The sequence below is a fragment of the Allobosea sp. GW821-FHT10B12 genome (genome assembly GCF_059415545.1).
In genome coordinates, this window is record NZ_JBWKNL010000014.1 from 55,831 (window position 1) to 110,667 (window position 54,837).

The 54,837-nt window shown below is 67.2% G+C and carries 56 protein-coding genes and 1 tRNA gene (2 of these 57 cut by a window edge); 22 read left to right on the forward strand and 35 right to left on the reverse strand.

The window, feature by feature from the left end; genetic code table 11:
* The 6 genes from AC07O0_RS28500 to AC07O0_RS28525 all read left to right on the forward strand — a co-directional run.
* Positions 1-276, forward strand: the 3' end of a protein-coding gene (locus AC07O0_RS28500) for a TIGR02117 family protein (protein WP_494627950.1). It extends 435 nt beyond the left edge of the window; 276 of the gene's 711 nt are visible here — the last part of the coding sequence; its start codon lies off the left edge, out of view; its stop codon occupies positions 274-276.
* 24 nt (positions 277-300) lie between these two features.
* On the forward strand, positions 301-852 hold the full coding sequence (locus tag AC07O0_RS28505; protein WP_494627952.1) for a prolyl-tRNA synthetase associated domain-containing protein: 552 nt from the start codon (positions 301-303) through the stop codon (positions 850-852).
* 87 nt (positions 853-939) lie between these two features.
* On the forward strand, positions 940-1,839 hold the full coding sequence (gene trxA, locus AC07O0_RS28510) for a thioredoxin (protein ID WP_494627953.1): 900 nt from the start codon (positions 940-942) through the stop codon (positions 1,837-1,839).
* A 16-nt stretch (positions 1,840-1,855) separates the two neighbouring features.
* Positions 1,856-2,527: an LON peptidase substrate-binding domain-containing protein gene (locus AC07O0_RS28515; protein ID WP_454025197.1), complete on the forward strand. Its 672-nt coding sequence runs from the start codon at positions 1,856-1,858 to the stop codon at positions 2,525-2,527.
* Positions 2,524-3,921, forward strand: a complete 1,398-nt coding sequence (locus AC07O0_RS28520; protein WP_494627956.1) for an MFS transporter — start codon at positions 2,524-2,526, stop codon at positions 3,919-3,921. Before AC07O0_RS28515 ends, AC07O0_RS28520 begins: the two co-directional genes overlap by 4 nt.
* A 96-nt stretch (positions 3,922-4,017) precedes the next feature.
* Positions 4,018-4,494, forward strand: a complete 477-nt coding sequence (locus AC07O0_RS28525) for a hypothetical protein (RefSeq protein ID WP_494627958.1) — start codon at positions 4,018-4,020, stop codon at positions 4,492-4,494.
* A 106-nt stretch (positions 4,495-4,600) separates the two neighbouring features.
* Here AC07O0_RS28525 and AC07O0_RS28530 read toward each other — a convergent pair whose 3' ends face one another.
* Positions 4,601-6,994, reverse strand: a complete 2,394-nt coding sequence (locus AC07O0_RS28530; protein ID WP_494627960.1) for a thiamine pyrophosphate-binding protein — start codon at positions 6,992-6,994, stop codon at positions 4,601-4,603.
* 110 nt (positions 6,995-7,104) lie between these two features.
* Positions 7,105-7,707: a hypothetical protein gene (locus AC07O0_RS28535; RefSeq protein WP_494627962.1), complete on the reverse strand. Its 603-nt coding sequence runs from the start codon at positions 7,705-7,707 to the stop codon at positions 7,105-7,107.
* A gap of 173 nt (positions 7,708-7,880) precedes the next feature.
* On the opposite strand from AC07O0_RS28535, the gene AC07O0_RS28540 reads away from it, so the two are divergent.
* Entirely contained in the window at positions 7,881-8,363 is a 483-nt protein-coding gene (locus tag AC07O0_RS28540; RefSeq protein WP_110491760.1) for an Lrp/AsnC family transcriptional regulator, read from the forward strand.
* Between the two features lie 96 nt (positions 8,364-8,459).
* Here AC07O0_RS28540 and AC07O0_RS28545 read toward each other — a convergent pair whose 3' ends face one another.
* On the reverse strand, positions 8,460-9,509 hold the full coding sequence (locus tag AC07O0_RS28545; protein WP_494627964.1) for a GlxA family transcriptional regulator: 1,050 nt from the start codon (positions 9,507-9,509) through the stop codon (positions 8,460-8,462).
* Positions 9,510-9,571: 62 nt separating this feature from the next.
* Here AC07O0_RS28545 and AC07O0_RS28550 point away from each other — a divergent pair, with 62 nt between their 5' ends.
* On the forward strand, positions 9,572-9,883 hold the full coding sequence (locus tag AC07O0_RS28550) for a DUF1272 domain-containing protein (protein WP_494627966.1): 312 nt from the start codon (positions 9,572-9,574) through the stop codon (positions 9,881-9,883).
* A 14-nt stretch (positions 9,884-9,897) separates the two neighbouring features.
* On the opposite strand, the gene AC07O0_RS28555 is transcribed toward AC07O0_RS28550, so the two are convergent.
* Positions 9,898-11,067, reverse strand: a complete 1,170-nt coding sequence (locus AC07O0_RS28555) for a patatin-like phospholipase family protein (protein WP_494627968.1) — start codon at positions 11,065-11,067, stop codon at positions 9,898-9,900.
* Between the two features lie 208 nt (positions 11,068-11,275).
* On the opposite strand from AC07O0_RS28555, the gene AC07O0_RS28560 reads away from it, so the two are divergent.
* The 5 genes from AC07O0_RS28560 (at position 11,276) to AC07O0_RS28580 (ending at position 14,602) form a co-directional block, all read left to right on the forward strand.
* Positions 11,276-12,058 carry a 3-hydroxybutyrate dehydrogenase gene (locus tag AC07O0_RS28560; protein ID WP_494627970.1) on the forward strand — a complete coding sequence of 261 codons (783 nt, stop codon included), beginning with the start codon at positions 11,276-11,278 and terminating at the stop codon, positions 12,056-12,058.
* Positions 12,059-12,068: 10 nt separating this feature from the next.
* Positions 12,069-12,815, forward strand: a complete 747-nt coding sequence (locus AC07O0_RS28565; RefSeq protein WP_454025187.1) for an acetoacetate decarboxylase — start codon at positions 12,069-12,071, stop codon at positions 12,813-12,815.
* Positions 12,816-12,886: 71 nt separating this feature from the next.
* Positions 12,887-13,483 (forward strand): hypothetical protein, encoded by a 597-nt coding sequence (locus tag AC07O0_RS28570; RefSeq protein ID WP_494627972.1) that lies wholly within the window; start codon positions 12,887-12,889, stop codon positions 13,481-13,483.
* The gene (locus AC07O0_RS28575) at positions 13,480-14,046 is read left to right on the forward strand and encodes a hypothetical protein (protein ID WP_494627974.1); all 567 of its coding nucleotides are present in this window, start codon (positions 13,480-13,482) and stop codon (positions 14,044-14,046) included. Before AC07O0_RS28570 ends, AC07O0_RS28575 begins: the two co-directional genes overlap by 4 nt.
* Positions 14,039-14,602, forward strand: coding sequence for a hypothetical protein (locus tag AC07O0_RS28580; protein ID WP_494627976.1), 564 nt, complete (start codon positions 14,039-14,041; stop codon positions 14,600-14,602). The genes AC07O0_RS28575 and AC07O0_RS28580 overlap by 8 nt, the downstream gene beginning before the upstream one ends.
* Here the strand turns inward: AC07O0_RS28580 and AC07O0_RS28585 are convergent.
* The 8 genes from AC07O0_RS28585 to AC07O0_RS28620 all read right to left on the reverse strand — a co-directional run bounded on the left by AC07O0_RS28585 (position 14,550) and on the right by AC07O0_RS28620 (position 22,754).
* The gene (locus tag AC07O0_RS28585; RefSeq protein ID WP_494627977.1) at positions 14,550-15,851 is read right to left on the reverse strand and encodes a hypothetical protein; all 1,302 of its coding nucleotides are present in this window, start codon (positions 15,849-15,851) and stop codon (positions 14,550-14,552) included. The two genes, AC07O0_RS28580 and AC07O0_RS28585, sit on opposite strands and share 53 nt — an antisense overlap.
* 80 nt (positions 15,852-15,931) lie before the next feature.
* On the reverse strand, positions 15,932-16,978 hold the full coding sequence (locus AC07O0_RS28590; protein ID WP_494627979.1) for an amino acid ABC transporter permease: 1,047 nt from the start codon (positions 16,976-16,978) through the stop codon (positions 15,932-15,934).
* The gene (locus AC07O0_RS28595; RefSeq protein ID WP_494627981.1) at positions 16,975-18,138 is read right to left on the reverse strand and encodes an amino acid ABC transporter permease; all 1,164 of its coding nucleotides are present in this window, start codon (positions 18,136-18,138) and stop codon (positions 16,975-16,977) included. The genes AC07O0_RS28590 and AC07O0_RS28595 overlap by 4 nt, the downstream gene beginning before the upstream one ends.
* 122 nt (positions 18,139-18,260) lie before the next feature.
* Positions 18,261-19,289, reverse strand: coding sequence for an amino acid ABC transporter substrate-binding protein (locus AC07O0_RS28600; RefSeq protein WP_494627983.1), 1,029 nt, complete (start codon positions 19,287-19,289; stop codon positions 18,261-18,263).
* Positions 19,290-19,415: 126 nt separating this feature from the next.
* Positions 19,416-19,745, reverse strand: a complete 330-nt coding sequence (locus tag AC07O0_RS28605) for a hypothetical protein (RefSeq protein ID WP_494627985.1) — start codon at positions 19,743-19,745, stop codon at positions 19,416-19,418.
* A gap of 16 nt (positions 19,746-19,761) precedes the next feature.
* Positions 19,762-21,300, reverse strand: coding sequence for a serine hydrolase (locus AC07O0_RS28610; protein ID WP_494627987.1), 1,539 nt, complete (start codon positions 21,298-21,300; stop codon positions 19,762-19,764).
* A 139-nt stretch (positions 21,301-21,439) separates the two neighbouring features.
* On the reverse strand, positions 21,440-21,922 hold the full coding sequence (tsaA, locus tag AC07O0_RS28615; RefSeq protein WP_494627989.1) for a tRNA (N6-threonylcarbamoyladenosine(37)-N6)-methyltransferase TrmO: 483 nt from the start codon (positions 21,920-21,922) through the stop codon (positions 21,440-21,442).
* Positions 21,923-21,938: 16 nt separating this feature from the next.
* A complete protein-coding gene (locus AC07O0_RS28620; protein ID WP_494627991.1) occupies positions 21,939-22,754 on the reverse strand; it encodes a molybdate ABC transporter substrate-binding protein in 816 nt (271 codons plus the stop codon).
* A 219-nt stretch (positions 22,755-22,973) separates the two neighbouring features.
* Here AC07O0_RS28620 and AC07O0_RS28625 point away from each other — a divergent pair, with 219 nt between their 5' ends.
* The 3 genes from AC07O0_RS28625 to AC07O0_RS28635 all read left to right on the forward strand — a co-directional run bounded on the left by AC07O0_RS28625 (position 22,974) and on the right by AC07O0_RS28635 (position 25,155).
* Positions 22,974-23,372: a cytidine deaminase family protein gene (locus AC07O0_RS28625; RefSeq protein ID WP_494627993.1), complete on the forward strand. Its 399-nt coding sequence runs from the start codon at positions 22,974-22,976 to the stop codon at positions 23,370-23,372.
* 125 nt (positions 23,373-23,497) lie between these two features.
* Entirely contained in the window at positions 23,498-24,655 is a 1,158-nt protein-coding gene (locus AC07O0_RS28630; protein ID WP_494627995.1) for a M20 aminoacylase family protein, read from the forward strand.
* A gap of 32 nt (positions 24,656-24,687) precedes the next feature.
* Entirely contained in the window at positions 24,688-25,155 is a 468-nt protein-coding gene (locus AC07O0_RS28635) for a GNAT family N-acetyltransferase (RefSeq protein WP_494627997.1), read from the forward strand.
* On the opposite strand, the gene AC07O0_RS28640 is transcribed toward AC07O0_RS28635, so the two are convergent.
* Positions 25,144-25,938 (reverse strand): hypothetical protein, encoded by a 795-nt coding sequence (locus tag AC07O0_RS28640; protein ID WP_494627999.1) that lies wholly within the window; start codon positions 25,936-25,938, stop codon positions 25,144-25,146. The two genes, AC07O0_RS28635 and AC07O0_RS28640, sit on opposite strands and share 12 nt — an antisense overlap.
* A 2-nt stretch (positions 25,939-25,940) precedes the next feature.
* Positions 25,941-27,077 carry a DSD1 family PLP-dependent enzyme gene (locus tag AC07O0_RS28645; RefSeq protein ID WP_494628001.1) on the reverse strand — a complete coding sequence of 379 codons (1,137 nt, stop codon included), beginning with the start codon at positions 27,075-27,077 and terminating at the stop codon, positions 25,941-25,943.
* Positions 27,078-27,184: 107 nt separating this feature from the next.
* On the opposite strand from AC07O0_RS28645, the gene AC07O0_RS28650 reads away from it, so the two are divergent.
* The 3 genes from AC07O0_RS28650 to AC07O0_RS28660 all read left to right on the forward strand — a co-directional run bounded on the left by AC07O0_RS28650 (position 27,185) and on the right by AC07O0_RS28660 (position 31,180).
* On the forward strand, positions 27,185-29,005 hold the full coding sequence (locus AC07O0_RS28650; RefSeq protein ID WP_494628003.1) for an ABC transporter ATP-binding protein: 1,821 nt from the start codon (positions 27,185-27,187) through the stop codon (positions 29,003-29,005).
* Between the two features lie 9 nt (positions 29,006-29,014).
* Positions 29,015-29,524, forward strand: coding sequence for a GNAT family N-acetyltransferase (locus tag AC07O0_RS28655; RefSeq protein WP_494628055.1), 510 nt, complete (start codon positions 29,015-29,017; stop codon positions 29,522-29,524).
* A 108-nt stretch (positions 29,525-29,632) separates the two neighbouring features.
* Positions 29,633-31,180 (forward strand): MFS transporter, encoded by a 1,548-nt coding sequence (locus AC07O0_RS28660; RefSeq protein ID WP_494628057.1) that lies wholly within the window; start codon positions 29,633-29,635, stop codon positions 31,178-31,180.
* 6 nt (positions 31,181-31,186) lie between these two features.
* Here AC07O0_RS28660 and AC07O0_RS28665 read toward each other — a convergent pair whose 3' ends face one another.
* The 5 genes from AC07O0_RS28665 to rplU form a co-directional block, all read right to left on the reverse strand.
* Complete coding sequence (locus AC07O0_RS28665; RefSeq protein ID WP_494628005.1) at positions 31,187-31,771, reverse strand: invasion associated locus B family protein; 585 nt, start codon at positions 31,769-31,771, stop codon at positions 31,187-31,189.
* A gap of 81 nt (positions 31,772-31,852) precedes the next feature.
* Positions 31,853-32,896: a GTPase ObgE gene (gene obgE, locus AC07O0_RS28670; protein ID WP_494628006.1), complete on the reverse strand. Its 1,044-nt coding sequence runs from the start codon at positions 32,894-32,896 to the stop codon at positions 31,853-31,855.
* 84 nt (positions 32,897-32,980) lie between these two features.
* Positions 32,981-33,637 carry a GNAT family N-acetyltransferase gene (locus AC07O0_RS28675; RefSeq protein ID WP_494628008.1) on the reverse strand — a complete coding sequence of 219 codons (657 nt, stop codon included), beginning with the start codon at positions 33,635-33,637 and terminating at the stop codon, positions 32,981-32,983.
* A gap of 154 nt (positions 33,638-33,791) precedes the next feature.
* Entirely contained in the window at positions 33,792-34,058 is a 267-nt protein-coding gene (gene rpmA / locus AC07O0_RS28680; RefSeq protein WP_091842353.1) for a 50S ribosomal protein L27, read from the reverse strand.
* Positions 34,059-34,157: 99 nt separating this feature from the next.
* Positions 34,158-34,844: a 50S ribosomal protein L21 gene (gene rplU / locus AC07O0_RS28685; RefSeq protein ID WP_494628010.1), complete on the reverse strand. Its 687-nt coding sequence runs from the start codon at positions 34,842-34,844 to the stop codon at positions 34,158-34,160.
* Between the two features lie 342 nt (positions 34,845-35,186).
* On the opposite strand from rplU, the gene AC07O0_RS28690 reads away from it, so the two are divergent.
* Positions 35,187-35,276 (forward strand) — tRNA-Ser (locus AC07O0_RS28690).
* 179 nt (positions 35,277-35,455) lie between these two features.
* Here AC07O0_RS28690 and minE read toward each other — a convergent pair.
* The 7 genes from minE to AC07O0_RS28725 form a co-directional block, all read right to left on the reverse strand.
* Positions 35,456-35,725 carry a cell division topological specificity factor MinE gene (minE, locus tag AC07O0_RS28695; RefSeq protein WP_494628012.1) on the reverse strand — a complete coding sequence of 90 codons (270 nt, stop codon included), beginning with the start codon at positions 35,723-35,725 and terminating at the stop codon, positions 35,456-35,458.
* A complete protein-coding gene (minD, locus tag AC07O0_RS28700; RefSeq protein WP_494628013.1) occupies positions 35,722-36,537 on the reverse strand; it encodes a septum site-determining protein MinD in 816 nt (271 codons plus the stop codon). Before minD ends, minE begins: the two co-directional genes overlap by 4 nt.
* A 38-nt stretch (positions 36,538-36,575) precedes the next feature.
* Positions 36,576-37,319, reverse strand: a complete 744-nt coding sequence (gene minC, locus AC07O0_RS28705; protein WP_494628015.1) for a septum site-determining protein MinC — start codon at positions 37,317-37,319, stop codon at positions 36,576-36,578.
* 138 nt (positions 37,320-37,457) lie between these two features.
* Positions 37,458-38,120 (reverse strand): amino acid ABC transporter permease, encoded by a 663-nt coding sequence (locus tag AC07O0_RS28710; RefSeq protein ID WP_494628017.1) that lies wholly within the window; start codon positions 38,118-38,120, stop codon positions 37,458-37,460.
* A complete protein-coding gene (locus AC07O0_RS28715; RefSeq protein WP_494628019.1) occupies positions 38,110-38,778 on the reverse strand; it encodes an amino acid ABC transporter permease in 669 nt (222 codons plus the stop codon). The genes AC07O0_RS28710 and AC07O0_RS28715 overlap by 11 nt, the downstream gene beginning before the upstream one ends.
* A gap of 11 nt (positions 38,779-38,789) precedes the next feature.
* A complete protein-coding gene (gene ehuB, locus AC07O0_RS28720) occupies positions 38,790-39,674 on the reverse strand; it encodes an ectoine/hydroxyectoine ABC transporter substrate-binding protein EhuB (RefSeq protein WP_494628021.1) in 885 nt (294 codons plus the stop codon).
* A 143-nt stretch (positions 39,675-39,817) separates the two neighbouring features.
* Complete coding sequence (locus AC07O0_RS28725) at positions 39,818-40,738, reverse strand: LysR substrate-binding domain-containing protein (RefSeq protein ID WP_494628023.1); 921 nt, start codon at positions 40,736-40,738, stop codon at positions 39,818-39,820.
* A gap of 116 nt (positions 40,739-40,854) precedes the next feature.
* Here AC07O0_RS28725 and AC07O0_RS28730 point away from each other — a divergent pair, with 116 nt between their 5' ends.
* Together AC07O0_RS28730 and AC07O0_RS28735 are read left to right on the forward strand one after the other, a co-directional pair.
* Positions 40,855-41,901 (forward strand): succinylglutamate desuccinylase/aspartoacylase family protein, encoded by a 1,047-nt coding sequence (locus AC07O0_RS28730; protein ID WP_494628025.1) that lies wholly within the window; start codon positions 40,855-40,857, stop codon positions 41,899-41,901.
* Positions 41,898-43,037, forward strand: a complete 1,140-nt coding sequence (locus tag AC07O0_RS28735; protein WP_494628027.1) for a threonine synthase — start codon at positions 41,898-41,900, stop codon at positions 43,035-43,037. The genes AC07O0_RS28730 and AC07O0_RS28735 overlap by 4 nt, the downstream gene beginning before the upstream one ends.
* Before the next feature lie 22 nt (positions 43,038-43,059).
* Here AC07O0_RS28735 and AC07O0_RS28740 read toward each other — a convergent pair whose 3' ends face one another.
* From AC07O0_RS28740 to AC07O0_RS28780, 9 genes are all read right to left on the reverse strand, one after another.
* Entirely contained in the window at positions 43,060-44,640 is a 1,581-nt protein-coding gene (locus AC07O0_RS28740; protein WP_494628029.1) for a sulfite reductase subunit alpha, read from the reverse strand.
* On the reverse strand, positions 44,637-46,436 hold the full coding sequence (locus AC07O0_RS28745; protein WP_494628031.1) for a NirA family protein: 1,800 nt from the start codon (positions 46,434-46,436) through the stop codon (positions 44,637-44,639). The genes AC07O0_RS28740 and AC07O0_RS28745 overlap by 4 nt, the downstream gene beginning before the upstream one ends.
* 11 nt (positions 46,437-46,447) lie before the next feature.
* Positions 46,448-47,245, reverse strand: a complete 798-nt coding sequence (locus tag AC07O0_RS28750) for an ABC transporter ATP-binding protein (RefSeq protein ID WP_494628033.1) — start codon at positions 47,243-47,245, stop codon at positions 46,448-46,450.
* Positions 47,246-47,256: 11 nt separating this feature from the next.
* The gene (ntrB, locus tag AC07O0_RS28755; protein WP_494628035.1) at positions 47,257-48,165 is read right to left on the reverse strand and encodes a nitrate ABC transporter permease; all 909 of its coding nucleotides are present in this window, start codon (positions 48,163-48,165) and stop codon (positions 47,257-47,259) included.
* A 29-nt stretch (positions 48,166-48,194) separates the two neighbouring features.
* A complete protein-coding gene (locus tag AC07O0_RS28760; protein ID WP_494628037.1) occupies positions 48,195-50,891 on the reverse strand; it encodes a molybdopterin-dependent oxidoreductase in 2,697 nt (898 codons plus the stop codon).
* A 2-nt stretch (positions 50,892-50,893) separates the two neighbouring features.
* On the reverse strand, positions 50,894-52,105 hold the full coding sequence (locus AC07O0_RS28765; RefSeq protein ID WP_494628039.1) for an NAD(P)/FAD-dependent oxidoreductase: 1,212 nt from the start codon (positions 52,103-52,105) through the stop codon (positions 50,894-50,896).
* Between the two features lie 3 nt (positions 52,106-52,108).
* Complete coding sequence (locus AC07O0_RS28770; protein WP_494628041.1) at positions 52,109-53,428, reverse strand: CmpA/NrtA family ABC transporter substrate-binding protein; 1,320 nt, start codon at positions 53,426-53,428, stop codon at positions 52,109-52,111.
* A 302-nt stretch (positions 53,429-53,730) separates the two neighbouring features.
* Positions 53,731-54,777 carry a CmpA/NrtA family ABC transporter substrate-binding protein gene (locus AC07O0_RS28775; RefSeq protein ID WP_494628043.1) on the reverse strand — a complete coding sequence of 349 codons (1,047 nt, stop codon included), beginning with the start codon at positions 54,775-54,777 and terminating at the stop codon, positions 53,731-53,733.
* Positions 54,774-54,837, reverse strand: the final stretch of a protein-coding gene (locus tag AC07O0_RS28780; protein WP_494628045.1) for an ANTAR domain-containing response regulator. 521 nt of this gene lie beyond the right edge of the window; 64 of the gene's 585 nt are visible here — the last part of the coding sequence; its start codon lies beyond the right edge, outside the window; its stop codon occupies positions 54,774-54,776. Before AC07O0_RS28780 ends, AC07O0_RS28775 begins: the two co-directional genes overlap by 4 nt.

The following is a 54,837-nucleotide window of genomic DNA, read 5'->3' on the forward strand; positions in this document are numbered from 1 at the left end:
TTCACCGTGAGCGAAGCGGGCTATCGCGCGCTCGTCGGCCATATCGAGGCCAGTCTGCAGCTGGACGAAGCCGGCCGCCCCGTGATCCTGCCCGGGATCAGCCATGGCACCGGGGATGCCTTCCTGCGCGGTCGCGATCGCTTCTGGCTGCTGCGCAGCTGCAATGTCTGGGTCGGGGAGGGGCTGCGCAAGGCCGGTCTGCCGATCGGGCTCTGGACGCCGCTCGCGCAATCGCTCATGTGGTCGCTCGGCCCCGGCGATGCGTCTGCGCGCTGACCAGAGAAAACGAGCCGCTGCCCGATGAATTTTTCCTTGCCGATAGACGTGCCGAGACCGGCCAGTCCCGCCGACCTGATCGCCATGCTCGAGGCGCTCGACCTTCCGACGACGCGCATCGACCATGTCGCGGTCTTCACCGTCGCCGAATCGAAGGAATTGCGCGGCAAGGTTCCCGGCCATCATACCAAGAACCTCTTTCTGAAGGACAAGAAGGGCAGGCTCTTCCTGGTCTCGGCGCTGGAGAGCACGCGGATCGACCTGAAGCGGCTGCACGAGACGCTCGGCGCCAGCGGGCGCCTCTCCTTCGGCTCGGCCGAGCTGCTGATGGAGACGCTCGGAGTGACGCCGGGCTCGGTCACCGCCTTCGCGGTGATCAACGATCGGGAGGGGCGTGTCACCATGGTGCTCGATGCGGCCCTGACGAATGGCGAGCGCCTGAACTTCCATCCACTGGTCAACACAGCGACGCTCGGCATCTCCAGAGACGACATGCTCGCCTTCCTGCGCGCCACCGGCCACGAGCCGATGATCGTCACGCTGCCGACACCGCCGGATGATGGACAGAATGGCTGAAGCCACCCATCTATGGGATGGCTCGCTGCCGCGGGCATCCGGATTCCCGGTTTCAGTACCGACAGATTGCTAGGTGAAGGACGAGCCATGCTGGTCAATGGCGATGCGGCGCCCGCCAAGGGGCTGATCAAGGATACGACGACGCAGGGCTTCCGCCAGGACGTCATCGCCGAATCAATGAACCAGCCGGTGCTGGTCGATTTCTGGGCGCCCTGGTGTGGCCCCTGCAAGCAGCTGACCCCGGTGATCGAGAAGGTCGTCAACGAGGCCGGCGGCAAGGTCAAGCTGGTCAAGATGAACATCGACGAGCATCCGGCGATTCCCGGCCAGCTCGGCATCCAGTCGATTCCCGCCGTGATCGCCTTCCAGCGCGGCCAGCCGGTCGATGGCTTCATGGGCGCCCAGCCGGAGAGCCAGGTGAAGGCCTTCATCGAACGCCTGGTCGGCCCGATGGGGCCGGGGCCGGTCGAGGAGGTGCTGGCCGCGGCTGCGCAGGCGCTCGAGGCGGGCGATGCCGCCGGCGCGAGCGAGCTCTATGCCGAGGTGCTGGCGGCCGAGCCTGAGAACGTCACTGCGATCGCCGGCATGGTGCGTCTGCATCTCGATGCCGGCGACATCGAGGGCGCCAAGGGCTTCCTCGCCATGGTGCCGGAGGCGAAGGCGCAGGATCCGGCGGTAGCGGCCGTCAGGGCCGCTGTCGAACTTGCCGAGCAGGCCGCCTCGCTCGGCGATACGGCCGAACTCGAGGCCAGGCTCGCGGAAAATCCGAAAGACCACCAGGCCCGCTTCGACCTCGCCTTGGCGCTGAACGCCCGCGACAAGCGCGAGGAGGCGGTCGACGCGCTGATTGCGATCATCAAGGCCGATCGCAAATGGAACGATGACGGCGCCCGCAAGCAGCTGCTGCAGTTCTTCGAGGCCTGGGGCCCGATGGACGAGCACAGCGTCGCCGGGCGGCGCAAGCTGTCGGGCCTGCTGTTCTCGTGAGCCGGGGAGGGCGCGCATGGGCATGAACGCGGTCTATTCCGGGCCGGACGACTGCCCGGCGGTGATCCCGCTGTTTCCGCTCGCCGGCGCGCTGCTGCTGCCGCGCGGGCAGATGCCGCTCAACATCTTCGAGCCGCGCTATCTCGCCATGATCGATGACGCGCTGCGCACGCACCGCGTCATCGGCATGATCCAGCCCGAGCCGGAGAACGGGCGCCAGGCGCAGGTGCCGGGACTGCTCCAGGTCGGCTGTATCGGCCGGGTCACCCAGTTCGCCGAGACCGGCGACGACCGTTACATCATCACGCTGACCGGGGTCTCGCGCTTCCGGCTGGAGGAGGAACTCTCGGTCACCACGCCCTATCGCCAGGGCCGCGTCTCCTATGGCGACTTCCTCGTCGATTTCGAGGCGCGCGCCGGCGAGGACGAGGTTGACCGCGCCGGGCTGCTCAAGGCGCTGCGCAGCTTCGCCAAGGCGAACGAGCTCAAGATCGACTGGAAGGGCGTCAACGAGGCGCCGAACGAGGCGCTGGTCAATGCGCTCTCGATGATGTGCCCGTTCGGCCCGCGCGAGAAGCAGGCGCTGCTGGAAGCGCCCAGCCTGAAGAGCCGGGCCGAGGTGCTGGTCGCGATCACCGAGATCGAGCTGGCCCGTGGCGGCTCCGATCCGGACACGACGCTGCAGTGAGCGCGGCATCCTTGCCTGCCTCCGGCGAACAGTCCACGATCTATCCGCCCCGGCGCTCGGTCGTCGCCTGGATCTTCTTCGACTGGGCGGCGCAGCCCTTCTTCACGCTCGTCACCACCTTCGTCTTCGCGCCCTTCTTCGCGGCGGCGCTGGCGAGCGACCCGGCGCAGGGACAGGCCATGTGGGGCTATGCGACGGGCCTTGCCGGGCTCGCCATCGCGCTGCTTTCGCCGCTGCTCGGCGGTATCGCCGACCGGACGGGGCCGCGTAAGCCGTGGATCGCGGTGTTCGGCGCGATGCTGGTCGCGGGCTCGGCGATGCTCTGGTATGCGAAACCGGGATCGCCCTGGGCGGTTCCGATCGCGCTCTGCGGTTTCGTCATCGGCACGATCGGGGCGGAATTCGCGACGATCTTCAACAATGCGATGATGACGCGGCTGGTGCCGCCGGAGCGGCTCGGGCGGCTCTCGGGCACAGGCTGGGCGGTCGGCTATCTCGGTGGGCTGATCTCGCTGGCGCTGACGCTAGGCTTCCTCGCCGCCGATCCGCATACGGGCAAGACGCTGGCCGGCCTGTCGCCATTGTTCGGGCTCGATGCGGCGGCGCGCGAGGGCGACCGCTTCACCGGGCCGCTGACGGCGCTCTGGTTCGTGATCTTCGTCACCCCGATGTTCCTGCTGACGCCGGATTCGGCGCGCAGCGGCATTTCGTTGAAGGAGGCGGCGGCCGGCGGTGTCTCGCATCTCAAGGCGACGATCGCCGAATTGCCTTCGTTGCCCGGGCTCGGCCGTTTCCTGCTGGCCAACATGATCTACCAGGACGGGCTGGTCGCGCTCTTCGCCTTCGGCGGCATCTATGGCGCCGGCGTCTTCGGCTGGCAGACGATCGAGCTCGGCGTCTTCGGCATCCTGCTCACCGTCACTGGCACGTTCGGCGCCTGGGTCGGCGGCAAGCTCGATGATCGCCTCGGCGGCAAGCCGGTGATCCTCGGCGCGATCGCCTGCCTGCTCTTTTCCTGCCTCGGCATCCTCTCGCTCGGGCCGGGGCAGGTCGCCTTCGTGATCGAAGCCGCGCCAGCGACACCGGGCGACGGGCTCTTCGCCTCGCTGCCGGAGAAGGTCTATCTCGGCCTTGGCCTGCTGATCGGTCTCGTCGCCGGCCCCTTGCAGGCGTCCTCGCGCAGCCTGCTCGCCCGCATCGCGCCGCCGGCAAGGATCGGCGAGTTCTTCGGGCTGTTCGCGCTGGCGGGGAAGGTGACCTCGTTCCTGGGACCGACGCTGGTTGCGCTGGCTACGACCATCTTTGCAAGCCAGCGCGCGGGCCTTGCCGTCCTGATCGGGTTCTTTCTCACCGGGGCCTGGCTGATCGCCGGGGTGAAGGTGAAGCGGCCCTAGCCGCCGCTCGATACCACTGCCGACTCTGGCTGGCAGCAGGCGCGCTATCGTGGTCTGCAGACGAGTTCAGGGTCAGGCCGGCGCGGGAGGATTGCGGTGCGGATCGTCGAAATGGATGCCCCGGCAGGACAGGGCGCGCAGCTGAAACAGCTGACCTCGGGCAACAATCTCGTCACGCCGCAGGCCGTGCTGAAATGGTACGAGATCGCCGAAGCCGGCATCGAGGCCTCGATCGTCGCGCTGGCGCAGGAGGCGGCAGAGGGATTTGCCAGCGGCCGGCAAGGCGAGGTCGGTTTCGCCATCCTGCATCGCTGCGGCGAGCATTTCCATTTCCTGCTGCTCTGCACCTGGCGAGGCACCAATGAGCTCTGGGAGACCGTGCAGTTCATCGACGAGGGCATGACGGCGTTCGCGCCGTTCGACGCCCCTCATGCCCATCGCGGGACCTTCTGCATCTGGGAGATGACGGCGGTCTCGCACGAGACCGCGGCCTGGCGACAATTCCTGCTGTCGCCGCGCCGCGAGGCCGATCTCGATACCTACTTGCACAGCCGTTACGCCGGCGAGGCGTAACTCCGCGTCATTCTCGGGCGAAGCGAAGCGCAGACCCGAGAATCTCGTGACCAGAAAGAACTGGTTTCCAAGATGCTCGGGTCAAGCCCGAGCATGACGACCTCCATCAAGGCAGCGCCTTCAGATACCTGACCGGCCGGCCCGGCGCGGCGGCGTTGGCCGCATGGACGATCGCGTTCGCGTCGATGCCGAAATGGCGATAGAGGTCGGCGACCGTGCCGGTCTGGCCGAAATGCTCGACGCCGAGCGCCTTCTGCCGGTGGCCGTGGACGCTGCCGAGCCAGGCCAAAGTCGCCGGATGGCCATCCAGTACCGAGACGATGCCGCAATCGCGCGAGAGCTCGCCGAGCAGGCGCTCGACATGGCTGGTCGCGGCGTGATTGCCGCGCTGGCGCGCCCGCTCGGCCGCCTGCCAGCCGGCATTGAGCCGGTCGGCCGAGGTGATCGCGAGCAGGCCGACATCGCGCCGGTCCTCGCCGAGCAGGCCGACGGCCTCAATCGCCTCGGGCGCGACGGCGCCGGTATAAGCGATGACGACGGAGGCATTCGGGCCGGGCTTCCGCAGCCAGTAGGCGCCATCGATGATGTCGCGCTCCAGCTCCGGCGTCATGGCGCGCTTGGGCTGCTCGACCTGGCGGGTGGAGAGCCTGAGATAGACCGAGCCGCCGGTCTCGTCGCGCAGCCAGGTGCGTTCGTCCGGATCGCCCTCGCCATCCTTCTGCAGGTATTCGAACGACCAGCGCATCATCACGGCGAGCTCGTCGACGAAGGCCGGCTCGAAGGCGCAGAGCCCGTCCTGGCTCATGCCGATCAATGGTGTCGCGATCGACTGGTGCGCGCCGCCCTCGGGCGCCAGCGTGACGCCGGCCGGTGTCGCCACCACCATGAAGCGGGCGTCCTGGTAGCAGGCATAGTTCAGGGCATCGAGGCCGCGCGAGATGAAGGGGTCGTAGAGCGTGCCGATCGGGATCAGCCGCTCGCCGAAGATCGAATGCGAGAGGCCGAGCGCCGAGAGGTTGATGAACAGGTTCATCTCGGCAATGCCCAGCTCGATATGCTGGCCCTTGGGCGAGAACTCCCATTTCTGCATCGAGGGGATGCGCTCGTCCTTGAAGGTGTCGGCCATCGAGGCCCGCGCGAACAGGCCGCGCCGGTTGACCCACGGCCCGAGATTGGTCGAGACGGTGACATCGGGCGCCGTGGTGACGATGCGGTCGGCGAGCGGGCCGCCGAGCTTGGCGAGCTCGTCGAGCACCTTGCCGAAGCCCATCTGCGTCGACATCGTCGCCTGGATGCCGGCTTCGAGCTTGGCCGGAACCGGCAGGGCAGGGGCCGAATGACGCCGACGGCCCTTGGCGAAGAACGGCACCTTGTCGAGGAAGGCGCGGATCTCCTTCTCCGGCAGGGTCAGCCCCTCGAACAAATCCCATTCATGGCCGGGCCGGACCTTGTTGGCGGCCTTGAAGCCTTCCATCTGCTCCTTGGTCATCAGGCCGGCATGGTTGTCCTTGTGCCCGGCGAGCGGCAGGCCGAAGCCCTTGACCGTATAGGCCAGGAAGCAGACCGGACGGTCGTGATCGATGCCTTCGAAGGCTTCGAGCAGCGAAGGCAGGTCGTGGCCGCCGAGATTGCACATCAGCGCCGAGAGCTCGGCATCGGAGCGCTTCTCGATCAGCTTGGTGACCGGGCCCTGGTCGCCGAGATCATCCATCAGGCGCTTGCGCCAGGCGGCGCCGCCCTGGAAGGTCAGGGCCGAATAGAGCTGGTTCGGGCAGGAATCGATCCAGACCTTCAGCCGCTCGCCGCCCTTCTCCTTGAACGCTGCCTGCTGCAGCGATCCGTACTTCAGCGTGACGACGTCCCAGCCGAAGGCGCGGAACATCTGCTCGATCCGATCGTAGAGGCCTTCGCGGACGACGGCGTCGAGCGACTGGCGATTATAGTCGATCACCCACCAGGTGTTGCGCACGCCATGCTTCCAGCCCTCCATCAGGGCCTCGAAGATGTTGCCCTCGTCGAGCTCGGCATCGCCGATCAGCGCGACCATGCGCCCTTCCGGCGTATCCCCGCCCCAGCCATGCGCCTTCACATAGTCCTGGACCAGCGAGGAAAAGAGCGTCTGGGCGACGCCGAGGCCGACCGAGCCGGTCGAGAAATCGACGTCGTCGATGTCCTTGGTGCGCGAGGGATAGCTCTGCGCGCCCTTGTAGCCGCGGAAGTTCTCGAGCTTCTCCTGCGTCTGCAGGCCCATCAGATAGTTGATGGCGTGGAAGACCGGCGAGGCGTGCGGCTTCACCGCGACGCGGTCCTGCGGCTTCAGCGCCGCCATGTAGAGCGCCGTCATGATGGTGGTGAGGGAGGCCGAGGAAGCCTGATGGCCGCCGACCTTCATCCCGTCCTCGTTCGAGCGGATATGGTTGGCGTTGTGGATCGTCCATGAAGCCAGCCAGAGGATCTTCTTCTCGAGCTCGGCGAGGATGGGCAGACGGGGATCGGACATGATGGCCTCCAGCGCAGGCCATCATGCATGGTTCGCGTGGCGAAGGCAGCCAAAGATCGGCTGCTGCGCCAGCTGTTTTGGCGGAAACCGCTAAGATGAGGAGGCAATCCCTATTGGGGCTGCTGCTGTGGCAACAGCCAATCCCTGAACTCCATGGCGAAGTTGACCGTGAGCCGGTCGATCGGCTCGGCGAGGAAAGCAGCGTCGATCAGCGTGCCGCCGATGCCCTCGCCAGCGCGTGCGATTACCCGCAGCCCGGTCCGGACCAGGATCGGTGCGCCACTCTTCGCATCGACGATCGTCACGTCCGCCGTCATCTCGTGCGGGCCGCCGACCAGGATGCGTTGAATGATCGAGGTCAGGCGGAGATTGCGGAGCGTCACCATGATCTTCACCGGCCGCTGGCCAGCGAGAAGCGGCCGGAGCTCGTGTTCCAGCGCTTTGGAAATCTTGTCCGAGGCGGTCTTGGCGATGAAGGCGCGTGCCTCCGCCGTCTTCGAGAGCTCCTCCGCCTCTTGCTCCGGCAAGCCCTTGCTGCGCGCGTAGGCCCGGTCGCCATCGCCCCACCACAGGACGGCGGCGGGATCGACCTCGACTGCAACCGTCGTCAGGCGGAGCGCCTCGACCTGTGGCGGCGAAAGCGGATTAGGGACGCTGACGCAGCCGGACAGAGCTGCCGCGAGAAGGCAGAGCGAAAACAGGCGGTTGAGCATGTCGGATTCCGAGAGGAGGGAACCCGACTAGACCTGAGTCGCGTCCGTTAGCCAGCGCTCGCCAATGCTGAAAGCCAAGCAAAACTGCAACCGTGACGGGAATGTCACAATCATTGCCTGGCTCTTTCGCTCTTGGCGGTTTCCGCTAAGTTCGCGGCGTCAGGTGAGGGAAAATGCCGGAGTTCAAGCTCGACGAGATCGATCGCCGCATCGTCCAGGCCTTGCAGGCGGACGGGCGCATCAGTGTGCAGGAACTGGCTGGCAAGGTCGGGCTCTCGCCCAGCCCCTGCGCAAGGCGGGTGCGCCTCTTGGAGGAGGCCGGGATCATCGAGGGCTATGTCGCCATCGTGAACCAGGAGAAGCTCGGCCTGCCCGTCTCGGTCTTCGCTTCGATCAAGCTGGAGCGCCAGCGCGAGGAGGAGCTTGACCGCTTCGCCGCCGCGGTCTCGCGCTGGCCCGAGGTGGCCGACTGCTATCTGATGACCGGGCAGCGCGACTATCTCCTGCGCATCATCGTCAGCGACCTCGCCGCCTATGAGCGCTTCCTCAAGGACAAGCTGACCAGGCTCGACAATGTCGCCTCGATCGAATCGAGCTTCGCACTCGGACGGGTGAAGCGCTCCTATTCGGTGCCGGTGGAACTGGGGCGGGGCTAGCGCACCGTCTTTCCGGGGCAGGCCGAAGGCCTGAGCCCGGAACCCAGAACCGATGCCTTTTGGCGATGGGTGTACCCGTCGCCTCCGCGATTGGTCTCATCGGTTCTGGGTTCCGGGTTCGCCGCTGCGCGGCGCCCCGGAATGACGGGGTTGGTCACTTTTCCCGAACCGCGTCCGGTACTCGCCCGGCGCGACGCCATAGCGGCGCAGGAAGGCGCGGCGCAGGCGCTCATCATCGCCGAAGCCGGCGCGGACCGCGATCTGCTGGATGCCGATATCCGTTTCTTCCAGCAGGTCGCGAGCGAGATCGAGCCGGACCGCTTCGACCGCCTTGGCCGGGCTGATGCGGGTCTCCTGCGCGTAGACCCTGGCGAAATGGCGCGGGCTCATCGCCATGATGCGGGCGAGCTCGGGCACGGAGAGGTCGCCCGCGGCGTGCTCACGCATATGGGCATGCAGGGCCTCGAAGCGGCCGGCGGCATCGCGCGACTGGCGTTGCAATTCGCCGCTGAACTGCGCCTGGCCGCCGGGGCGCTTGAGGTAGAGCACGAGATCGCGCGCCAGATCGAGCGCCGCCTTGCGTCCCAAGTCCTCCTCGACCATGGCGAGCGCCATGTCGATGCCGGTGGAGACGCCGGCCGAGGTCCAGATCCGGCCATTGCTGACGAAGATCGCATCCGGTCTTACCGTGGTCGCCGGATGGGCCGCGCCGAGGCGCTCGGTGTATTCCCAATGCGTCGTCGCCTCGCAGCCATCGAGCAGGCCGGCGGCGGCGAGAATGAAGGCGCCAAGGCAGATCGAGCCGAGGCGGCGGACACTGCCGCTCTGCTCGCGCACGAAGGCGAGCAGAGCCGCCGAGCCGGCCGCCTCCAGCGCCGAGCGGCCGCCCGAGACCAGCAGCGTGTCGATCGGCCGGGCCGCGGCTTTGGTGAGCGTGATGCTCGGCAACGGCACGCCGGCGTCGGTCTCGACTGGGCCGCCAAGCTCGGAGGTGAGGGCGATCTCGTAGACCGGACTGCCATCGGCGCGCTTGGCGTCATTGAAAACCTGCAAGGGGCCGGTGACGTCGAGCAGCTTGGTGCGCGGGAACAGCACGATGACGACGCGGATGGGCGCCGGGGCAGTCATGGCAGGAAACGAGGTCATCTTGTCATTTATGACATCGTCGGCTCATGGCATCCAGTCTCCACAACGAAAGGAAAGACGCCATGCTGGAGCTGCGGCCGAACTGCGAACTCTGCGACTGCGACCTGCCGCCGGCCTCGCTGGAGGCGCGGATCTGCAGCTATGAATGCACCTACTGTGCGGAGTGCGCTGAGAAGACACTTGAGAACGTCTGCCCGAGCTGCGGTGGCGGCTTCGTGCAGCGCCCGGTCCGCCCGGTCGGCGATTGGGGCGGGCTAGGCCTTGGTCTGGCGAGCCGCCCGGCGGGCACGAAGCGTCATCATTCGCAATGGACGCAAGCGCAGCGGCGCGAGCGCACCGAGCTGCTGCGCAACGTGCCGCCGCAGGAGCGCTGATCGGGCGCTTGCGCTCAGCGCCGCTCGAAGTCGCGATGGACGTCGTGCGTCCAGATGCCAGCACCGTCCGGCGGGATCACCAGCCAGTCCTTGCGGGTCAGCGTCTGCTTGGTGTCCTCATAGCCGGAATGCCAGTGATCCTTCATCGAGGTGCGCGAGAACTCGTGATCCTTGGCGTGGCTCTCATAGGTTTTCTGCTGGTAGATCAATTGCAGGATGGTGTGCTCGGGGATCAAAGCGAGCTCGTCGCGGAGCTTGCGGTCCTCGTCGCTCAGGGCGTCCTCGGGGATGTGGCTGAGAGCCTCATGGGTCTTCTTCTTCCAGCCCTGCAAGGTCTGGAAGAGGTCGGTGACCATGCGGGTGCGCGAGGAATACATGATGTCCTTGTGCCGGCCCATCACGTCCTGCATCGTGCGCGGCATCGGCCCGCGTGACGAGAACAGGTCGACCTGGAAGATCAGCGAGTTCAGCGTGTCGTCCTGGGCGAGCAGATGCGACAGCGGCGTGTTCGAGACGATGCCGCCATCCCAATAATGCTCGGTGCCGATCTGCACGGTCGGGAAGGCCGGCGGCAGGGCGCCCGAGGCCATGACGTGCTCGGGCGTGATCTCTTCCAGCGTGTTGTCGAAATAGACGAAATTGCCGGAGAGGGCATTGACGGCGCCGACCGAAAAATGGGTCTGCTTGCTGTTGATCAGGTCGAAATCGACCAGCTCGAGCAGGGTCTCGCGCAAAGGCGAGGTGTCGTAGAAGCTGGTCGCATCGCTCGCTCCGGCCGGCGCCAGCCAGGCATTGGTGCGCCGCGGCTCGAAGAAGCCAGGCTGACCGAGCACCGTGGTGAGGAAGGACGAGGTCGCGTTGCGCGCCTGGCGGAAGATGTCGCCCTCGGGCGTGAACCACCAGACCTTGCGGTCGGTGATGCGGTCCCAGAATTCCTGCAGCCGCTCGATGCGGCGCTCGCGCGGATTGCCGGCGATGATCGCCGAATTGATCGCGCCGATCGAGACGCCCGAAACCCAATCCGGAGCGATGTCGGCCTCATGAAGCGCCTGGTAGACACCGGCCTGGTAGGCGCCGAGCGCGCCGCCGCCTTGGAGCACGAGCGCGACGCGGTCGCAGCGCTCGGGCCGCCAGCCGAGATAGCGGTCGGTGGAGGACGGGGATGGCGCAAAAGGGGCGTTCATGGCGCGGATTCCGTTCGCTCTGGCGGGATTTTGGCTCATCTGTGATGGGTATGCCGTGACAGGCATGTGACGCGGGCGGATATGGATATCGGTGTCACCTGCTCGTCAGACAAGCTTCATCTCCCCGTCAGCTTGCTCTTCCACCTCAGCGGCATGGACCTTGCGACGCAAGCTTCGCGTCGTGTTCTCGCGGCTGGGAGATCAGAGCATGCTCAAGGGCAAGACAGCCGTCATCACCGGCTCGACCTCCGGCATCGGTCTCGCGATTGCCCGGGCCTATGCGGCCGAGGGCGCCAACATCGTCATCAACGGCTTCGGCGAGCCGGAAGCGATCGAGACCGAGCGCGCTGGCATCGAGGCCGATTTCGGGGTCAAGGCGCGCTATTCGCCGGCCGACATGGCCCATGGCGGCGCAATCGCCGCGATGATCGCCGAAGCCGAGGCGGAGTTCGGCGGCGTCGACATCCTGGTCAACAATGCCGGCATCCAGTTCGTCTCGCCGGTCGAGGAGTTCCCGGTCGAGAAATGGGACGCGATCATCGCGATCAACCTTTCGGCCGCCTTCCACGCCATCCGGGCGGCGCTGCCGGGGATGAAGCAGCGCAAATGGGGCCGGATCATCAACACCGCCTCGGCCCATGCGCTGGTCGCCTCGCCGTTCAAGAGTGCCTATGTCGCGGCCAAGCACGGCATCGCCGGGCTGACCAAGACGGTCGCGTTGGAAGCGGCGACCTTCGGCATCACCGCCAACGCGATCTGCCCGGGCTATGTCTGGACCCCGCTGGTCGAGAAGCAGATCCCCGAGACCATGGCGGCGCGCAACCTCACCAAGGAGCAGGTCATCAACGATGTCCTGCTGCACGCCCAGCCGACCAAGCAGTTCGTCACCAGCGAGGAGGTGGCGGCGCTCGCTGTCTTCCTGGCTTCCGATGCGGCAAAGTCGATCACCGGCGTCATCCTGCCGGTCGATGGCGGCTGGACCGCGCAGTGAGGGCACGATCATGAACCGCCAGCAGATCCTGGACCTGCCCTCGATGCCGCTCGCCGGGCCGAGCTATCCGGCCGGGCCATATCGCTTTGTCAATCGCGAATACATGATCATCAGCTACGAGACCGATCCGGAGCTGATCCGTCATCATCTGCCCGAGCCGCTGATGCCGATCGCCCAGCCGGTGGTGCATTACGAGTGGATCAAGATGCCGGATTCCTCCGGCTTCGGCACTTATACCGAGACCGGGATCATCATCCCCTGCACCTTCGGCGAGGAGGAGGTCAGCTTCGTCTCGCAGATGTATCTCGACCTCGAGCCGCCGATCTCGGCTGGCCGCGAGATCTGGGGCTTCCCGAAGAAATACGCCCATCCCAAGCTCGAGGTGATCAAGGACACGCTGACCGGCACGCTCGAATATGCCGGCCAGCAGGTCGCCATGGGCACGATGGGCTACAAGCACGAGAGCCTCGCCGGCAACGGCGTCAGGACGACGGCGATGCTGACCAAGACGCAGGTCAACCTGAAGATCATCCCCGGCGTCGACGGCGAGCCGGAGATCTGCCAGCTCGTGGCGCTCAACCTCACCGACATCACGGTGAAGGGGTCCTGGATCGGCCCTGGCCGGTTGCATCTGATCCCGCACGTCAACGCGCCGGTCGCCGATCTGCCGGTGCGCAAGGTGCTCGGCGCGCATCACTTCATCGCCGACCTGACCCTGCCCTTCGGCCGCAAGATCCACGACTACATGAAAGGCTGATACCGCGGGTTGCGCTCGCGGCCGCGCCGACTATCTTGCCGCGCCGGGGGCGCGAAGGATTTCAGGCGCGCATGATTGTCTCCTGGCTGGCGAAACTGCGCCAAGCCGTCAGCTCGAAGCTTACCATCGGCATCGGCGGATTGCTGGCGCTCGCCATCACCTCCGGTCAGAGTCTGCTCGAGGCGCTGGAGCCACCGGTGCTGCCGGGGCTCGCCGCCGGCGCGCCGCTCGATGCCGGCCGCTGGCGCATCGTGCTGCATGACGCAAGGCTGACGACGCAGTCGCGGCCGGACGGACCGCCTGCGCCCGACGGGACGCAATTCCTGGCGCTCGATCTCGACATCGCCAATCGCAGCTCGGAAACCGACAATACGTTCGCGCGCATCCTCAGCGTCGAGCCGGCGATCGAAGGCCTGCAACCCAATCCGACCTTCTGGCTGATGCGGGACAAGGCGATGCTCAGCGCTTTGCAGCCGGGCCTGCCCGAGCGGGCGCAGGTAATCTGGCGGCTGGCACCGGGTGCAAAGGCGCCGGAGCGGCTTCGTCTCGTCGTGGCGGGCGAGACCTTCAAGCCGCGCGACAACCTGCTCGCTGCGCCAGGCTGGTTCAATCGCAAGCCGATCGCGGCGACGACCTTGTCGGTCATCCCTGCCGAGGTGAAGCGGTGAGCGGCGCTTTCGCCAAGCTCGGCGCGCTCGTGCTGGCGGCCATGCTGCTGGTCGGCATGCAGCGCTACACGCCGGGCTATGCCGAGATCACCGGGCCGATCCCGCTCAAGGGGACGCTCGGCGAGACGCTCACCGGGCGCGGCTTCTCCGTGCGGGCCGACACTGTGCTGCTCGTCGAGAAGCTGCGCTTCAAGGCCTATGGCCGCGAGGTCGAGCGCGACAGCGGCGGCATCTTCGCGCTGGTGATTGCGAGGCTCGAAGCGCAGCCCGCTTCGATCAATGTCGGCAGCGCGATCTGGCGCAGCGCGCAAGGGGCTCGTTTTGTCGCGAGCCCGCGCTTCCAGGGCGCGCCGCGTCTGCTCGGGACCGACCGGCTCGAACCCGGCCTGCCGCAGCGCGGCATTTTCATCTTCGAACTGCCGCGCGAGGCTGTTGAGGGCGCGACGCTGCTGGTGGCGGCCTCGCGCTGGCCGCGGCTTGATACGCAGGTCGAGATTGCCTTGCCTACGAAGCTCGAGGCGCCTGCGCCGCTGATCGACCTGAGTGAGCTCGCCTATGAGTGACGTTGTCGTCTCCCCAGACGTTCTGCGAATGCGGCGTCTCTGCCTGTGGGTGCTACCGGCGGCGCTGGCACTCGGCCTCTTTCTGCAATCCTACGAGAACGCCTGGGAATGGTGGCGGTCGCGCGAGCTCTTCGCGCGGGAGGTTCCTCCCGGAACAGCGGCGAGCCTGGGCGGAGCAGAGTGGAAGCTGGCAGGCCTGCGCCGCGTCGGCGAACGCTCGGACGGCCGGGCCGTCATGCTGCTCGACATGGAAGCAGTGGTGCGTGATCCCGAGGCCTTCGCGGTGCTGCCCTGTCGGCTGGTGCTGGAGGCGCCGGACGGGCGGCGCTGGGCACCGCAATTCCTGACGCCAAGCGAGGTCAACCGTTTGCCGGAACGGCGCGGCCAGACCGTCCCGACCTGCACCCAGGCGCTGGCGAGCAAGCCGGCGGCGGGCACGACGCTCAGGATCAGCGAGGGCTTCGTGCTTCCGGCCGGGATGAATGGGCAGGTCAGGCCGGTGCTCAGCCTGCCGGCCGGGCGGCCGCATTATCTGCGCTTCGCGGGTCCGGGCTAGCACTGCCACTGCTCTGCGCGGCGACAGCGGTCTCCATCACCGCCGCCAGCAGGCAAATGCGGAGGCTCTCGACCAGGATGCCGCCGCGGATCTCGCTGGGGCCGCCGAGCAGGAAGGCGATGGCGTTGGCGATCACCTGCCAGCTGTCGAGATCGAGCGGGCCGATCAGGCGGGTGAGGCCGATCCAGAGCCAGGCAGCTGCGAAGCCGATGAAGCGATAGCCGACGACGAGCGCGATCAGCACCGAGAGGCTGGCGCCGAAGGCGAGGCGGACGCTGTTGACGACCGGCAGATAGCGCGAGCGGTAGCTGCCGATGAAATGCTCGGCGAAGTCGCGAATGGCCTTCGGCGCCGCTTGCCAGCGCGCCAGGGCGGCGGCAGCGCGCCGGTCGCGGGCGAGCGCAGACGGGTCCTTGGCGTCGTAGCCGTAGATGGTGGCGGCCATCAGCAGCCAGACCAGCGGCAGCAGCGCGTAGAGGAAGAGGCTCTGCAGGCTTGTGCTGAAAGCCGGCTCGGCGAGGTCGATCGCCTCCGACATCGCCGCTTGCGCCTTGCCGACCAGCGCGAGCGTCCAGTCGTGGATGAGCCTGAGATAGGGCAGGGCGGCGGTCTTGAGCCAGATCCAGCCGGTGTCCTTCCAGCGCGACAAGGCGTAGAGGCCGACGAAGATCCAGTTGGCGTCGCAGGCGATCACCAGGAATTGCCAGAAGGGCGAGGGCCGGCGGGTCTGGGCGGCCTTGGTGAGCCTGCGCACCAGCCAGGCGAGGCCGATGGCGAGCACGAGCCAGAGCGAGAGCGGCACGTCGAGGACGTTGACCTTCTCGCCGAGGGCAGCAGCGGAGAGGGCCCTGACCGAGTAGTCGCGGACGGTGTCGCCGAGGAAGCCCCAGGCGGCGTAGTAGGCGAAGAACGGGACGAGCGCGAGGGCGACTAGACCGATCACGGCGCGGGCGCCGGCCGGCTGCGGACTATCGGGTTGCGGGCTCGCACCGGCGATCTGCAGCGCCGCGACCGCCGGCAGATAGGGCCGCAGGGCGACGAACATCAGTACGGTGACGACGAGCTTGGCGAGGACCAGCAGCGCGAGCACGGCAAAGCCCGCGAGGCTGTTGAGATAGCCGAGTCTGACCGCGAGCGGCAGCAGGAGCTCGTTGGCGATGGAGCCGAGCGTCGCGAGCAGCAGCAGGACGGGCCAGGCCTGGCGCCAAAGCCGGAGGAAGAGGCGGGCGAGGCCGGCGATCTCTTGCATGGCCCGGGTTGTACAGGCTCAGGCCCGGAGGGTGAACCCCGCTGTCATCTCAGGGCAAGCCCGAGCATGACGGCGGAACGCTACCGCCCTCGCTTCGTCTCCAGGCTGCGGCTCCAGCGCGAAAGCGCGAAGCAGATCAGCCAGTAGATTCCGCCGGAGAAGACATAGGCCTCCATGTTCATGCCGACCCAGTTGGGATCGGCGAGCGAGGCCTGGGCGATGCCGAGCAGGTCCAGGATCGAGACAACGAGGACGAGCGTGGTGTTCTTGACCAGCGCGATGAACTCGTTGGTGATCGCCGGCAGCGAGATGCGCAGCGCCTGTGGCAGGATGATGAACCAGGTCGCCTTCCAGTAGGAGAGGCCGAGCGCGGTCGCCGCCTCGCGCTGGCCCTTTGGCAGCGCCTGCAGGCCACCGCGGACCGCTTCTGCCATATAGGCGGCGATGCAGAAGCCGAGGCCGATCACGGCGCGCGCCAGCCGGTCGACGCCGATGCCGGCCGGCATGATCAGCGGCAGCAGGAGCGAGGCCAGGAAGATCACCGCGATGATCGGCACGCCGCGCCAGAACTCGATGAACAGCACCGAGATCAGCTTGATCACCTTGAGCTCGGACTGGCGGCCGAGCGCGAGCAGGATGCCGAGCGGGATCGCGATCAGGCTGGCATAGATCGAGATGAAGACGGTCAGCATCAGCCCGCCCCATTCGCGCGTCTCGATCGCGCGCAGGCCGAAGCCGCCGCCGAGCAGCCAGACGCCGAGCGGGGGCAGGATGACGAGCGCGGCAAGGCCGAGGCTCAGCTTCAGCCGTTTCGGCGCGAGGACGATCGCCGCGCCGGAGAGCGCGAAGGCGAGGCCGGCGAGGTTCGGCCGCCAGCGCTCTTCGATCGGATAGAACCCGTACATGAACTGGCCGAAGCGCGCCTTGACGAAGACCCAGCAGGCGCCGGTTCCAGTGCAGTCATTGCGGGTCTGGCCGCTCCAGGTCGCGTCGATCAGGGCCCAGCGGATGATCGGAACGGCGATCCAGGCGATCAGCGCCGCGAGCAGCAGCGTCACCACGGTGATGGTGGGGCTGCCGAACAGGCGCTCGCGCCAGCTGGTCGGGAGGGAGGCAGCGGCACTCATCGGGTCACCAGCGCGATGCGGGCATTGTACCAGTTCATGAAAGCCGAGACGGCGAGGCCGATGACGAGATAAACCGCGAGCGTCATCGCGATGATCTCGATCGCCTGGCCGGTATTGTTGAGCGCCGAGCCCATGAACAGGCTGACCACGTCGGGATAGGCGATGGCGGCGCCGAAGGACGAGTTCTTCAGCACGTTGAGATACTGGTTGGTCATCGGCGGCGTCATCACCCGCAGCGCCTGCGGGATGGTGACGAGCCGGAGCGTCTGGCCGGGCCTGAGGCCGAGTGCGCTCGACGCCTCGATCTGGCCATGCGGCACCGACTGGATGCCGCCGCGCACGATCTCGGCGATGAAGCCGGCAGTGTAGGTGACCAGCGCCGCCAGCAGCGCGACGAATTCGGGGATGACGACGAAGCCGCCGCGATAGTTGAAGCCGCGCAGGACGGGGATGTCCCAGCGCGTCGCCAGTGTCGCCCAGGCCAGCGCGAGGAGGGGGACGAGCAGCAGCAGGACGAAGCCGACGCGCAGCACCGGCGCGTCCTTGCCCGTCGCTTCCTTGCGTCGCTTGGCCCAGCGCAAAAAGAGCCAGTGGAGCAGGCAGGAGATCGCGATGGCGATGAAGGCGTATTTGAAGTTCGCGCCGGCATCCGGCAGCGGGATGGTCAGGCCGCGATTGTTGAGGAAGGCGACGCCGAAGACCGAGAGGCTCTCGCGCGGGGCCGGCAAGGCGGCGATGACGCCGAAATACCAGAACAGCACGAAGAACAGCAGCGGGATGTTGCGGACGAACTCGACATAGGCGCCGGCGATGGCCTGGACCAGCCAGATCGAGGAGAGTCGGGCGATGCCGATCAGGAAGCCGAGCGCCGTCGACAGCACCAGCGCGATCACCGTGACCAGCATCGTATTGGCGACGCCGGCCCAGAACAGCGACAGGATGTTGTCCGACTGGGTGTAGTTGGTCAGGACGAAGGGCACCTCGATGCCGGAGGTACGCCAGAGGAAATCGAAGCCCGAGGCGATGCCGGCCTGGACCATGTTCTGCGAGGCGTTGCGGATGAAATAGACCAGCAGCGTCGCAAGCCCGATCAGCAGCGCCGCCTGGTAGAAGACGTCGCGGACGCGCTTGTCGTTGATGAAGGCGAAGGCTTTGCTCAAGGGGCGGCCATCCGGCTTGGGGCGTCATTCTCGGGCGCAGCCAAGCTGCGACCCGAGAATCTCCTGACACGAAGGCTGGTTTCCGAGATGGTCGGGTCAAGCCCGACCATGACGGGGTCGTCTCACTGGAACGGCGGGGTGAAGAGCAGGCCGCCCTTGGTCCAGAGCTGGTTCTGGCCGCGCTCGAGCTTCAGCGGCGAGCCCAGGCCGACGGTGCGCTCATAGCTCTCGCCATAGTTCCCGACCTGCTTGATCGCCTTGTACATCCAGTCGTCGGGCAGGCCCATCATCGCGCCGAAGCCGCCCTCGGCGCCGAGCAGGCGGCGGACTTCGGTGTTCTTCGAGTTCGCCTTCATCTCGTCGACGTTCTTGGAGGTGACGCCGAGCATCTCGGCGGCGATGGTGCCGTTCAGCACCCAGCGCACGATCAGCTGCCAGCGCTCGTCACCATAGCGGGTCACTGGGCCCTGCGGATCGTTCGAGATCGGCTTGGTCAGGATGGTGTGGTCGTCCGGGACTTTGAGCTTGGCGCGCTGGCCGGCGAGGGCGCCGACGCCGGCGGTATAGGCGTCGCAGCGGCCGCTGTCATAGGCGGTGATGGCATCGTCGTTCTTCTGGAAATTGGTGATGGTGACCTTCAGGTTGCGCTCGCGGAACCAGTCGGCGGCGTTCTTCTCCTCGGTCGAGCCGGCGGCGACGCAGACCGAGGCGCCGTCGAGCTCCTCGGCCGACTTCACGTTGGCCTTCTTGCGGACGATGAAGGTCTGGCCCTCGTAGAAGTTGATGCCCTGGAAGTTGAGGCCGAGCGTGGCGTTGCGCGAGAAGGTGATGGTCGAGTTGCGCGAGAGCACGTCGACCTGGCCCGATTGCAGGATCGGCCAGCGCTGCTGCACCGAGGTCGGCGTGTACTTGACCTTGCTGGCGTCGCCGAGCACGGCGGCGGCGAGCGCGCGACAGTAATCAACGTCGAGACCGGTCCATTCGCCCTTGTCATTGGCGAAGGAGAAGCCAGGCAGGCCGAGATGCACGCCGCATTCGATGTGGCCGCGCGCCTTGATCGCGTCGAGCGTCGGGCTGGGCGCGAGCTGCTGCGCGGAAGCGGCGAGGGTGCCGGCGGCGAGGAGCGCCGCGGCGAAAGTGATCGTCTTCATGTCCATTCCCCATCCTGTAGCGTCATGACGCCACGTCCGGGCGACTATGCAACAGCCGGGCAGGGGAAGGTAAGGGGGGTGAGAGAGTTTCCTGCCAGGCCCTGACGCGGCTGTCGCGCCAGCGGTCTACCAGCCGCGCTGGGCCTTGACCGCCCGCTTCTGCATGTCCTTCTGCTGGCGCCAATAGTCCTTCTGCGCGTCGATCTGCATGCGCTGGTAGTCGCGGATGCGGTCCTTGCGCGAGGTCGCGTCGCGGTAGTCGTTCCAGTCGTAATGGTCGTCATGGACATCGTCTTCGCCCAGCGCGTCGAAGAACTTGCGCAGAGCCGAGCGGGCAGGTTCGACCGGTAGGGAGGCAGCAGTCTCGGGCGGAGGCGCGAAGGCAGGCGCGGCCGAGGCGTTGGAGCTGGCGGCGAAGATGATGCCGAACGACAGGAGAACGGAACGGATCGTCATGATGCTGTCCCTTCCGTCACTGGGCCGAACGCGCAAAGCTATGCGGCAGCTCGGGGCTGAGCCAGCGCATCTGCGCGATCTTGCCGGCGGCGTCGGTCTCGAAGCGCAAACGGACGAAGGGTTCGCTGCCGGACATTTCGGCTGGCGCGACGAAGGCGCCGACCGGCGCGAGGCGCGCCTGGAAGAGATAGGGATCGTCCTTGTTGGGCTCGAGCAGGAGTTGCGCCTCAGTCTTCTCCAGTCTGAGGCCAAGCTTGCCGTCAGCGAGCGCGACGGTGGCATCGCCCAGGATTGGCGAGGCGTAGCTGCCGGCGAAGGCGGCGGCGAGCGGCGAGAGGGGGCCGGGCACGAAACCGGCCGCTTCGGCATGGGCTGCCTCGCGACGTGTCTTCAGAGCGGCTGCCCCGAGTGCGATATTGTCGACGGCAGGATTGCTGAGCACACGATCGTAGAACCACATCGCCAGCGAATCCGGCATGCCGCCATTCTCGAGATTGGTCAGGATGACGATGCCGGTCTTGCCGTCCGGCAGGAAGCCGGCATGGGCGCCGAAGCCGGCGGTGCCGCCATTGTGCCAGATGATCCGGCCGCGCGGCGTCGCGGTCGCGACCCAGCCGACGGCATAGGACGTGCGCTCGTTCATGGCGACACGTGGCGTCCAGGTGACATCGAGATTGTCCTCTGAGACCAGGACCTTGCCCTCGAACTGGCCGCGGCCGAGCTGCAGGCGCAGCCATCTGGCCATGTCTGGGATGTTCGAGTTCAACGCCCCGGCCGGCCCGAGCGCATAGGGGAAGGACGGATGGAAGGGCACGGCGACGGGCTTGTCGGCGAGGCGATGGCCCTGCGCATGGTTGGGAGCGGCGGCGATCGCCTCGGCCGTGGCGGTCGTCGCGGCCATGCCGAGCGGGGTCAGCAGGCTGGTCTTCAGCGAATCGAACCAGGACGGCGTTCCGTTGACCTTGGCGACGATCTCGCCGCCGACCACATGGGGGATGTTGAGATAGCGGAAATCGGAGCGGAACGTCCCGAGCTGGGGCGCGACACGCAGCGAACGGATCAGCGTCTGCTTGTCGTACCCCAGCATGGTGAGTGCGTCATTGACGTAAGGGGTCAGGCCGGAGCGCTGGGCGGCGAGGTCGAGCACGCGGAAATCGCGGGTGACCCAGGGGTCGGCGAGCTGGAAATCGGGGATGTGGTCGCTGACCGGATTGGTCCAGCCGAGCCGGCCGGCATCGACCGCCTGCGCCAAGGTGGTGGCGAGGAAGGCCTTGGTGGTCGAGCCGACCTGGAAGATCGTCTCGGGCGTGACCTGCTCCGGCTTGCCGAATTCGCGGACGCCGAAGCCCTTGGCGTAGATCAGCTTGTCGTCATGGACGATGCCGACTGCGACGCCCGGCACCGAAAAGGCCTTCATGCCCTCGGAGACCTGCTTCTCGAACTCCGGCAGCAACGCTTCGATCGAAGCCTGGCTGGGCTGCTGTGCACTGGTGTTCGACACGCCCGAAACAGCAGCGAGGCCAAGCAGGAGCGCGGCTCCGATGATGCGCTTCATTCACTATCCCCCAAGGCATCGGCAAGCCGACAGACCGTGCGATCGAAAGCAGGCGGACCCGCCGGCGGCGTGACGATCTCATGCCGAGTTCTGACCCTGGGTAAACAGGATCAGGAGATTGTGACGGGATCGGCCGGCCTCAGGCCGAGCCCTTTCCCACAAGGTGCGGGGAGACAGCGGGGCTGTCGCGAAACGGCTTGATGTCGAGCAGCGGCGTGCCGTCCAGGCAGTCGAGCCCGCGCACCAGCAAGGTCCCACCCTCGACGCCTTCCAGCTTCACCCGCGACAATGCGATCGGGTTCGGCCGCACCGGCGAGCGTAGCGCGAAGGTGCCGAGCGTGCCGCCGCCGCGTGGCGTCTGCGTCAGCAGATCGCGCCGCGCCTCGTGCATCCAGTAGAGCAGGTCGAGTTCGGCGAAGGCTTCGATGCCCTCGAGTGCCGCACGCCAATGCGCGTCGACCTCGACGCGGCAGAGCGGCCCGTCCTGACTGCCCTGGCGCGGGCAGTCGTCGCGCGTCGCGAAGGGCGTGCGGATGCGGCCGATGAAGACGAGGCGGGCGTCGCTTCGCTCGGGCAAGGGCGCCTCGGTCTCGCCCGGCCGGGTCATTTGCCAATCCGTCATCCGAGACCTCCCGCCATCACTCGCGCGGCAGGCCTGGCGCGACGAAGCCGTGCCGGGCCAGGACGCGCTGCCCGTCCGGAGAGAGGATGAACATGCCCAGCCGATAGGCGTCGGGCGAAGCGCCGTTCATCACCGTGAGTCCGTAATCGGCGCCGACCAGTAGATTAGCCGGCAACCTGACCATGCGGATGCCGGGTTGTTCGCGGGCGATCGGGTCGGCATTTGTGCAGTAGCCGAGGAAGAGGTCAGCGGCGCCGGTCGCCAGCAGGTGGCCGGTGCCGTTGCGGTCGGGCGGGGTCGGGGTGCTGCTGGGACCGCCGACGAGCTGCAGCGCCTTGGCTTCCAGCGTTGCCCTGGCGCCGGCTTTCAGCGCCTCGGCCTTGGCGAAGACCTGCCAGGCATAGTCGCCCGAGGGGTCGGCCTTCGGCGTCGAGGTGCCGAGCTTGACCTTGGGATCGAGCATGTAAGTGAGCAGCGTGTTGCTGGTCACCTCCAAGCCGGGGCGGGCGAAGGCACAGGTCTCGTTGCGGACAAAGAGCACGACGGGGCCGGCCTTGCCGTCTTTCGCCAGGGCCAGCGGGTGCTCCATGTTCGCCGAGGCGAACACCTCGGCCGGCTCGCCCTTGCCGAGCGCCTCGCGCAGCAGGCCGGAGGGGCGGAAGCTGGTTTTGACCGGGACGCCCGTCGAGGTTTCGAAAGCTTTTGCGACCTCGGTCAGCGCATTCTTCAGGCTGCCGGCAGCATGGAGCAGCACCGGCTTCTGGGCCTGCTGCGCCGAGGTCAGCGCGGGCCACAAGCTGACGACAATGGCGAGAACAAGTTTGCGGATCACGTCATGCCCTCGGTTCGCCCGGAATCCGCGAAGAAAAGCAGCGGGCCGTCGGTCGCTTCGTCATCCGGCCCCCGTGCGGGTTCCTGGCGACAGCGGCCAATGCGATACCCTACCGGCCGAGCGGGCACTTGTCGCCTTCCACCACTATGGTGCATCGGACGGCCCTTGCGGGTTCCCACGCGGTGACGCGGCCGGGCAAACACGATGGAGATCGCGGTGATGCGTTTCGATAGCGAGGCCCTCATCGCGGCGGCGTTTCAGATCGCCGGCGATTTCGCCTGTTCGGAAGACTGTTCGGCCGGCGGCGTGGCGTCGGCGTTGCTCGACGCCACGGGCAGCGTCCATACCGGCATCTGCATCGACACCGCCTGCAGCCTCGGCTTCTGCGCCGAGCATGCCGCGATCGCCGAGATGCTGAAGAGCCGGCAGACCAGGATCCGGGCGATCGTCGCGGTCAATGCCGATGGCGAGATCATGCCACCCTGCGGCCGTTGCCGCGAACTGATCCGCCAGGTCGATCCGGACAATTGGGGGACCTCGGTCATCGTGGCCAAGGACACGGTCGTCACGCTGGCGCAGTTGCTGCCCTACAGCGATGCGTGCGCGCCGCCGGCCTAGCTCCAGCTCGCAGGAGGCGGCAGGAATCCGCGAAACAAGCTTGCAAATCGGCTCGACATTTGCAGCGCCTCTTGCGCTGGCGCAGGCATAGTCTTCCGGCCGAGTGAAACAGGCGAGGACAGCCCGTGACGATCGATCTCGACAAGCTCGTGCAGGAGATGACCGGCTGGCGCCGCGATCTGCACGCTCATCCGGAATTCGGCTTCGAGGAGACGCGGACCAGCGCCTTCGTCGCGGCCAAGCTGCGCGAGTTCGGGCTCGACGATGTCGCCGAGGGCATCGGCGGCACCGGTGTCGTCGGCACGCTGACGCGCGGCAGCGGCAACCGCGCGATCGCGCTGCGGGCCGACATGGACGCACTGCGCATCCCCGAGCAGGGCGAGCTGCCCTATCGCTCGGGCAATCCCGGCGTCATGCACGCCTGCGGTCATGACGGGCACACCGCAATGCTGCTCGGAGCCGCCAAGCTGCTAGCGCAGGAGGGCGGCTTCGACGGCACGGTGCGCTTCGTCTTCCAGCCGGCGGAGGAATGGGGACGCGGTGCGCTCGCCATGCTCGATGACGGGCTGATGGAGCGCTTCCCGTTCGAGGAGATCTACGGGCTGCACAACGCACCGGGGCTGCCGGTCGGCCAATTCCAGACCCGCACCGGGTCGATCATGTCGGCGGAGGATAATTTCGAGATCGTCCTCACCGGGGTCGGCGGCCATGCTGCCCGTCCGCATGTCGGCAACGAAACCCTGGTTGCCGCCTGCGCTCTGGTCACCAGCCTGCAAACCATCGTCTCGCGCCGCCTCAGCCCGGCGCAGATCGCCGTGGTCTCGGTAACGGAGCTGCTCACCGACGGCACCCGCAACGCCCTGCCGGGGCAGGCGCGTATTCTCGGCGATGCCCGCAGCTTCCATCCCGAGGTCAGCGCCGAGATCGAGGCGCAGATGCGGGTGATCAGCGAAGGCATCGCGCGCGCCTACAATGTCGAGCAATCGGTCACCTACACCCGCGAATTCGTGCCGCTGCTGAATCAGCCGGCCCAGACAGAAGCGGCGTTGGAGACGGCGCGCGCGGTACTCGGCAGCGAGAATGTCTCGGTGGTGTCGGAGCCTTTCACCGGCTCGGAGGATTTTGCGCGCTTCCTCGCGCATGTGCCGGGCTGCTTCTCATTCGTCGGCAATGGCAACAGCGCGCCGCTGCACAACCCACGCTATGATTTTGACGACGAAGGGCTGATCCACGGCGCACGTTTTCACACCGAGATCGTCAGGCGGCGGCTGGCGGTGGCGTGATGACAAACCTCGCAGTGGGAGGATTTGGCGGAATGCGCACACGACCTGCCGTCACCGGCGACGCTGAGCAGATGAGCGCGGTCCTGCGTGCCATCATCGCCGCGTATGGGCGAGAGCGTCCCAGCGATCCCGACTTCGTCCTTGCAACCTATATCGCCCACCCGGACCGTGTCGCCTGCACGGTCGCGCTCGACGATGCCGGGGCGGTCCTCGGTTTCCAGTCGCTGCGCCGGGCGCGGCCAGGCGATCCCTACGGAACGCCGGATGGCTGGGGGAGCATCGGGACGCATGTCTCGCCGCGCGCCGGCCGGATGGGGGTCGGCACGGCGCTGTTCGCGGTCACGCGGCAGGCTGCTTCGGAGGGGGGTATCGGCCGGATCGACGCCGCTATTCGCGACGACAACCCGATGGGCCTTGCCTATTACGAGGCACGAGGCTTCCGGACCCACAGGACCGAGAACGGCGTGGTCCACAAGGTCTACACGGTGTCAGAGAGCTGACGAGCGGCCCTCGAATCGTCGCCACGCGCAGACCTTGTGCACATACTCGCGGTCGCGCTCGGCTTCGCCGAAGGGCGCGACGGGCCAGAGCCAGCTCTCGTCCTCGTTCGGCAATGCGACGCCATACATCAGGTCGAGCCGTTCATGGATCGTCCCGGCGCGGTCGCGCTCGACCATCTCGACATCGCTGATCAGGCAGACATGGCCCCTGAAGCGGGCGAGATCGTCGAGATGCCAGGCGATGCAGCGAGCCGGCAGATTGTCAGGCAGGGCGGCGGCGCGGGCGGGATTGTCCTCGAGCCATTCGGCCACCGGCCAGGCCAGCTGCGAGAGCAGGTTGGCGGAGATGACGAGATCGATGCTGTCGTCGTTGGCGAGATCGGCGAGCGGGTCCTGCCGTCCCTCCACCTCGCCGGCGAGCCAGGCCATCGCGCCGGTGAGATCGCGGCTGATCAGACTCACCTTCTCCTGTCGCCAGAGCTTCAGACGCAGCAGCGGCAGATGGACGATGTCGACGAGCACGACCTTGTCGAAACTGGCGCGGAGCAAGTCGAGCGGGATATCGCGGGCAGGGCCGGAGCCGAGCACGACGACCTTGCGCCGCTGCGGCAGAGCGGCTGCGACCTCGGCGATGATGGCGCGGCAGCGGGCCTGATGTGGCTCCCAGGCCTTGCGCTGGCGCAGGCCGCGCGACCAGAGCGCGATGCCCTCCCGCAACAGGCCGAACCGGCGCGCCAGCGGCGCTGCCGGCGTCAGAGCACGCAGGGCAAATTCGGCGAGCACTCTTAGCTGAGAGCGCCGCGCCCCGCGACCGGCCAGACCGCCTCGACATGGGCGTCGGGGCCATTGAGGCCACGGACGCAGACATACCAGTCGTGCAGGTTGACGGTCGGGTCGCAATGGCCGGGCACGAGCAGGATGCGGTCGCCGCGATGCGGCACGGCGACGGGGTCGCCGGTCAGGATGCCGTGCTCGTCGGAGGGTTTTGTGTAGATCACGCCGTCGCGCTGCCACGGCACGGGCATGCCCGAATCAACCGCCGCCGCCTTGTGGCCGGCATCGACGATGGCGCGGTCCGGCACAGGCTTGCTCATCACCCCGGCGAGCACGAACAGCGCGTGCTGGAAGGTGTGGAAGGTCGAGCCGTCGGCCATGCGATTGCGGGCGTAGTCGGCATCCATGAAGATGTAGGAACCGCATTGCAGCTCGTTCCAGATGCCGGAGCGGCTCTCCAGCTCGAAGGTGCCGGTGCCGGCGCCGCCGACGGTCTCGCAGGCGAGGCCGACCTGGGCGAGACGCTCGATCACGTTGCGGGTGAGCAGGCCGGCGCGTTCGATCGCCTCGCTGCGTTCGTCGACCGAGCGCATGTGCTGGGCCGAGCCGTGATAGGCCTGCACGCCGCGAAAGCGCAGCGTGTTGCTGCGCGCCACCGCCTCGGCGAGCCGGACCGCTGCTTCGCCGGGCGCGACGCCGCAGCGGCGCCCGCCAATGTCGAGCTCGACCAGCACGTCGAGGACGACGTCGTTGCGTGCCGCCGCCTCGGCCGCCTCGCGCACACCGTCGATATGGTCGACGCAGAGGCCGATGCGGGCGTCGCGGGCAAGCTTGGCCAGCCGGTCGAGCTTGCTGGCGCCGGCGATCTCGTTGGTGACCAGCACGTCGGTGACGCCGCCGGCGACCAGGATCTCCGCCTCGCCGACCTTCTGGCAGCACTGCCCGACCGCGCCATGGGCGATCTGGCGCAGGGCGATCTCGGGGCACTTGTGCGTCTTGGCATGCGGGCGCAGACGCACGCCCGTCGCCTCGGCAAAGGCCGCCATGGTGACGAGATTGCGCTCGAAGGCGTCGAGATCGATGATCAAGGCGGGGGTGTCGATCTCGGCGAAAGGCTGTCCGGGCCGGGCCGGCGGAGAAAGGGGCATGGGCTCTCGAATCTGGTGAATCAGCTCATGGCCATCGGACGTCAGCTTCGTGTCCGGAGCAAGACCGGCAGTGGCGCTCGCATGGCGGCCATGTTAGGCCGCGCCCCATGAAGATCGGCCGCGTCACCGACGACACCCTTGCGCTCTTCGCCCGAGTCTGGCGCGAGCGCGGGCGGCAATACCTGCCGCAAATGCTCACCATCCTCGCCCTCGTCGTGGTCATCGCGGCGACGACGAGCTTCTATCCATTGCTGATCAAGGCGGCCTTCGACGCCTTCGCCGACCCGATCGGGGCCGAGGCGACCGGCTTCGTGCGCCGCATGGAGCGGCTGGTGTCGAAGTCGATCGATTTCGAGATCGGCGTGGTCAATGCCGTCGCCGTGGTCGTGGTCATCGTCACCGCGATCAAGGGTTTTTCACTGCTGACGCAGACGGTGATGACCAACAGCGTCGTCAGCCGAATCGAAGCGGACATGCAGAGCGCGCTCTACGATCACCTGATCGATGCCGACCTGGCGCAGCTGCAGCGGGAGAACCCGGCTTCGCTCACCCAGCGCTTCACCACCGACTTCACCTTCGTCAAGGAGGCGCTGACGCGGCTGGTCAATATCGCGATCCGCGATGTGATGACGGCGATCGCGCTGGTCGGCGCCATGCTCTGGATCGACTGGAAGATGACGGCCGTCGTGCTTCTGATCGCGCCGATCGTCGCGCGGCCGATCGGGCGGATCGGCAAGAAACTGCGCCGGATGGCGGCCTCGCAGCAGGAGCAGACCGGCATCATGGCGAGCCTGGTCACCGAGAGCCTGCAGGGCGCCCGCGTCGCCAAGACCGATTCGCTCGAGCCCTATCTGAAGAGGCGCGCCGCTACCGCCTTCGAGACGATCCGGGCGCTGAAGATGAAAGCGGCCAATGCGCGCGGCCGGCTCGACCCGCTGCTCGAAGTCGGTGGCGGCATCGCGGTCGCCGGCGTGCTCGCCGCGATCGGCGTGCGCATCACCTCGGGCAGCTCGACCGTCGGCGACTTCACCGGTTATGTCTCGGCGCTCTTGCTCGCGGCGCAGCCGATGCGCTCGCTCGGCAATCTCAACGCCATCGTCCAGGAAGCCGGCGCCTCGCTGAAGCGCTATTACGCGCTGATCGACGAAAAGCCGCTGATCACGCAACGCCCGGATGCCAAGCGTCTGGCGGTGAGCGGCGGCGAAGTCGCCTTCCGCGAGCTGCGCTTCCGCTATCGCGACGACCAGCGTGGACTTGAGGGCATCGACCTCGTGGCCGAGGCCGGCAAGACCACGGCGCTGGTTGGTCGCTCCGGCTCGGGTAAGTCGACCATGCTGGCGCTGGTGCCACGGCTCTACGATTCCACCGAAGGCAAGGTCGAGATCGACGGGCAGGACATCCGCGACGTGACCTTGGTGAGCCTGCGCGGCCAGATCGGCGTGGTCAGTCAGGACGTCGTGCTGTTCGACGACACGGTGCGCGCCAATATCGGCTTCGGCCGACCCGGTGCGAGCGAGGCCGATATCGTCGCGGCAGCCAAGGCGGCAGCGGCGCACGACTTCATCATGGCGATGCCCGATGGCTACGAGACGCGCGTCGGCGAGCGCGGCTCGCGCCTCTCCGGCGGCGAGCGCCAGCGCCTCGCCATTGCCCGCGCCATCCTCAAGGATGCACCCATCCTTCTGCTCGACGAGGCGACTTCGGCCCTCGACACCCAGTCGGAGCGGCTGGTGCAGCAGGCGCTGGCGGAGCTGATGAAGGGCCGGACCACGCTCGTCATTGCGCATCGGCTCTCGACGGTGCGCGAGGCCGACCAGATCGTCGTGCTCGACGAGGGCAAGGTGATCGAGACCGGTGACCATGACAGCCTGATCGCCCGTGACGGCGCCTATGCGCGCCTCTACCGTTTGCAGTTTGCGGAGGGCTAGGCCATTCGCCTGGAGACCGAACGCCTCGTCCTCGACCTGCACGGTGTCGAGCATTTCGAAGCGCTGGCCCGGATGTGGGGCGACGCTGCGGTGGTGCATCATATCGGCCAGCCCTCGACGACGCAGGAGGCCTGGATGCGGCTCTTGCGCTATCGCGGGCTCTGGCCGCTGCTCGGCTATGGCTATTGGGCAGTGACCGAGAAGGCGGGCGGCCGCTTCGTCGGCGATCTCGGCTTCGCGGATTTCCATCGGATGGTCGAGCCGTCGATCCGCGGCATACCGGAGGCCGGCTGGGTGCTCGCGAGCTGGGCGCATGGCCAAGGCTTCGCGAGCGAAGCGCTCACCGCCGCGCTCGCCTGGCTCGACGGCCAGAGCGCGCATGACGGCTCGGTCTGCCTGATCGCGCCGGAAAACGGGCCTTCGCTGCGGCTCGCCCGCCGCTTCGGGTTCCGCGACGAGCGCATCGTCAGCTTCTCTGGGCATGATACGCTGCTGCTGCGGCGCGCACGGCCAGCCTAGAGCTCAGCGAGCGCAACTGCGCCGATACAAGCATGGCGGGTATGCAGATGCGGCAGGCATCTGCTGACAGGACCTGCCACATTCTATTGGCAGTGTGCCGGCTTAAAAATTGAAAGAGATTTTGCCGTGACGACTTCGACTACCGCCGCGCCGGCGCGCAAGGCCACTCGCCGCGAATGGCTGGGCCTGATCGCGATCGCTTTCCCCTGCATGATCTATTCGATGGATCTGACGGTCCTCAACCTTGCGGTGCCGACGCTGACGCGCGAGCTGAAGCCTTCGGCAGGCGAACTGCTCTGGATCATCGACATCTACGGCTTCATGGTCGCCGGCTTCCTGATGACCATGGGCACGCTCGGCGACCGCATCGGCCGGCGCAAGCTCCTGCTGATCGGCGCCGCCGCCTTCGGCGTCGCCTCGACCGTCGCCGCCTTCTCGACCAGCACCGAGATGCTGATCGTGACGCGGGCGCTGCTCGGCATCGCCGGGGCGACGCTGGCGCCCTCGACACTCTCGCTGATCGCAGTGATGTTCGAGGACGAGACCGAGCGCACCTTCGCGATCTCGATGTGGATCGCGAGCTTCTCGGCCGGTGCCGTGATCGGCCCCTTGGTCGGCGGGGCTCTGATCGAGTATTTCTGGTGGGGTTCGGTCTTCCTGATCGCAGTGCCGCCGATGCTGATCCTGCTCGTCATCGGCCCGATCCTGCTGCCTGAGTACAAGGCGCCGCAGGCTGGCAAGCTCGACCTGCCAAGCGCGCTGCTCTCGCTGGCCGCGATCCTGCCGGTGATCTACGGGGTCAAGCACTGGGCCGAATTCGGACTTTCCGCCTATACCGTAGCCTTCATCGTTGCCGGGCTCGTATTCGGCGTGGTGTTCGCGCGCCGGCAGAAGCATCTCGCCGATCCGATGGTCGACCTCACCTTGTTCGGGATTCCGGCCTTCCGCGCGGCGCTGGCGATCAACCTCGCCGGCATCATGGTGATGTTCGGCAGCTTCATCTTCATGGCGCAGTATCTCCAGCTCGTCGCCGGGCTGACGCCGCTGGAAGCGGGCATCTGGTCGCTGCCGTCGGCAATCGCCTTCACGCTCGCTTCCTTCGCCGTGACGCCGCTGACCGTGCGTTTCAAGCCGGCGACGCTGATGGCGGGCGGCATGATGCTCTCGGGGCTGGGCTTCGCCTGGCTCGCCTTCGCGCCGAACCTCGTCCAGATCGTTGCTTCGTCGATCGTGTTCTCGATCGGCTTCACGCCGGTGATCGCGCTGACGACGGGGATCGTGGTCGGCTCGGCGCCGCAGGAGCGGGCCGGTGCGGCATCGGCCATGTCCGAGACCAGCATCGAGCTTGGTGGCGCGCTGGGGATCGCCGTCTTCGGCAGCCTCGGCACGGCACTCTATCGCCAGAGTATGGCGGAGCTTTCGGTCGCGGGGGTCGACGGCGCGACGCTGGCGCCGGCACGCTCGACGCTGGGCGGGGCACTCGCCGCGGCCGAGCGGCTGGCGCCTGACCAGTCGGCGCATCTGCTGCAGGCGGCGCGCGAGGCCTTCATGACCGGCTTCCACGCCGTCGCGCTGATCGCGATCGCCGGCATGGTCTTCTGCATCGCCGTGGCGCTGACGACGCTGCGCGATGCACGGCCTTCAGGGGCGCATTGACGCCTGTCAGGGCTCGCGCAGCAGCGCTTCGGCCGCGGCCGGGAAGCCGCGGAAGGAGAGGGGCAGTGTGACCTCGCGCTTGCCGGCGTCGAGATAGCGCATCTGGCCGGCTTCGCTGAAGCCGCGCCAACGCTTGAACATGTCGTCGCTCAGACTGGCCTCGGCGAAGCAGCCGCCGGGCAGGCAGCGCTGGAAGACCGCGACAGCCTCGTCCTTCTCGGCGACGACCACGCGCACGCTGGCCTTGTCGCCGAGCGCAAGATTCGGCGGCACCTGGATCACCAGCTTGATCGGCTCGCTCTTGACCGGCCGCCCGATCGCGACGAGCGCGATCGGGCCGCGCTGGCCCTGCTGCTCCAGGGTCTGGACGATCTCGCAGACGCGGGCGGCGACGCTCTGCTGGCAGCGCATCACCCAGTCACCATAGCTCGCGGTGGTGTTGTCGGGCTGCGAGACGGCGCCGGGTGTCGGCGTCGCCTGGGCCTGGGTCGGGCGCTGCTGGGCAGGGCGCTGCGGTGGTGCCTGCTGCGCGAGGGCCGTGCTGGCCAGAAGGACGGCAGAGAGGGCGAGGGCGGTCTGTCGTCTCAGCATGGCGGCGATTTCCGGAAGCAGGCAATCGCCGAGTTCAAGACCAGGATCGGCCGCAGCGCAAGCGGCAGTTGTGAACGGCTGTCAAGGATGCCAGCCGGTCTCCTGCGCCGGAGCCTCGTCCTTGACCTCCTGGGCGCGTGCTTCCTCGACGACGGCGAAGACGGCACGCAGGGCCGCCTCGACGCCTTCGCCGGAGGCGGCCGAAAGTGCGATCGGGGTGCGGCCGGCGGCGCGCTTCAGGCGGGCGAGCTGTTCCTTGCGCACCTCAGGCGTCAGCGCGTCGACCTTGGAGAGCGCGACGATCTCCGGCTTCTCGTCGAGGTCGGCGCCATAGGCAGCAAGTTCCTTGCGCACGGTCTTGTAGGCCTTGCCGGCGTGCTCGCTGGTGCCCTCGACCAGATGCAGGAGCACGCGGCAGCGCTCGATATGGCCGAGGAAGCGGTCGCCGAGGCCGTGGCCCTCATGTGCGCCCTCGATCAGGCCGGGAATGTCGGCGAGCACCATCTCGCGGGCGTCGACACGGACGACGCCGAGGCCGGGATGCAGTGTGGTGAAGGGATAGTCGGCGATCTTCGGCTTCGCTGCGGTCACCGTGGCGAGGAAGGTCGACTTGCCGGCATTGGGCAGACCGACGAGGCCGGCATCGGCGATCAGCTTGAGTCGCAACCAGACCCAGCGCTCCTCGCCCGGCAGGCCGGGATTGGCATGGCGCGGAGCCTGGTTGGTCGAGGTCTTGAAATAGGCGTTGCCGAAGCCGCCATTGCCGCCCTTGCACAGCACGAAGCGCTGGCCGGGCTCGGTCAGGTCGGCGATCAGCGTCTCGCCGTCCTCGTCGAGGATCTCGGTGCCCGGGGGGACTTTGAGCACGATCGGGGGGCCATTGGCGCCATGGCGGTCCTTGCCCATGCCATGCTCGCCGATCCTGGCCTTGAAATGCTGCTGGAAGCGGAAGTCGATCAGCGTGTTCAGGCCCTGGACGCATTCGACCACGACGTCGCCGCCGCGCCCGCCATCGCCACCATTGGGCCCACCGAACTCGATGAACTTCTCGCGCCGGAACGAGACGCAGCCGGCGCCGCCGTCGCCGGCCTTCACATAGATTTTTGCTTGGTCGAGGAATTTCATGAAGGCTTGGTAGTCGGATGCAGCGGGCGGGGCAATGCGCCAAGGCGCGAAACGGGCCCGCCTCGAGGCGGGCCCGCGCATTTTTCAGGCCATGCAGGGCTCTTCGCTGAAGCTGTCCGCCTGCTGCTGCTGTTCTGCCGCCGGCAGCGGGGCCCAGCCGGAGGCGCTCCAGCTCTTCAGCGCCGACCAGGTCGAGCGATCAAGCCGGAACTGCTCGCAGGGGAACAGGCCGCCGCGCGCCGGCAGCGACTTCAGGAAGGAGCCCTCCTGCCGGAAGCCGCTCTTCTCCAGCACCCGGCGCGAGGCCGGATTGATGACGCGGGTGTCGGCCTCGATCGCCTCGATCTCGACCAGCGAGAACATCGTGTCGATCAGCGCCTGTACTGCCTCGGTGGCATAGCCCTTGTTCCAGTGCGGCGTGCCGAGCCAGTAGCCGATGAAGGGCCGCCCGCTCGCCTGCTTGTGCGCACCGATCATGCCGATCAATTCGTTCGGCTTCTCGCGCGGAGTGATCGCCAGCACGAGATGCTCGCCGAGCGCATTGCCCTTGCGGGTGGCGAAGACGAAGGGGTCGACCGCCTGGGTCGGATAGGGATGCGGGATCGAGGCCGTCATCTCGGCGACCGCCTTCTCGCCGGCGAGGCGCAGGATGGCAGTCGAGTCGGCGATCCGCGGCCAGCGCAGCCAGAGCCGCCTGGTCTCGAGCCGGAAGACGTCGTCTCTCGTCAATTCGGGGAACATCAGGTCTCTCCGTCGGCGCAAACGAAAGGGGGAGATGAGACTTGGTCCCATCTCCCCCTCGCTGACCTTCGGGAAACCCGCTTTCGGGCTTTTATTCCCTTGATCCGTCCGGTTCGATGGAACCGGCGGATCGAGAACATTCCCTATCCGCCGTTTATTCTGCGGCCTCTTGGGCCGGGACTACGTTCACGAAAGCTCGGCCGAGCTTCGTCGTGAATCGGACGCGACCGTTCGACGTGGCAAAGAGCGTATGGTCTTTGCCCATGCCGACGTTCACGCCGGCGTGCCATTTGGTGCCGCGTTGACGAATGATGATGTTGCCGGCCACGACCGCCTGGTCGCCGAAACGCTTCACGCCGAGACGCTTGCTTTCGGAGTCGCGACCATTGCGCGACGAGCCGCCTGCTTTTTTGTGAGCCATAACGCCCTACCTCAAAAACTCTTCAGTCCGTGTAACCCGAATCGGCGGCAAAAGCCACCCCGACCGGGCGTGAAGCTGCGCGGTGCCTGTCAGCGCCGGTCAGTAGTCTTCGCCGGAGGCCTGCTCGGCCTGGTCGGCCTTGGCCCGCGGCGGCTTGCCGGCGAGCAGCTCCTTGGCCTGCTCGACCCACTCCTCACGGGTGGCGCGGCCACGAAGCTTGAGCTCCTCGTCCCACTTGGCGATATCGGCCTCGCTCCACGACGCGATGTCGTTCCACGAGGTGATGCCGGCGGCGCGCAGCTTCTTTTCGATGGTCGGGCCAACGCCCGAGATCAGCGAGAGATTGGAGGCGTCGAGGCCCTCGGCCTTGGCTTCAGCCTTGGCCTTCGCCGTGGCCTTGCCCTTGACGGCTTCGCTGCCGGCCTTGAGCGCGACCGGGGCGACTTCGCCCTTCTTCATCTCCGGCTTCTTGCCGCCGGTGAGGATGTCGGTGATGCGCACCACGGTCAGCTCGGCGCGGAAGCCGCGCTTGCGCTTGGAATTCTGGCGGCGGCGCTTCTTGAAGGCGATGACCTTCTCGCCGCGGGCCTGCTCGACGATCTCGCCCGCGACGGTGATGTCACCGAGGAAGGGGGCGCCGATCGTCGACTTCTCGCCATCGGTCAGCATCAGGACGGAGCCGAAAGCGACGGTATCGCCCGGGTTGCCCTCGATCTTGGCGACGGTAATGCGGTCATTGGCGGCGACGCGGAACTGCTTGCCGCCGGTCTTGATGACTGCGAACATCTTAGTGTTCTCCATGTTGAGCCCCGCCCTGTCATGAGCCCCTGAGGGGCGCACGCGGGACGGCTTTTTGGCAGTCGGTTGCGTGGTCGGGTTGCTCTTGAGGGCTTGCCGCGTCGTCGCATCGGAGCGCCGAGGTCAGCGATAGCCAAAAGAGATCAGGCGCGGGTTTCCCCACGCCGGACGCGGCTTCGTAGTCGCGCAGGGGCGATCCGTCAAGGCAAAGGAGCATGGCTGCGAAGGATTTCAGAGCTGTGACAGACTTCTCGCCACATCGCTTCGGAAAGGCTTGTGCCGGGCGGATGCAATGTGTAGTAAGCAGCCCGCTTCGACCAGAGCGACCGCGGACAGGTGGCAGAGAGGTTGAATGCACCGCACTCGAAATGCGGCATACCCGCAAGGGTATCGGGGGTTCAAATCCCTCCCTGTCCGCCATCATCCCGCCAAGGGATTGATTTTCCAGAGAGACTAGGCGAAGCTGCGACTTCGCGGCTCCGTGGACGAGCTGTGGCCGCCCGCAGCTGGCCGTACCCATCCCTCGGCATTTCTCGCAACGGCTCGGGCCTCGACGGCCTCGAAGGATTCGGGCTCATGCGCTGGTGAAAAGGCGGCCCTCAGGCCGCCTTCTTCTTCTTGTCCGCGTCGAACGGGATCTCGATATCGACGGCGAGCGTCGAGACCTGGGGACCGCGTTCCATCCGAACGCTGACCTTCTCGTCGTCGACCTGCACATGCCTGGCGATCACCTGCAGGATTTCGTCACGCAACTTGGTGACGAGGTCGGAACCGTCTGCCGACAGGCGCTCATGGGCGAGCAGGACCTGCAGACGCTCGCGTGCGGCCGGGGCCGACTGCGTGCGGAAGAAGAGACGACGCAGGTTCATGCCGCTTTCCTTCCGAAGATCTTGCCGAAGAAGCCGCGCTTCTCGCCGGGGATGGTGACGGGGAGGCTCTCGCCCTTGAGCCGGCGCACCGCGTCGAAATAGGCAAGCGCCGGGGCACTGCGCTCATCCGCAAGGGTGACCGGCGAGCCGATATTGGAGGCGCGCAGCACGTCCATGCTCTCGGGGATGATGCCGAGCAGCGGGATCGAGAGGATCTCGAGGACGTCGTCGACCTTCAGCATGTCGCCGCGCTCGGCCCGGGCGGGGTCGTAGCGGGTGAGCAGCAGGTGCTTCTCCATGCGCTCGCCGGCCTCGGCTTTCACCGTCTTGGAATCGAGCAGGCCGATGATGCGGTCGGAATCGCGCACCGAGGAGACTTCCGGGTTGGTCACGACGATCGCGACGTCGGCATGGCGCATGGCGAGGGTGGCGCCGCGCTCGATGCCGGCCGGGCTGTCGCAGATCACCCAGTCGAAATGGGCCTTCAGCGCGCCGACGACCTTCTCGACGCCTTCTGCCGTGAGGTTGTCCTTGTCGCGCGTCTGCGAGGCCGGCAGCAAATAGAGCGACTCCAGCCGTTTGTCGCGGATCAGTGCCTGCGTCAGCTTGGCCTCGCCCTGGATGACGTTGACGAGGTCGTAGACCACGCGCCGCTCGGCGCCCATGACCAGATCGAGATTGCGCAGGCCGACATCGAAGTCGACGACCACGACCTTGTCGCCATTCTGCGCCAGAGCCGCGCCCAGGGCGGCGGAGGAGGTCGTCTTGCCGACGCCGCCCTTGCCCGATGTGACCACGATGACCTTGCCCATTGACCTCTCCTAGTTCCGGTGGACGTGCTGTCGTTGTTTCAGGCGAGTGATCCGGCCGTGAAGGTCTCGCCTTCGAGCCAGAACTGGACGGGCTTGCCGCGCAGATTGGATTCGAGGTCCTCGGCCGTCTTGTAGAAGCCGTCGATAGCGACCATCTCGGCCTCGAGCTTGCGGCAGAAGATGCGCGCGGCGGCGTTGCCGAGCGTGCCGGCCATCGCCCGTCCGCGCAGTGTGCCGTAGATGTGGATCGAGCCGCCGGCGATGACCTCGGCGCCGGATGCGACCGAGCCGATGATGGTGATGTCGCCCTCTGCGAAGATCGACTGGCCGGAGCGCACCGGCTGGGTGACGACGAGCGAGGCCGGCGTGCCCTGGGTCGGCAGCGGCGCTGCCGGCATCTCGGCCACGCTGTCGACGGGGGCAGGTGCCTCCTTGACCGGCGCGGCCGCCGGCTCCTCGATATCCCCGGTCGCCTTTCCGCCGGACATGGCCGGCGGCAGGTCGGTCCCGAGCATGGAGGGGCGCGCGCCCTCGATGCCCATGATCCGGACATTGCGCGTGCCGAGCTTGCCGACGAGGTCGCGCAGCTGCGCGCGGTCGATATCGAGGCCCTCGACATCCAGCACGACAGGCCGTCGCAGGAAGAAGCCGGCCGAGCGGCCGGCGAGATCGTCGAGCCGCACCAGCCAGTCCTCGAAGGGCAGCTCGGGCGTCAGCGTCAACGCAAGGTAGGAACGCCCCTTGAGGCGGATCGGCCGGGGTTGGGTTAACACGGCGGTCATCTTGGTAAATTTTCGGTTCCCCAGATGTAGGAATCGAATGGTTAACAGATGGTAAAATGCCGGGCCGATTTCCGGGTCTGTTCACCGTGAACGCGAGATCCCGCCGATGCGTCACAGCTGTTGCCAGCTGCCGGCCTCTCAGCGCTGCAGGCGCGATAGCAGGCGCCTTTCGAGGCGATGGACGAGATGAACAGCGAGGAGCGCCAGCGCGAGATAGACGATGCCGGCGACGATCAGCGGTTCGGCGTAGCGGAAGGTGTCGGAGGCGATGTCGAAGGCGGCTCCAAGCATTTCGGGCACGGCCAGGACCGCCAGATAAGGCGTCGCCTTCAGGATCGAGACGACATAGTTGCCGACGGGGGCGGCGACATTGGTCAGCATCTGCGGCGCGATGACCAGGACGACCGTCTTCGCCGGCGACAGGCCAAGAGCCTTCGCCGCCTCCCACTGGCCGGATGGAATCGCATCGATTCCGGCCTTGAAGACCTCGGAGAGATAGCCGCTGTAATAGAAGCTCAGCCCGACCACGCCGATCGCGACGGCGGGCAGGGTCACGCCGTAGAAGGGCAGCACGAAGTAGAGGAAATAGAGCTGCGCCAGGATCGGCGTCGAGCGGATGGCGTCGATCAGAAAGCGAACGCCGTAGCGCGCCGCCCGCCCGCCCGAGCGCTGCAGCATCTCCCAGCCGAAGCCGAGCGCGCAGGCGCCCACCGATGCCGCGAGCGTGACGACGACCGTCAGCCAGAGCGAGCGCAGAATCAGTGGCACTGTCGAGGCGGCGAAGCCGAGGTCAAAGCCCATGGGCCGGCCCTCGCCCCTGCGAAACCCTGGCCTCGAGCCAGCGGCCGGCGATGGTGACGGGGTAGCAGATGATGAAATAGCTCAGCAGGAGCGCCGAATAGACGCCGACCGGGTTGTAGGCGGCCTGGGCGACCTCCTTCGCACGGAAGGTCATGTCCGCGAGCATGATGAGCGAGACCAGCGCGGTGCCCTTGATGAGCTGGATGACCTGGTTGACGAAGGTCGGCAGCATCGAGCGGAACGACTGGGGCAGCTCAACCAGCATCAGAATCTGCCAGCGTTTCAGGCCGAGCGCGCGCCCGGCCTCGACCTGGCCTGCAGGGATCGACTGCAGCGCGGCGCGTACGGTCTGGCTGCCATAGCCGCCGGCATTGAGGCCGAGCACCATCGGTCCGACGGCCATGGCCGACAGCGTGATCCCGATGACCGGCAGGGTGTAGTAGAAGACGAAGAGCAGGACGACGACCGAGGAGCTGCGCCAGAACTCGATCGCGGCCGTGACGGCCCAGTGGAGCGGGCCACGGCTGAGATATTGCGCGATCCCGCCGGCCAGGGCGAAGGGGATCGCATAGAGCAGCCCGATGGCGGTGACGAGAGCCGTCGTCTGGAAGCCCTGGAAGATGCCTGCCAGGATCGCGGGGAAACTCGCCGCTGCCATGGATGTGGCTCTCAATCCTCGCCGCGGCAGATCTGCTCGCCGCTCAGCGACGGCGGAGCCTCCTTGTCGGTGAAGCCGTATTTCTCCATCAGCGCCTTCAACGTGCCGTCGGTCTTCATCTCCGCCAGCCGCTTGTCGTAGAGCGCGCGCAGATCCTTGTCGGCCGGCCTGAAGGCGATCGCCGAATAGAGCGCCGCCTCGCGGCCGCTCGACTTGAGGAGGCCGGTGAAGGGGCTGGCCCGCTCGATCCCTTTGACGTTGGGATCCTTGAGGAAATCGACGGCTGTCGGAGCCGAGAAGGTCACGGCGTCAACGCGGCCGGCGCCGAGCGCCGCCAGGGTCGCTTCGGTGTTCTGGAAGAGCAGCAGCTGGCCTTCCGGCACGCCAGACAGGGTGGCGTTGCGGGCATTGGCGCTGCCGCGGGAGCCGCCGAGCCGGATCTTGGGGTTGTCGACGATGTCCTTGTAGCTGTGGATGCGCAGCGGATTGCCCGCCTTCACCAGCACGGCGTCGCCGATCGACATGTCGGGGTCGCTGAAGGCGACGACCTTGCAGCGTTCGGGCGTGATGCCGAGCCCAGAGGCCACAAGATCGAAGCGATTGGCCATCAGCGCCGGAATCAGCGCGCCGAAATCGGCAACGGTGAACTCGATGTTGCTGACGCCGAACGGGGCGAAGGCGGCGCGGACCAGATCGGGATGGAAGCCTGTTGCCTGGCCGTCCTCGCCGCGGACACCCCAGGGCGGGCGGTTATGGATGCCGATCGAGAGCTTCTTCTCGCGCAGGACGCGCTCCTTGACCGTCTCGGCAGGGGCGATGGACGCGTTCAGCGCTCCCACCAGCGTGACGAGGGCGAATGCGACGCCTCTGAAAGCACGGGATCGGATCGACGACATAGGCTCCTCCGCGGTTGGGGCAGGGGGGCGCAGCCGGCCCCCACAGGTCTCGGCTGCCGCCTTCCGGCCATTAAGGCGCGCGCTTCCGCTGCCGTCCAATACAAATGGGCAGGCAGTTCATGCGCTAAGATTATGAACTGGCGTCAATAGCGCGAGAGCAGGACCTCATCGCCATAGAGGATGGCGATCTCGGTCCGCATGATGTCCAGGAAGGCGCGCGCCGTCAGGGAGAGCGGCATGTCCTTGCGCGTCAGCAGCGAGAAGCCGAAGCGGACCGTCGGCAGGAATGGCCGGGCGACCAGCAGATCCTCGGAGATGGTCAGGATCGACAGTGGGTTGAGCAGCGAGACGCCGGTGCCGTGGCAGACCAGATTGGCGACAACCAGCGCATAGGGAGCCTCGACATTCAGGCGCCGGCGGACATCGGCCTGCTGGAAGACCTTGTCGACGATCACGCGGTTCGCATCGGCCGGATCGAGCGAGATGAATTCCTCACCCTCGAGATCCTTCGGTTCGATCACGCTCTTGGCAGCGAGGCGATGCCCTGCCGGCAAGACGCAGACACCAGGTATCGCGGCATATGGCGTATTCTGGACGTTGGACTGTTCGACGCCGGGAACGGCAAAGCCGAGATCGAAATTGGCCGAGGACATCCATTCCGACACGGTGGTCGAGCTGCGGGTCTGCAGCGTGACGGCGACATCGGGGTGCAAGGTCCGGTAACGCGCGACGACCCGGGGCAGGAAGGAAAAGCCGACGACGGGAATGCTGGCGATCCGCAACGAGCCGGTCGAGGCGTTGCGGATGTTCTGCGCGGCCCGCTCGAGCTTGTCGAGCCCGACGAAGGAGCGCTCGACCTCCCGCATGAACAGCCACGCCTCCGGTGTCGGCTGCAGCCGTTGCCTGGAGCGGGTGAACAGCGTCAGGCCGGCCTTGGCCTCGAGCAGGGACAGCAGGCGGCTGACGGCAGGTTGCGAGATCCGCAGGCGTTCGGCTGCGGCAGTCACCGTTCCCGTCTGCATGATCATGCGAAAGGCTTCGATCTGGCGGATGTTCAGCGACATCTCATAACTCTGAAACATGAAGTGTGGGTCGTATTGTATTAGACGACGATGGCATGCTCCGCCTAGCGTCCGCTGCGAATGGCGGAGGCTCTCCGCCCCAGATGAGGAAGGCGGCCATGCTGCAAACGGCCAATGAGCGGCGCCAACGCTCGCGTGTGACCACATCCGTCGATTTCGACAGGCAAGGCAGACAGAGCGGCTTTCTCTCCGTCCCGTTCTCGCAGCACGATTCCGCCTATGGCCGCATTCAGATCCCGGTCACCTGCATCCGCAACGGGGACGGACCAACAGCCCTGCTCCTCGCCGGCGTTCATGGCGATGAATACGAGGGCCAGATCGCCCTCGGCCGCCTGATCCGCGATCTCGATCCCGCGGCATTGCGCGGCCGCCTGATCGTGCTTCCGGCGTTGAACCTGCCTGCCGTCTCGGCCGCCCGGCGCGTCTCGCCGCTGGATGGCGGCAATCTCAACCGGCTGTTCCCGGGCGACCCCGACGGCGCGCCGACGGCGATGATCGCGCATTATGTCGAGCAGGTCCTGCTGCCCATTGCGGATCTGGCGATCGACCTGCATTCGGGCGGTTCATCGCTCGACTATGCGCCATGCGCGATTGTGCGGGACGACGGGCCGGACGACTTCGTCGCGCGCCAGTTCGGGGCGTTGCGGGCGTTCGGTGGGCGCTATGCCTATGTCACCGATGGCCGCAACCAGGGGGCGGAGCGCACGTTCGCGGCGGCGGCCGCCCGCAGCGGCGTCATCGCGATCACGACCGAGCTCGGCGGCGCGGCCGCTGCCAATCCGGAGGGGATACGCCTCGCGGAAGATGGCATCCGCCGCGTCCTGCAGCATTTCGGAATGCTGGGGGAGATGCCGGCGCCGGATTCGCGGTCGTTGCGGCTGATGCAGGTCGAGGGCGCCGCGTCCTACACGCTCGCCCCGGAGGATGGCGTCTTCGAGTGTCTCGTCGACCTCGAAAGCGAGGTCGTCGCCGGAGCGCTCGCGGGCTATGTCCACTGCCCCGAGACGCCCTGGCGCTCGCCGGCCCCGGTACATGTCGAAGCCACCGGCCTGGTCATCTGCAAGCGCGCCGTCGCCTGGACGCGGCGCGGGGATTGTCTCCTGCAGATCCTGGCTCCCTATGCCGGGAAGGGAGCGCGGGCGTGAGCAAGGTCGCCCTGAATCCCCGTCTGGTGGACTTCGTTTGCATCCGCTGCGACCAGGCCATGCCTGTCGGCGACTATGTCGAGGGCTGCCCTTCATGCCTTGCGCAGGGCTACCCGGCCGGCGCGATCCCGCGCTTCAAGCAGTCGGACATCCCGTTCTCCCGGTCAGCGAATGCCGGCATGGCCGGCTTCAGCGACCGGCTTTGCTATGAGCGCTTTGTGAGCCTTGGGGAGGGCGATACGCCGCTGCGTTCCATGCCGCGGATCGCCAGGGAGCTTGGTCTGGCTTCGCTTCTGATCAAGGACGAAGGGGCAAATCCGACCGGCTCCCACAAGGACCGCATGAGCGCTCAGGCTGTGGCGAGGGCGGTCGACATCGGGGCCCCGGGGATCATTGTGGCGTCGAGCGGCAATGGCGGGCTCTCGATCGCGACCTATGCCAAGGCCTGCGGGCTGCCTTGCCAGGTCGCGGTGACCCCGACGCTGCCGGAGCGATACCGGGAAGCGATGGTGCGCGCGGGAGCTCACCTGCACGTCGAGGCCGATTCCCTCGCACGCTGGCGGTATGTTTCCGAGAGGGTCCGCGTCGATGGCTGGCTGCCGGCGACCAATTACCTGAACCCGCCTGTCGGCAGCCACCCGATCGGTGTCGATGCCTACAAGACGATCGCTCATGAATTGCTGGAGGACCCCGCAGCTGCGCGGGCGGACGCGATCATCGTTCCGACGGCGCGCGGCGATCTGCTCTGGGGTCTCTGGCGTGGATTGCTCGACCAGCGGGCCGCCGGGCGGACCGCGCGCCTGCCGCGCCTCGTCGCGGTCGATCCGTTCCCGCGCCTCTCACGCGTGATCGATGGCGCGGATTATCGCGGACACTTCGCCGGGATATCGGCGCTGGCGGCGATCAACGGGCCGACGGTGACCTTGCAGAGCCTGAAGGCGGTAGGCGACTCCGGCGGAGCCGCCGTCGTCGTCTCCGATGCCGATGCCGAGCGGGACCGGGCCCGTCTTCGCGACGAAGGCATCCGGCTGGAACTGTCGAGCGCCGCGGCGCTGTCCGCTGCCCGGCGCCTGGTCGCGCAGGAGCCCGGCTTGAAGAGCCTCGTGCTGATCGGGACCGCCCGCAGCGAGGACTAGCATCCAGCCTGTCTGCGCAGGTTCAGTAGACGTCAGCCTGGTAGCGGCCCGCCTTCTTCAATGCCGCGACATAGGCGACGGCCTCGTCGACCGAGCGCTTGCCGTGCTCGGCGACGACGTCGACCATGGCGCGCTCGACATCCTTGGCCATGCGCTTGGCGTCACCGCAGACATAGAAATGCGCGCCCTGCTCGAGCCAGGCGAAGAGCTCGGCGCCGCGCTCGCGCATCCGGTCCTGGACGTAGATCTTGTCCTTGCCGTCGCGCGACCAGGCGAGGGTGAGGCCGGTGAGCACGCCCTCCTGCTTCAGCGCATTGAGCTCGTCCTCGTAGAAGAAATCCGAGGCGCGGCGCTGATGGCCGAAGAACAGCCAGTTCCTGCCCTTGGCACCAGTCGCCTTGCGGTCGTGCAGGAAGGCGCGGAATGGCGCGACGCCGGTGCCGGGGCCGCACATGATCACCGGTGTCTCCGGACTCGCCGGCAGGCCGAAGCCGTGGGCGCGCTGGACATAGACCGGCACCTTGTCGCCTGGCTGGACGCGCTCGCCCAGATAAGTCGAGGCGACGCCCCAGCGTGGCCGCGAGCCGACCTTGTAGCGGACCGTGTCGACAGTGAGGGAGATGTGGCCGGGCGTGGCGTTGAAGGAGGAGGAGATCGAATAGAGCCGCGGCTGCAGCGGATCGAGCGCCTCGACGAAGGCCTCGGGCGAGAGCCGCGCCGAAGAGAACTTGTGCAGCGTGCCGAGCACGTCGAGCCGGTCGAGATCGCCGTCGGGATCTTCGCCGGCTGCGAGGCGCTTGGCCTTCTGCCGGGTCTCGCCGCCGGTGACATAGGAGATCAGCTGGAACAGTGCATCCGGCGCCGGCCCCAGCCCGCAATCGGCCAGCAGCTTCTCGCGCAGGGTCTTGCCGCCCACGTCGGCATCGGGGCGGGCACCCAGTAGCGCGATCACTGCGTCGACCAGACGCGGATCATTCTGCGCGACGATGCCGAAGGCGTCGCCGACGATGTAGTCGAGCCCGCTTTCGTTGAGGTCGAATTCGACATGCCAGGTCTCCTTCTCGGAGCCCTCGCCATTGAGCTTGCGGCGCGACAGGAAGGTCGCGAGCACCGGGTTCTCGCGGCTGCGCCCGATCGGACCGGCGGGCACGGCTGAGGCAGGCTCGGCCGAAGCAGCCGGAGCTGCACCGCCGTCCTCCATCAGCGCCTTGAGCTGGCGCAAAGTCTCCTTGCCGCCGGGGGCGCAGAGATTGAGACGGCCTTCCTTGCCCTCGGCGATTGCGGCCGAATAGGTCTCGCAGACATAGCCGCACTGGCCGCAATCCTGCTGCGCCATGGCTGCGAAGAGCTGGCGCGGCAGCGGCTTGCCTTCGGCGAGCTGCATGCGGTCGGCGATCGCCATGGCCGGGTCGTGCCAGGGCGCGCCGTCATCGGCCTCGCCCATCACCGCGGCGTTCTCGGCCGGCGACAAGGCGGTGACGCCGGCATTGTCGAGCGAGAGCAGGCCGGCGAAGAAGCCGTTGAGCCAGGAGCGCTGCTCCTCGCTGAAGGGCGCGGTCTCCGGCAGGACCTGGACGAGCGGGTTCGGCGTCTGCACGGTCATGCCGCCTCTCCCGTTTCAGCGACCAGTGCCTGCAGTACCGCGATCTCATGGCGGCGGGCGAAGGTGACGAAGCTCTCGTCGGGCGCGGCGCGATGGACCTGCCAGGTGCGCAGGATCGCCTCGACCAAAGCCGGCGCTTCCTCGGCCTTGACCTTCTCGCGGAAGGGCCGGGCCATGCCGCCATCGACGCCGTAGCCGCCGCCGACCAGAAGGTCATAGCCCGGGACGGTGTCGCCCTCCTCGTTGACAGGCACCTTGGCGCCGATCAGGCCGAGATCGCCGATATAGTGCTGGGCGCAGGAATGATGGCAGCCGGTCAGGTGGATGTTGACCGGCTGGTCCAGCGTGATGCGCGGTTCGCAATGGGCGGCGATGGCGAGCGCATCCTCCTTGGTGTGGGCGGCGGCGAACTTGCAGCCGGTCGCGCCGGTGCAGGCGATCAGGCCGGCGCGCAGCACGGAGGTCTCGGCGGAGAGGCCGGCAGCCTGAAGATTGGCGATGACATCGTCGACCCTGGTGTCCGGAACGCCGGAGATCAGCAGGTTTTGCCAGACCGTCAGGCGGATATCGCCGTCGCCGCAGCCCTGCGAAATCGCGGCGATGGTGCGCATCTGCGCCACGGTGAGCTTGCCGACCGGCAGCGCCACGCCGACCCAGTTCAAGCCAGGCTGAAGCTGGGGGTGCACGCCGATATGGGCGAGCCGGTCATAGACCGGCCGTGGCTTGACGAAGGCGGCGTCGACGCGGATCAGCTGGCGGCCGAGCATCTCCTCGACGGCAGCCAGGAACTTGTCGAAGCCCCAGGCGTCGAGCACATATTTCAACCGCGCCTTGTTGCGGTTGGTGCGATCGCCATTGGCGATGAAGACGCGCACGATCGCATCGGCGACCGCAACCGTATCCGACGGCGCGATAACGATGCCGGTGTCGCGGGCGAGGTCGTGATGGCCGGTGATGCCGCCGAGCGCCAACCGATACCAGATGCCGGGCTCAACCGGCTGCCCCTCGAAGGATGCGCCTTCACCGATTTCGATCGCCTGGAAGCCGATATCGTTGGTGTCCTCCAGCGTCGCGATCGAACCGGCACCGTCGAAGGCGACGTTGAACTTGCGGGGCAGGCCGTAGAGCGAGCGGTCATTGAGGATGTGATGGTGCCAGGCGCGGGCGTGCGGGCGGGTGTCCAGGAGTTCGAGCGGGTCGATGCCGGCGGTGGCCGAGCCCGTGACGTTGCGGATATTGTCGGCGCCCGAGCCCTTGGCGGTGAGGCCGAGATCGGCGAGGCCTTCGAGCAGCAGCGGCGCGTTCTCCGCCTTGATCTCGCGGACCTGCAGGTTGGCGCGGGTGGTGACGTGGCTGTAGCCGCCGCCGAGCCGCTCGGCGAGATCGGCGACGCCCTCGAACTGCCAGGCCTTGAGGATGCCGTTCGGGATGCGCAGGCGGCACATATAGCTGTCCTGCGCCGGGGCGACATAGAACAGCCCGTGGTAACGCCAGCGGAAATTGTCCTCCGGCTTGGGATAGGTTCCCGATGATGCCTGTTCCTTGAAACGGGCATAGGCGTCGAAGGGGTGCTCAGCGGCCTTCCATTTCTCCTGATCGACCAGCTTGCCGCCGGCGGCAACGGTCTTCGCCTGTGCCTCGGCATGCTCCTTGTCGGGACCGGACGGCGCGGCATAGCCGGAGCCGCCCCCCGTACCGCCTAGAGGCCCAAGCCCGCGGGCTGCGCGCGCGGACTGCATGCCGCTCATGAAGCCTTCGAGATAGCGCTTCTGGTCGGGGGAGAAATCGTTGCTCATGGCGGCAGCCGTCACGCCGCCTCGACGAAGCGATGGCGCTCGTAGAGAAATTTCAGCACGGCTTCGCGCGCGGCGATGTAGGTGCGGTCGGAGACGAGCTCGAGCCGCTTGCGTGGGCGTTCCAGCCGGACGTCGAGCACCTCGCCGATCCGGGCCGAGGGACCGTTGGTCATCATCACGATTCGGTCGGAGAGCAGCACGGCCTCGTCGACGTCATGGGTGATCATGATCATGGTGTTCCCGAGCGTGGCGTGGATCTGCATGATCGAGTCCTGCAGATGGGCGCGGGTGAGCGCGTCGAGCGCGCCGAAGGGCTCGTCGAGCAGCAGGATCTTCGGCTCCATGGCGAGGCCGCGGGCGATGCCGACGCGCTGCTTCATGCCGCCGGAGATCTCGGCCGGGCGCTTGTCCCTGGCATGGGCCATCTGGACGAGGTCGAGATTGTGCATGATCCAGTCATGCCGCTGCGCCTTGCTCTTGGTGCGGCCGAAGACCTTGTTCACGGCGAGCGCGACATTGTCGTAGACCGAGAGCCAGGGCAGCAGCGAGTGGTTCTGGAAGACCACGGCGCGCTCGGGGCCGGGCGCATTGACCTCCTTGCCTTCGAGCAAGACGGCGCCGGCGCTTACCGGCGTCAAACCGGCGACGATGTTGAGCAGGGTCGACTTGCCGCAGCCGGAATGGCCGATGATCGAGACGTACTCGCCCTTGTCGATGACGAGGCTGACGTCCTTCAGCACATTCGTCGTCGCCGCGCCGCGCTGGAAGGTCTTCTCGACATGGTCGATCTTGAGATAGGCGCTGGTCATGGCCGTGATCCTCAGTTCGCCGCGGTGCCGCGGGTGACGATCGCGCCGATGAAGGCGACCAGCCGGTCGAGCACGAAGCCGACCACGCCGATATAGACGAGCGCCACGATGATGTCGGAGAGGCGCGAGGAGTTCCACGCGTCCCAGATGAAGAAGCCGATGCCGACGCCGCCGGTGAGCATCTCGGCGGCGACGATGGCGAGCCAGGACAGGCCGACGCCGATCCTCAGGCCTGTGAAGATGTACGGCGCCGCCGAGGGCACCATCACCTTGAAGAAGAACTCGACCTGGTTCAGCCGCAGCACCTGCGCGACGTTCCGGTAGTCCTGCGGGATGTTGCGGATGCCGACCGCGGTGTTGATGATCACCGGCCAGATCGCGGTGATGAAGATCACGAAGATCGCCGAGGGCTGGCTGTCGCGGAAGGCGGCGAGCGAGAGCGGCAGCCAGGCCAGCGGCGGCACGGTGCGCAGCACCTGGAAAACCGGGTCGAGCCCGCGCATCGCCCAGACCGACTGGCCGACGAGCGCACCCAAGAGGACGCCGACGATCGCAGCGAGGCTGAAGCCGATGGCGACGCGCTGCAGCGAGACCAGGATGCGCCAGCCGAGGCCGATATCCTGCGAGCCCGCCCAGTAGAACGGCTCGGTGATCAGGTCCTTGGCTTCCTCCCAGATCTTGCTCGGCGGCGGGAGCGAGGATTGCGGACCGGAGGCCGCGATCTGCCAGAACAGCAAGATGAGGGCGACCGTGACGAGCGGCGGCAGGACGGTGACCAGCACCGATTTCGCCAGCGGCACCAGCCTCTCACTCAGCGGCTTGCCGGTGGCCTGAGGTAGCGCCACCACACCTGCGCTCACCGCCGGCAAGGCGACGACCTTTGCGCCCGCGCCGGCGTCCTTCAAGGCAGGCTGACCCATTCCGTCTCTCCCATGATCGATCGGTGCGTTCATGCCGGCACCTCGACGCGTTGCTGCGTACCGATGCGGCGGATTTCGGGGAGGCACGAACCGCAATTCGTGCCGGCTTTCAGCTTGCGGCCGATATCCTCGACCGTGACGTCGGCGGCCTCGGCAAAGGCGGCGCGGATCGCGTTCAACCCGACACCGAAGCAGGCGCATACGGTCGGCCCCTGATCGGCGGCGCCGTCGAGGCTGCGGCCGGAGAGGAGCATGAGGCGCTGGCGCGGATCGACCTCACCGCTGGCGAAGGCGAGCTTGACCGCATCCCAGACCGGGGCGTCATGGTCCGGCCCGAGAAAGAGCGCGGCGGCGAGCCGGCCGTCGCGGATCAGGGCGCAGCGATAGAGCCCGCGCTCGGCATCGACCATTTCGAGCAGACCCTCGATGCCGAAGGCCTCGCGGGCGAGCTGCATGACGTCGGCAGCATCGGCCTGCGTCGCGAAGAGCCGGCCTTGTCCGCCCTCGATCGCGACGCGCGTCCACCAGCTTCCATCCGGCAGCGCGAAATCTTCGGCGCCGAGCAGGAAGCCGCGCGAGCGGAAGGCGACCGGCGCGATCGCAGCCGGCGTCGCTTTCAGCTCGGGCTGGCCGGAGAAGGGATCGGTCAATGGCTGGACCGCGGCGCCGATGCGGGCGTCGGAGGCATTCTCATTCGACCAGTGGATCGGCGCGAAGAGCGAGCCCGGCTGCGCGCCCGGATCGAGCGCGACCTTGTGTACGACTGCGCCATGGGTGGTCGCGATGCGGGCGAAGCCCTTGTCGACAAGGCCAAAGCGCGATGCGTCGTCGGGATGCACCAGCACGGTCGGCTCGGCGATATGGCCCGACAGCCGGGCGCTGAGGCCCGTGCGGGTCATCGTGTGCCAGTGGTCGCGGACGCGGCCGGTGTTGAGCAGCAGTGGGAAGGCTTCGCTGGTCGCGGCGGCGAGCGCAGGCACAGCGAGCGGCTGCAGCTTCGCCTTGCGATCGGCAGTAAAGAAGCCGCCTTCGGCAAAGAGCCGGGCCGTGCCCTCCGGCTTGCCGGCGGGAACCGGCCACTGCACCGGCTGCAGCGTGTCATAGGCGCGGCGCGTCAGCTCGGCATGGGCGCCGATGTCGAAGTCGCGGCGGCCCTCGTTCTCGAAGGCCGACAGCGCCGCGTGCTCGGCGTAGATCTCGTGCGGGCCGGCATAGTCGAACGCCTCCTCGAAACCGAGGCGTTCGGCGACCTCGCAGATGATCCGCCAGTCCGGCATGACCTCGCCGGGCAATGACAGGAAGCTGCGTTGGCGCGAGATGCGCCGCTCGGAATTGGTGACGGTGCCGTCCTTCTCGCCCCAGGCGGCGGCCGGCAGGATGTAGTGCGGGCCGGCGGCGAGCGTGTCGTTGGAAAGGACGTTCTCGGAGACGACAAAGAGATCGAGCCCGCGCAGTGCTGTCTGCATCGCGTCGGCGCGCGGCAGCGACACCGCAGGATTGGTCGCCATCACCCACATCGCCTTGATGCGGCCATCGGTGACGGCGTCCATCATGGCGACGGCTTTAAGTCCCTCCCTGTCCGCCATGCGCGGCGCGCGCCAGAAGCGGCGGACACGGTCGATCTCGGCCGGTGCGTAGCCCATATGGGCAGCGAGCATGTTGGCGAGGCCGCCGACCTCGCGTCCGCCCATGGCATTGGGCTGGCCGGTCAGCGAGAACGGGCCGGCGCCGGGCTTGCCGATGCGGCCGGTGGCGAGATGGCAATGCAGGATCGCGGCGACCTTGTCGGTGCCTTGCGCCGACTGGTTGACGCCCTGGCTCCAGGCGGTGACGACGGCGGGCGTGCCGGCCCAGAGGGCGTAGAAGCTGGCGATGTCGGCCTGCGACAGGCCGGTGCGATCGGCGACTGCCGCGATGTCTGGCGCGATCTCGCGAGCGTTGGCGAGCGCGACATCGAAGCCGGTGACATGACGCTCGATATAGCCGCGGTCGAGCAGGCCAGCATCCGCGAGATGCACCAGCAGACCGGCGAAGAGCGCGCTGTCCGAGCCGGGCTTCAGCGGCAGGACGAGATCGGCATCCTCGGCGGTCGCGGTGACGCGCGGATCAATCACCACAACCTTGGCGCCGCGCTCGGCCCGGTTTTGCTGGATGCGGCGGAACAGAATCGGGTGGCACCAGGCGGTGTTGGAGCCGACCAGCACGACAAGGTCGGCGCTGTCGAGGTCCTCATAACAACCGGGAACGGTGTCGGAGCCGAAGACGCGGCGATGGCCAGCGACGGTCGAGGCCATGCACAGCCGCGAATTGGTGTCGACATGAGGCGAGCCGATGAAGCCCTTCATCAGCTTGTTGGCGACGTAATAGTCCTCGGTCAGGAGCTGACCGGAGAGATAGAAGGCGACTGCCTCGGGACCATCGCGTGCGACGATCGCCTTCAGACCGGCAGCAACCGCATCGAGAGCTTCGTCCCAAGACACACGATCATAGGCGCCACGCGTGTTGCGCTTCAGCGGGTGGAGGACGCGCGTGCCGAGGCCGAGGGTTTCGCCGAGCGCCGAGCCCTTGGAGCAGAGCCGGCCGCGATTGGCCGGGTGGTCGGGATCGCCGGCGATCGCCGCGCCACCCTTGCCGTCCGGCGTCGCGAGCACGCCGCAGCCGACCCCGCAATAGGGGCAGGTCGTGCGTGTCGGGACGGGACCGGCGAGCGGGGCGTCGTGGCGCATGATCAGGCCGCCCTCGCGCAATAGGCTTCGCCGAAGGGCAGGTCGGCGCGGATCGGCGCGATGTCCTGCTGCGAGCGGATCAGGCCGAGATAGAACAGCGCGCCCATGGTGTCGCCGACGAGGACGCAGCCGGCGAGCCGACCTTCGCGCAGCACGAATTTGCGGTAGACCCCCATGGCAGGGTCACGCAGCAGCAGGACCTCGTCACCCTCGCTTGGCTCGACTGTGCCGGCCGAGAAGACGCTGACACCGCTGACCTTGAGATTGGTCGCCAGCAGCGAGCCCGTATAGCGCGCCGTCCCGCCGGCGAGCCGTGTCGCCAGCACGCGGGCCTGCTCATAGGCCGGCTCGACCAGGCCGTAGACCAGGCCGCGATGCTCGGCGCATTCACCGATGGCGAAGATCGCAGGATCGCTGCTGGCGAGGCCGTCATCGACATCGACGCCGCGATTGACATCGAGCCCGGCAGCGACCGCGAGATCGACGCGCGGGCGCACGCCGATGGCGACGACGACGAGATCGGCCGGGATCGTGCTGCCGTCGGTCAGCTCGACGGCCTCAAGCCGGCCATCGCCGACGAAGCGCTCGGCCGTGCAGTTGAGCTTGATGTCGATGCCGCGAGCAGCGATCTCGGCCGCGAGCAGGCCGGCGCCCTCGCGATCGAGCTGGCGCTCCATCAACCGATCGGCCAGATGCAGAACCGTGACCCTGGCGCCGATCCTCGCCAGCCCGTAGGCCGCTTCCAATCCGAGCAGGCCGCCGCCGATCACCACGACGCGCGCACCGTTCGCGGCAACCGTGCGGAACAGCGCGACATCGGCGACATCGCGGAACGTGGCGACGCCCGGCAAGTCGAAGCCCGGCACGGGCGGCATCAGCGGCTTTGAGCCGGTGGCGAGGACGAGCTTGCCGTAGGGCAGGGCGAGTCCGTCAGCCAGCGTCACCGTCTTGGCCACGCGATCGATCGCAGTGACCGGCTTGCCGTAGAGCATCGAGACGCCGCGCGCCTGCCACCAGGCGGTGGGCTTGAGCTCGATATCCGGCTCGCCGATCTCGCCGGCGAGCAGCGGCGAGAGCAGCACCCGGTTGTAGGCGAGCCGCGGCTCCGCCCCGATCACCGCGACGGAATAGCGGCCGAGCGCGCGCTGGCTGAGTTCGTCGACCAGCCTGGTCGCCGCCATGCCCTTTCCGACGATGATCAGCGGCTCGGCCATGGCTCAGGCGATCCGCTTGATCTTGAGCGCCTTGAGATAGTCGAGCGGCGCCGCCGGATCGAACTTCACGCCGTCGAAGAAGGTCTCGACGCCGCGCGAGTCACCGCTGGCCGCATTGGCGACGCCGAGCGTCTTGGCGGCTTCCGACCACAGGTCCGAGCGATTGGTCTTGTCGACCAGCGCCTTGATGTCGGTCGAGGTGTCGAATTTGCCCCAGCGGATGTTCTCGGTGACGAACCAGGTATCGTGGCTCTTCCAGGGGTAGGAGACGGTGCCGCCTTCGCCCCAGAACTTCATGTAGAGGTTGGTACCCTTGGCCTCGCGGCCATTGCCGTAGTTGATGTCGCCCTGCAGGCGCTTGTTGATGTCGCCGACCGGGACGTTGAACCATTGCCGCTTGCCGACGATCTCGGCGAGCTCCTGGCGGTTCTCCATCTTGTCCGCCCAGATCTGGGCTTCCATCACCGCCATCAGGATGGCTTGCGTCGCCTTGGGATTGGCGTCGACGAAATCGGCGCGCATGCCGAGGATCTTCTCGGGATGGCGGAACCAGAGCTCGCCGGTGGTCAGCGCGGTGTAGCCGATGTTCTGGTTGACGAGCTGCTCGTTCCAGGGCTCGCCGACGCAGAAACAGTCCATGGTGCCGACCTTCATGTTCGCCACCATCTGCGGCGGCGGCACGACGATCACCTTGATCTCGCTGTCGGGATCGATGCCGCCGGCGGCGAGCCAGTAGCGGATCCAGAGATCATGAGTGCCGCCCGGGAAGGTCATGGCGGCGGTCAGTTCCTTGCCGGCGGCCTTCTTGCGCTCGAAGGCCTGCTTCAGCGGCGAAGCGTCCTTCTGGACGTTGAGGTCCTTGTATTCGTTGGAAACCGAGATCGCCTGCCCGTCCTGATTCAGGTTGAGCAGCGTGTACATCGGCAGCGGCTGGCCGTTCTGCATGACCTTGCCGGTCGAGTAGAGATGCGTCTTGGGTCGCAGGATGTGGCCGCCGTCGATGCCGTTGTTCTTGAAGCCGAGCGCCATGTTGTCGCGCGTCGCACCCCAGGAAGCCTGCTTGGCGATGTCCATGTCGGGCAGGCCGTATTTGGCGAAGAGGCCCTTCTCCTTGGCGATGATCAGCGGCGCCGCATCGGTCAGCGCGATGTAGCCGAGGCGGGTGCCCTTGACCTCGGGGCCCGTGCCTTGCGCGAAGGCGCCGCTCGGAAAGCTCAGCTTGGCAGCGGCGGCGACGGCGGCCGCCCCGGTCAGATTCAGGAAATCGCGGCGGCTCGGCCCGGCCTGGAGAACGGCTACCCTGGTCTTGACGGTCTCGGTCATCGATCGCTTTTCCTCGTGAACGGTTGGGGGCCGCGAAAACGAAAACGCCGCGCGAAAGCGCCCTGCCGGGCTCCCTTCGACAGCGGCGTTGCTGTGCGTTCCGATTTCGAACTTGCGCGCGGGCAGCATTGGCCGCGGTCGAATGGATCGTTACAAGGACCGTGCCAACTCGCGGGCGAGCGGCAAGCTTTTGAATTGTTTCAATTTATCGTCGAGTCTCACGGAGGCCGGTTCGCGCCACTCGCTTTTGTGCATCGCACAATTCTAGCGCAATTGCTTAATTTTTAAGCGTGCCTATAAATTCATCTATCTGCTACTTCCGTGGCGAACGGGGTGAAGACCGCACGGGCTTGCACGCTCAACTCCGGCGTGACCGCGACCTGTCCGGCGCGCGCCATTGCGGCGAGCAGGAGATCGGCGTGAGCGGGATCAGGGCGGATCGCAGCGGCGTCGAAACGGATATAGGAGGGGACATGCCGGACCGGGCGTCCACCGCCCTGGACGATGTCGCCGTGCAGGATCGCTTCGATCAAGGCAGCAGATGTCGAGAGGCGATCGGAGGCCGCAAGCAATCGGGCGAGGCTGGGCCAGTTCACCTGATCGGACGCCCAGCCGCTGGCCTCGATCAAAGCTGCGTTCAGGCGCAAAACTGCTTCGCTGCGGCGCTCGACATCGTCGGCGCGCCAAGCCAGCACCTTTTCCGGGCAATCGCGCATGAGATCGACGCCGCAATGCAGGATCGCCCCGACGCCGGCCTCCACCGCCAGGGTGTTCCACGGCGCGCCGGCGCAGAAGCCGTCGACCTCGCCGCTGGCGAGCGCCTCGATCGTGCGGACCGGCGGCACGATCGCGAGCCGGATGTCCTCGCCGAGGCGGAGGCCGGCGAGCGCCATCCAGTCGTGGAGCAGATAGGTATGGCAGGAGAAGCCGAAGACCGTAGCGAAGGCGAGCGGCGGCAGGCCGGAAGCCTTGCGGTTGGAGACGAGCAGCGCCAGCGCCTGCGCCGACACCGACGGATCAGCCAGATCGCCCTCAGCCACGCGGGCCATCTCCTCGAAGCGTCGCAGCGAGAGAGTGATCGCGTTGCCGTTGAGGTTCAGCAGGATCGGGGCCGCCATCGGCGCGGTGACGCCGCCAATGCCGAGCGTCGAGGCGATCGCCGCCGGCGCCAGCATATGCGCGGCGTCGAGCAGGCGCACATGCAGGCGGTCGCGCAGGTTCGACCAGGAGACGTCGCGCACCAGTTCGAGCGAAAGCCCGTGCGCCTCGGCGATGCCGGTGTCGGCGGCGGCGACCAGCAGCGCCGCATCGACCAGCGGCAGGAATCCGATCCGCAGGCGCAGGGTCATTTCAGCACCTCGGCGGCTGTGATGATCGAACGGGCGATGTCTGCGAGCTTGCGCTTCTCG

What these genes read in the sequence shown, in the direction of transcription:
- AC07O0_RS28730 (WP_494628025.1), top strand. Translation starts at nt 40,855, where the DNA reads ATGCTGCAAACGGCCAATGAGCGGCGCCAACGCTCGCGTGTGACCACA.
- rplU (WP_494628010.1), bottom strand. Translation starts at nt 34,844, where the DNA reads ATGTTCGCAGTCATCAAGACCGGCGGCAAGCAGTTCCGCGTCGCCGCC.
- AC07O0_RS28580 (WP_494627976.1), top strand. Translation starts at nt 14,039, where the DNA reads ATGAGTGACGTTGTCGTCTCCCCAGACGTTCTGCGAATGCGGCGTCTC.
- AC07O0_RS28760 (WP_494628037.1), bottom strand. Translation starts at nt 50,891, where the DNA reads ATGCGCCACGACGCCCCGCTCGCCGGTCCCGTCCCGACACGCACGACC.
- AC07O0_RS28600 (WP_494627983.1), bottom strand. Translation starts at nt 19,289, where the DNA reads ATGAAGACGATCACTTTCGCCGCGGCGCTCCTCGCCGCCGGCACCCTC.
- minD (WP_494628013.1), bottom strand. Translation starts at nt 36,537, where the DNA reads ATGGGCAAGGTCATCGTGGTCACATCGGGCAAGGGCGGCGTCGGCAAG.
- AC07O0_RS28675 (WP_494628008.1), bottom strand. Translation starts at nt 33,637, where the DNA reads ATGTTCCCCGAATTGACGAGAGACGACGTCTTCCGGCTCGAGACCAGG.
- AC07O0_RS28765 (WP_494628039.1), bottom strand. Translation starts at nt 52,105, where the DNA reads ATGGCCGAGCCGCTGATCATCGTCGGAAAGGGCATGGCGGCGACCAGG.
- AC07O0_RS28590 (WP_494627979.1), bottom strand. Translation starts at nt 16,978, where the DNA reads ATGAGTGCCGCTGCCTCCCTCCCGACCAGCTGGCGCGAGCGCCTGTTC.
- AC07O0_RS28515 (WP_454025197.1), top strand. Translation starts at nt 1,856, where the DNA reads ATGGGCATGAACGCGGTCTATTCCGGGCCGGACGACTGCCCGGCGGTG.
- AC07O0_RS28635 (WP_494627997.1), top strand. Translation starts at nt 24,688, where the DNA reads ATGCGCACACGACCTGCCGTCACCGGCGACGCTGAGCAGATGAGCGCG.
- AC07O0_RS28650 (WP_494628003.1), top strand. Translation starts at nt 27,185, where the DNA reads ATGAAGATCGGCCGCGTCACCGACGACACCCTTGCGCTCTTCGCCCGA.
- AC07O0_RS28565 (WP_454025187.1), top strand. Translation starts at nt 12,069, where the DNA reads ATGAACCGCCAGCAGATCCTGGACCTGCCCTCGATGCCGCTCGCCGGG.
- tsaA (WP_494627989.1), bottom strand. Translation starts at nt 21,922, where the DNA reads ATGACGGATTGGCAAATGACCCGGCCGGGCGAGACCGAGGCGCCCTTG.
- AC07O0_RS28545 (WP_494627964.1), bottom strand. Translation starts at nt 9,509, where the DNA reads ATGACCTCGTTTCCTGCCATGACTGCCCCGGCGCCCATCCGCGTCGTC.
- obgE (WP_494628006.1), bottom strand. Translation starts at nt 32,896, where the DNA reads ATGAAATTCCTCGACCAAGCAAAAATCTATGTGAAGGCCGGCGACGGC.
- AC07O0_RS28505 (WP_494627952.1), top strand. Translation starts at nt 301, where the DNA reads ATGAATTTTTCCTTGCCGATAGACGTGCCGAGACCGGCCAGTCCCGCC.
- minE (WP_494628012.1), bottom strand. Translation starts at nt 35,725, where the DNA reads ATGAACCTGCGTCGTCTCTTCTTCCGCACGCAGTCGGCCCCGGCCGCA.
- AC07O0_RS28535 (WP_494627962.1), bottom strand. Translation starts at nt 7,707, where the DNA reads ATGCTCAACCGCCTGTTTTCGCTCTGCCTTCTCGCGGCAGCTCTGTCC.
- ehuB (WP_494628021.1), bottom strand. Translation starts at nt 39,674, where the DNA reads ATGTCGTCGATCCGATCCCGTGCTTTCAGAGGCGTCGCATTCGCCCTC.
- AC07O0_RS28710 (WP_494628017.1), bottom strand. Translation starts at nt 38,120, where the DNA reads ATGGGCTTTGACCTCGGCTTCGCCGCCTCGACAGTGCCACTGATTCTG.
- AC07O0_RS28625 (WP_494627993.1), top strand. Translation starts at nt 22,974, where the DNA reads ATGCGTTTCGATAGCGAGGCCCTCATCGCGGCGGCGTTTCAGATCGCC.
- AC07O0_RS28715 (WP_494628019.1), bottom strand. Translation starts at nt 38,778, where the DNA reads ATGGCAGCGGCGAGTTTCCCCGCGATCCTGGCAGGCATCTTCCAGGGC.
- rpmA (WP_091842353.1), bottom strand. Translation starts at nt 34,058, where the DNA reads ATGGCTCACAAAAAAGCAGGCGGCTCGTCGCGCAATGGTCGCGACTCC.
- AC07O0_RS28725 (WP_494628023.1), bottom strand. Translation starts at nt 40,738, where the DNA reads ATGTCGCTGAACATCCGCCAGATCGAAGCCTTTCGCATGATCATGCAG.
- AC07O0_RS28750 (WP_494628033.1), bottom strand. Translation starts at nt 47,245, where the DNA reads ATGACCAGCGCCTATCTCAAGATCGACCATGTCGAGAAGACCTTCCAG.
- AC07O0_RS28770 (WP_494628041.1), bottom strand. Translation starts at nt 53,428, where the DNA reads ATGACCGAGACCGTCAAGACCAGGGTAGCCGTTCTCCAGGCCGGGCCG.
- ntrB (WP_494628035.1), bottom strand. Translation starts at nt 48,165, where the DNA reads ATGGGTCAGCCTGCCTTGAAGGACGCCGGCGCGGGCGCAAAGGTCGTC.
- AC07O0_RS28570 (WP_494627972.1), top strand. Translation starts at nt 12,887, where the DNA reads ATGATTGTCTCCTGGCTGGCGAAACTGCGCCAAGCCGTCAGCTCGAAG.
- AC07O0_RS28665 (WP_494628005.1), bottom strand. Translation starts at nt 31,771, where the DNA reads ATGCTGAGACGACAGACCGCCCTCGCCCTCTCTGCCGTCCTTCTGGCC.
- AC07O0_RS28550 (WP_494627966.1), top strand. Translation starts at nt 9,572, where the DNA reads ATGCTGGAGCTGCGGCCGAACTGCGAACTCTGCGACTGCGACCTGCCG.
- AC07O0_RS28530 (WP_494627960.1), bottom strand. Translation starts at nt 6,994, where the DNA reads ATGTCCGATCCCCGTCTGCCCATCCTCGCCGAGCTCGAGAAGAAGATC.
- AC07O0_RS28775 (WP_494628043.1), bottom strand. Translation starts at nt 54,777, where the DNA reads ATGACCCTGCGCCTGCGGATCGGATTCCTGCCGCTGGTCGATGCGGCG.
- AC07O0_RS28610 (WP_494627987.1), bottom strand. Translation starts at nt 21,300, where the DNA reads ATGAAGCGCATCATCGGAGCCGCGCTCCTGCTTGGCCTCGCTGCTGTT.
- AC07O0_RS28540 (WP_110491760.1), top strand. Translation starts at nt 7,881, where the DNA reads ATGCCGGAGTTCAAGCTCGACGAGATCGATCGCCGCATCGTCCAGGCC.
- AC07O0_RS28645 (WP_494628001.1), bottom strand. Translation starts at nt 27,077, where the DNA reads ATGCCCCTTTCTCCGCCGGCCCGGCCCGGACAGCCTTTCGCCGAGATC.
- AC07O0_RS28605 (WP_494627985.1), bottom strand. Translation starts at nt 19,745, where the DNA reads ATGACGATCCGTTCCGTTCTCCTGTCGTTCGGCATCATCTTCGCCGCC.
- trxA (WP_494627953.1), top strand. Translation starts at nt 940, where the DNA reads ATGCTGGTCAATGGCGATGCGGCGCCCGCCAAGGGGCTGATCAAGGAT.
- AC07O0_RS28740 (WP_494628029.1), bottom strand. Translation starts at nt 44,640, where the DNA reads ATGACCGTGCAGACGCCGAACCCGCTCGTCCAGGTCCTGCCGGAGACC.
- AC07O0_RS28555 (WP_494627968.1), bottom strand. Translation starts at nt 11,067, where the DNA reads ATGAACGCCCCTTTTGCGCCATCCCCGTCCTCCACCGACCGCTATCTC.
- AC07O0_RS28585 (WP_494627977.1), bottom strand. Translation starts at nt 15,851, where the DNA reads ATGCAAGAGATCGCCGGCCTCGCCCGCCTCTTCCTCCGGCTTTGGCGC.
- AC07O0_RS28745 (WP_494628031.1), bottom strand. Translation starts at nt 46,436, where the DNA reads ATGAGCAACGATTTCTCCCCCGACCAGAAGCGCTATCTCGAAGGCTTC.
- minC (WP_494628015.1), bottom strand. Translation starts at nt 37,319, where the DNA reads ATGACCGCCGTGTTAACCCAACCCCGGCCGATCCGCCTCAAGGGGCGT.
- AC07O0_RS28560 (WP_494627970.1), top strand. Translation starts at nt 11,276, where the DNA reads ATGCTCAAGGGCAAGACAGCCGTCATCACCGGCTCGACCTCCGGCATC.